Origin of the sequence: Vibrio sp. D3, assembly GCF_043995865.1 — a bacterium.
GTDB classification, from domain to species: domain Bacteria; phylum Pseudomonadota; class Gammaproteobacteria; order Enterobacterales; family Vibrionaceae; genus Vibrio; species Vibrio diabolicus.
Genome location: NZ_CP171887.1, coordinates 1,672,219 through 1,729,889 on the forward strand (window position 1 = coordinate 1,672,219; position 57,671 = coordinate 1,729,889).

A 57,671-nucleotide genomic window follows, 5' to 3' on the forward strand; every position below is an offset into this window, starting at 1 on the left:
TCTGTGTGATCCGCTTCATCGCGTTGTTATAACGCTTCTCTAAAACCTCTTTAATCTCTGGCCACTCTTTGCCAGTCAGTTTCAGATTTAACGCGTCATATTTCACACGCTTGCGCCACAACTCGTTGAGCTCTGCTTCGTCTTTTGGCCATGCAGCTTCAGAACGGTCTAACTCTATCTCGTCATCAGTATCAAACTTGATCTCTTCGTCGAGTAGCGTTAACGCATAAGCAAAGCGCTCGAAACGCTTTTGCATTGAGAGGTTATAAACATCAAAAGCAATTTGGTTGTTACCAGCTTTTAGCTGATCATCAAGCTCAATTGACCAGTCTTTAAAAGAGTCGATGTCCGCTTGAGTAAAAATATTTCTATTATAATCAAGCAATTCTACATAGCGCTCAAAGATCGCTTTGGAGAAATCATCATTGAGGCTGAAATGCTTATAATGAGAGCGGGTAAATCGAGAGGTGACTCGTTTGCTAGCTGTTTCGTGCTGAACTTCAGGAGCGAGAACCGGCAAGTCATCTTTATGTAGTTTGGCTTCGAGAGCCTGAGCTGATGCTGCTAGCCATAAGCTAGCAGCAATCAGTGTCACTTTTGAACGGCAATTCATGCGTAGGAGTATCTCCTTTATGCGCGCAAGTGCTCCGCTTTCACAACCATTTGTAGGCCGTTAGCAAGTTGAACACGTACATCATCCTTATTGATTTCAACAATGGTCGCTGCCATGTTTCCTTTGCCCATGTTCACGTTAACTGCGTTACCTACTGTGATTTCGTCAGCATTTAGAGCGCGCGTTTCTACAGGCTTAGTTGGTTTTTGTACTTTTGGTTTGTTAGTACGACGAGGCTGTTGAGGCTTTTTAGCCGCTGGTTTCGCTTTCGCCTTACCCTCTTCACGAGCTTTTTGTGCTTGTTCTTTACGACGAGCTTGAACTTTTGCCTTGCTTTCTGCAAGTGTCGCTTTCGCGTGTTCAACGTGCTCTTCTTCTAGCTCACCACAAGGGTTGCCGTCTAGGTCTACACGTACTGCACCTGGTTTTACACCATGTAGGTAACGCCATGATGAAGTGTACTGTCTTAACGCTGCACGAAGCTGTGTTTTGCTTACTTTTTCGTCTTCACTTAGACGTTCCGCAAGATCTTGAAAAATACCAATTTTCAGAGGTTTTGCTTCACCTTCTAAAGTAAAGCACTTAGGGAAACATTCAGCAATATATGCAATAACTTCTTTGCTGTTTTTTAACTTTTCAGTCATGAGGGTTCCTGATTTGAGCGGATTTCCGCGAAGCATTAAGAAAAAATATTCTCGTATTATAGTGACATGCCAAGGAAAAACCACACTCGAGGGCTAATTTATGCGTCGTTCGCGTGTGAATTAAGCAGCTTTTCTACTTCAGCCATGAAATGAGTGAGACCTTCTTCGTCTGTTTCATTGAATCGACCAATACTTGGGCTGTCAATATCAAGGACACCAACTACCTCTCCATTGATAGAAAACGGAATCACAATTTCCGAATTACTCGCTGCATCGCACGCTATATGTCCCTCAAATTCATGAACGTCGTATACTCTTTGTATGGTGTTAGTTTTTGCAGCAGTACCACAGACACCGCGCCCCATAGGAATGCGGACACAAGCTGGTTTTCCTTGGAACGGACCAAGAACGAGCTCTTCACCTTTTGCTAGGTAAAAGCCAGCCCAGTTAAGATCGTCCAATTCCATGAAAAGCAGTGAGCTCAAGTTTGCTAGGTTAGCAATAAAGTCAGGCTCAGACTCAATTAGAGCAACGGCTTGTTTGGTTAGTCTATGGTATTGTTCTATGTTCATATTAACTTCCTACTTACTATAAAAGCTTCCATTCTCACTGTATGGCGCTAAAATGCAGCCCTACTTTATAATAGGACTTATTCTCAATTACAATGCTTCTGAAAAATGACACTATTAGCCGTTCTTGGTTGATAACACAAGTAAAAAAGCACAAGTCCAAGCTGATCATAGCGAACTTGATAGCGGTGCTTGCAACCTTGATTAGTGTTCCAATCCCCCTTCTCATGCCGTTGATGGTTGATGAGGTTTTATTGGACCAACCAGCAAAAGGCTTAGCTGCTATGAATGCCATTCTCCCTGAAGCGTGGCACACTCCGACGGGTTATATATTTTTCACCCTTTTCTTGGTCGTCCTGATGCGAGCTGCAAGTCAGGGGTTAAATATCCTTCAAAGCCGACAATTTACACTTGTTTCTAAAACGATCACGTTTGAGATGCGCAGTAAAATGATCGACAAGCTTGGTCGTATCAGCATCCGTCAATACGAAACCAAAGGCAGCGGAGGCATCAACGCCCACCTTATCACTGACATTGAGACCATTGATAAATTTATTGGTTCTACGTTAGCAAAATTCGTTATCAGTTTTTTAACGGTCATTGGTACTGCCATCGTTCTGCTTTGGCTCGACTGGCGACTTGGTCTATTTATTCTGCTAGTTAACCCTATTGTCATTTACTTCTCACGTAAACTAGGAAGTATGGTTAAACATCTGAAACGGAAGGAAAATCATTCTTTTGAAATTTTCCAAAATCGTTTAGTTGAAACATTAGATGGCATTTACCAGCTGCGCGCAGCCAATAAAGAGCGAGAATTTCTCCAGCAACTCAAAGACAGTGCGAACCAAGTTCGTGTGGATGCAGACAAGTATGCGTGGCAATCAGAGGCAGCAGGTCGCGTCTCTTTCCTACTCTTCTTAATCGGTTTTGAGTTATTCAGAGCCGTCGCCATGCTGATGGTCATGTTTAGTGACCTCACTATTGGTCAAATCTTTGCTGTTTTTGGTTACCTATGGTTTATGTTGTCTCCTGTTCAAGAGCTGCTCGGCATTCAGTTTTCTTGGTACAGCGCGAAAGCTGCGTTAAAACGCATCAACGACTTATTAGTATTAGAAGAAGAACAAAGACCAGTACCTAAGGTAAATCCTTTCAAAGAAGACAGAGAAGTCGATGTTAAAGTAGAAAACGTAGACTTCTCTTATAATAATGAAAACAAAGTTCTAGATAACCTTTCTTTACATATACCGGCAGGAAAGAAAGTGGCGCTAGTTGGTGCGAGCGGAGGCGGTAAGTCGACCTTAATACAACTACTTATTGGGGTTTATCGTCAAAACTCCGGTAGCATTCGCTTTAATGATGAATTAACAGAAGATATTGGTTTTGAAGTAATTCGTGACAAAATTGCCGTGGTATTACAGCAACCTATACTATTTAACGACACCTTGAGGCATAATCTAACACTCGGTGGGAATTTTGACGAAATGTCACTTTGGCGAGCTCTTGAAGTAGCTCAGCTGCAAGATGTTATTTCTCAACTGAACCACGGTTTGGATACTCAAGTCGGCCGTAACGGCATTCGTTTGTCAGGTGGTCAACGACAACGCCTTGCCATCGCAAGAATGGTGCTGAGTGATCCTCAATTTGTTATTTTAGATGAAGCCACGTCTGCGCTTGATACCGCTACTGAAGCGGCATTGCACAAAGCATTGACTGAATTCTTACGTGGTAGAACAACATTAATCGTTGCGCACCGTCTATCAGCCGTAAAACAAGCCGATTTGATCTACGTGCTTGAAGATGGAAAAGTGACGCAAACAGGTACTCATGGTGAGTTAGTTGAGCAAGAAGGCTTATATCAAACCTTATATGGGGGCATACAGTCCCACGCTTAAATCGTTCAAGTTAGAGAGGTCGTTATGACCTCTCTGTCTAAGCACGCCATGCAGCCAAATAATGTGCGCTTGTGCCAAGGTTGCGAATTGCCTGTCGATATCGTCGACTTACCCAATGGAAAAAATGCACACTGTCCTCGTTGTGGCACACAGTTGTATCGAGGCGGTAGCCCTAGCCTCTCAGGTAATTTAGCCGTCGCGATAACCTGTATCCTGCTATTTATTCCATCACACTTTTTTAACTTTATTAGTATCCGACTCTTTGGTGTGATGATTCCGGCAACCCTACCTTCAGGGATGATCACATTGATGGAAGAAGGCTTTGTTCTTCTTTCACTGCTTATTCTATTTTGTAGCTCTCTAGCGCCTCTGACGGTTTGTGTTTCAGTGGTTACGGCACATATCTCGCTGCATCAACGATGGTTTCGAGGGCTTCGTGTTTCACTGTGGCTAATTCAACATTTGAAACATTGGGTAATGCTGGATGTGTTCTTAGTTAGCATCGCCATTTCCTGCTTCAAACTCCAAGATTATTCCGACATTTTTGTAGGCCCAGGGTTAATTGGTCTGGTTCTTTTGCAGATATTTACCGTTTTGTTAGTTTCTCGAATTAGTGTGCGTCGTTACTGGGAAGCCTGGAAGCCAGAACGTCTTTATTCCTTTGAACACAAAGACGTGCATTGCCATGAGTGCCACCTGTCTCAACCTGAAGGTGACCATTGTCGGCGTTGTCACCACGAGTTATATCATCGCAAGCCCAACTCCATTCAGAAGACATGGGCTTACCTCATTGCGGCAACGATAGCGATTTTCCCAGCCAACTTGATTCCTATTTCCATCTTGCTGACCAATGGTAAACGTTTGGAAGATACTATTTTCTCAGGCGTAGCTGGGTTGGTAAAAAGCGGTATGTATGGCATCGCAGTGATCATTTTTGTGGCCAGTATTGTTGTGCCAGTTGTAAAAATACTTGGCCTTGCCTACATCATGCTTTGCATTCAATTCAAACGTTCGGTGTTTAAGAGACAACGAATGATGGTTTACTTTGTTGTTAAATGGATCGGTAAATGGTCTGTGATGGACTTGTTTGTTATTTCTATCATGATGACCTTAGTCGATCGTGGTCAGATACTTGATTTCACACCAGGATATGGCGCCGTGGCCTTTGGTGTTGTCGTGGTATTGACCATGCTTGCAGCGGAAAGTATTGATCCAAGGCTAATCTGGGACCAAACAGGCCCAACACAATCAGAAAAAGAGTCAATGAATGAGTGATCAGAACAGTTCTCAAACGTCATACGTACCAGATGTAAAGCGGAGCAAAGGCATATCTCCTCTTTGGCTTTTGCCAATTTTGACCATGGTCTTAGCTGGCTGGCTTGTGGTGAAGTCGATACACGATGCAGGACAACGGGTGCAAATCTATTTTTCTGACGCTGCTGGCTTGGTCGCTGGGCGAACCACTATCCGTTACCAAGGGCTAGAAGTCGGTATGGTGAGAGACATTAACCTCACTGAAGATCTCGGCAGTATTTATGTTGATGCCGATATCTACCCTGAAGCGGCAAAATTGCTGAACGATAAAACTCGCTTTTGGCTGGTAAAACCAACAGCAAGCCTAACGGGAGTTTCTGGGCTCGATGCGCTCGTGTCGGGTAATTACATATCGATTCAACCTGGAGATGGTCAAGAGTTTGAAACAACGTTCCATGCGTTAGACTCTGCACCAACAGATTTGCGCGTTTCACAAGGTTTGAACATTAAACTCAAAAGCCGCGATTTAGGTGGTGTGTCGATTGGATCTCAAATTGTTTATAAGAAAATTCCAATCGGTGAAGTCTACAGCTACCAGCTGGATGAAGACGCAAAATCTATCACGATTCAAGCCAACATCCAGGATCAATACCGACATATCATTAACAACCGCAGTCGGTTCTGGAACGTAAGTGGAATCGGTGCCAGCATAGGTTTTGAAGGCGTCGATGTAAGGCTAGAAAGCATGAGTGCTCTACTCGGAGGCGCGATCGCCGTCGATTCTCCGGATGACGGTGAGCCTGTAGAAGAGAATACTGAATTCCGTCTGTATAAAGATTTGAAAACTGCAGGTCGAGGTATCGCTGTTAAAATCGTCCTCCCTGATGACAGTAAAATCAGTGGCGAAGGCGCACCCATTATGTATCGCGGAATCGAGATTGGCCAAGTTACAGACTTAAACCTATCCGAAGGGCGAGAAGTGATATTAGCGTCAGCGGCAATTCAACCAGCTTTCAGTGACATGCTGACGACAGGTACCCGATTCGTCTTAGAAGAAGCAAAAGTGTCCCTCTCTGGTGTTGAAAACATTGCCAATCTCGTGAGAGGAAACTTCTTAACCATTGTGCCAGGTGCCGGTGATCGCTCTCGCCGCTTTACTGCCATTCGTAAAAACGTTTTTAACCAACAGCAAGAAAAGTCCATCGCTATTCGTTTAGTGTCTGACAACTCGTTTGGCCTAGATAGCGGTGCCAACGTGCTTTACAAAGGCATCGTTGTCGGTTCAATTATCAACGTAGGCTTAGTTGAAGAAGGTAAAAAATCGCAACATGAAGTATTTATGGATGTATTGATTGATCATGAATACAAACACCTGATCAAATCAAACAACCGTTTTTATGTAACCGGAAGTGCCTCTGCAGAATTAACGGAATCGGGCCTCAGCGTTACCGTTCCTCCGGCAAAACAGTTGTTAACTGGGTCCATTAGCTTTGTAAGCGAAGGCAAGCAAGATATTCAAAAAGAGTATCAACTGTTCCAAAACGAATCATTGGCAGAACTAGCACAGTACAACCAAAGTGGCTCAAGAGCACTCACACTGTTTGCTTCTGAATTGCCGCCGATTTCCAAAGGCAGCCCTCTACTCTATCGTAATCTTCCTGTTGGTAACGTCTCCGATTTCCAATTGGTTGATGGCGGTGTGTTAATTAAAGCAACCATCGAAAACCGCTTTGCTTACCTCGTAACACCGCAAACCGTCTTTTGGAACCGTTCAGGGATAGAGATAGATGCATCGCTAGCCGGTGTGAGTGTAAAAGCTCACCCTTTAAAATCGTTAATCGAAGGTGGCATCGCTTTTGACTCTGTTCCTGGCGTTGAAAACAAAATTGGAGACAACTGGAAGTTATATACAGATCAAAAAACCGCTCGCAAGTTTGGACGCGTCATTGCTTTAGAAACCGACGGCTCGCAAGAGATTGCTAAAGGAATGCCGATTGAGTATCAAGGCGTCAAAGTTGGTGAAGTCACACTGGTTGTACCGAATTTTCGTCGCAATATGGTTGAAATTACCGCAAGAATTCTACCTGAATACGTAGAAAACATTGCGGTTGAAGGCTCACATTTTTGGCTAACTGAGCCAGAGATTGGCTTAGGGGGCGTGAAAAACCTTGGCGCATTGGTGTCGAAATCCATCAGTGTTGAGCCAGGTAAAGGTAAAGCTAAATTTGATTTTCAGTTGGAAAACGGTTCAGAACGTGTTCAGGGCATGATGTTTACTTTACAAAGTGAACAACGAGGCTCAGTACAAGTCGGAACGCCTATTCTTTACCGCCAGATGGAAGTCGGCCAAGTAACCGACGTGAGCCTAGGAGAATTTGCCGATCGCGTCGTCACGACCATCAAGATACAGCCTGAATATGCTTACCTCGTTCGTCAAAACAGTGTGTTTTGGAATGTTTCAGGAGTAGATGTCTCCATCGGGCTTACCGGCGCGAACATCAAAGCGGGCACATTTGATAGTTTAGTTCGCGGAGGAATTGCGTTTTCAACGCCAGAGCAATCGACTATTCCACCAGCGGCAAAAAGTGGGCAATCTTTCTTTTTATATCCACAAGCTGAAGAAGGCTGGACTCAATGGCGTACTGCGATTCCTAAGCCGTAGAATAAAGCTCAATTCACATACAATTGAAGTTTGATTACCTTAAAAGAGCAGCAATCGCTGCTCTTTTTTATTGCTCGGCCCTTGTCACTATTCGTTTCTGCTTCGCTTTCGTATATTATTTGCCACAAATTCTGCAAACGAGATCCCACATTGCATCCTAATGTTTACATCCCAGACGCGTTTCTGGAAAAAATCCAAACTATCCTTCCTGCTAACCTCAACATGGAAGACTTTATCGCATCGTGCCAAAAGCCACTGCGCAAAAGTATTCGTATTAATACGTTGAAGATCAGCGTTGAAGCGTTTCTAGAACGTGCAGACGCAAAAGGCTGGAAGCTTTCTCCTGTGCCTTGGTGTGACACAGGGTTTTGGATTGAAGCGGACGAGTCAGTTGTACCATTAGGCAACACTGCAGAGCACATGTCAGGCTTATTCTACATTCAAGAAGCCAGTTCAATGATGCCAGTATCTGCGCTGTTTATGAATGACGAATCTTACGATGCCGTGTTAGATACAGCAGCTGCACCAGGATCAAAGACCACTCAAATCGCGGCTTTAATGAACAATGAAGGCGTTCTCGTGGCCAATGAATACGCCGCAAGTCGTGTAAAAGTGCTGCATGCCAACGTGGAACGTTGTGGTGTACGTAACTCCGCACTAAGTAACTTCGATGGGCGCGTTTTTGGCGGTTGGCTACCAGAACAATTTGATGCGGTTCTGCTCGACGCGCCCTGCTCCGGCGAAGGCACCGTTCGCAAAGACGAAGATGCAATGAAAAACTGGACGCAAGCTTCCGTGCTCGACATCGCTGACACACAGAAAGATCTTATTGAAAGCGCCTTCCATGCACTAAAGCCCGGTGGTGTGATGGTTTACTCAACGTGCACACTCAGTACCGAAGAAAACCAACAAGTTTGTCATCACTTGAAAGAAACCTTTGGTGATGCCGTTGAGTTTGAAAGCCTTGAGACCTTGTTTGAAAACGCAAATGCTGCTCTAACTGAAGAAGGTTTTTTGCATATCTTTCCACAGGTCTACGACTGCGAAGGGTTCTTTGTTGCAAGAATTCGTAAACTGGCTGCTGTTGAACCACCAAAGGTCAAAAAGCGCATGGGCAAGTTCCCGTTTACCAAAGCATCGAAAAAAGAATCGGTTGAAATTGCCCAACAGCTGCAAAGTGCGTTAGGTATTGAACTTCCGAATGACAGTTCTGTATGGCTTCGCGATAAAGATGTCTGGTTGTTCCCTAATGCTTTAGAGCCAATGATCGGCGAATTACGCTTCTCCCGGATGGGTATCAAGATCGCGGAAGCCCATAAAAATGGCTACCGTTGGCAGCATCAGGTGGCAACGGCATTAGCGACGGGCTCTGAGGCAAACGCCATCGAGCTAACCATTGAAGAAGCGCGCGAATGGTACATGGGGCGTGATGTTCGCCCACAAACGATTCCTGAGGGAATGAAAACAGGTAAAGGCGAAGTACTTGTCACCTATCAAGGCGCAGTCATTGGCCTTGGAAAGTGGGTAAGCAACAGAATAAAGAATGGTCTTCCTCGCGAATTAGTACGAGATAAGAACTTATTTTAAAGAAGTAACGAATCATAAATAAATGAAAAGCCATCGTATTTGCGATGGCTTTTTAATTCGTAAGTATGAAAGCAACTGGGCTCGCTAGCGATCCGGATACGCTGTACTAAACTAGTTGTATCAAAGTAATGCTTTGATATGGCACTTCTCTCTATGTTCACCAACAAAATTATTGTTGGAAAAAGTTTAGCGCAGGCTCTGCGGAGCCGTTTCCCCTAGGCCCAAAAAAAGGAAAAGTTTGGGCCGTTTTTTTGGCTGCAGATCCGCTATACGTGAGTTTGGGCTACGCCAGACGAATACCGTCTTTCTCGATAACAATCTTGCCCTGCTTGTACAATCCACCAATGGTCTTTTTGTAAGTACCTTTACTTGTACGGAAAGCGTCAAAAATCGCTTCAGGAGAAGACTTATCGTTCAAAGGTAAAAAGCCGCCTTTCTTCTCTAACAGATCAAGAATCTTGCTAGAAAGATCGTCCATTTTTGCCACGCCGACTTTTTGTAGCGCGAGATCGATTTTGCCATCTTCACGAATTTGCTTAATAAAGCCTTTCAGTTTCTTACCGATGTAAAGCTTACCAAACACATCTGATGGGAAAATCATGCCCCAATGCTTTCCGTTAACAATCGCTTTGTAGCCAAGTTGACTGCGCTCTGCGATGATCAAATCAACTTGTTCGTTAACTTCATAATTCGCCGGAGTTTTGTCTAACCATTTGTTGAACTTAGTCGTACCAACAATGCGGCCTGACGCTTTGTCAGTATAAACATAGACAAGAATAGTTTGTCCCGCAGAAAAGCGAGTGCGTTGCTCACTAAAAGGAATAAGTAAATCCTTCTCTTTGATGCCCCAATTTACAAAAGCACCTGTCGCGTTGACGCCCTCAATCTTCATTAAGCCCCATTCACCCACTTGGGCAATAGGTCTTTCAATGGTCGCAGCAAGCTGGCTTTCTGAATCGAAGTACAAAAATACGTCTACATGATCACCAATTTCAGTACCCTCTGGTACATACTTATTAGGCAGTAGAACAGAACCGTAATCATCACCATCCAGAAATACGCCAAAATCAGCCTTTTTAATGACTTCTAAGCTGTTAATTTGACCAATTTTAATCATTGATTTTGTCTCTTTTTAAATTTACGTGGAATTATACCTAAACTAACAAGAAAATCAGAGAGAAAAGCATAGTGCTCTGTTATGCTGTTGTCGTTCAGCTATATGCCCCAGTCACTCTTTTAGCACTTTTATGCTTACCTGCTCAACAGTACGCATAAGTTAAGAATGCTTTAACAAAGTCAGGAGCTTTCTTTGGTCACCGTCGATAAACAAGACTCAATAACATTAAAAATCAGTCATGCACTCGCAAAGAGCAAAAGTGTCGACCTAGATATTTACTTTTTTATACCTGGTGAGCTTGGTTTAAACGCCGATATCATCAGTGAATCCGAATTTTATTACACTTCAATCACACAGCAACGCTCTTATTACAGTACTGAAATCCTTCTACCGCTAGTACACAGTCGACTTGCCAAACGTGGACGCCTGTCGAATCAACAATACCGAGTAAGTTTGAGTTTGTTCGCGTACCAATACGTTATCGCGCTAGACAAAGCGGTAGCAAGTTTAAACAAGCATCAGAACAACTCCGTAACGGAAGATGAAGTAGACGAAGTTATAGAGCTCACGCTTGAGATCTTAAAGCGCTTGCGACGTTCTATTCCTTATGAAGAGAACTTAAAACGGTACTACGTTAACATCGATAACTACCTGTCTTGGTATACCGAGCAGAAGTTTTTATCTCTAGTGGCTCATCTCCCGCGTGAAGGCGATTATGGCACGATTAAGAAACGCTTGATCACGCTCTGTGAAAAAGAGCAAGCCCATCGAAAACTCAACAAGTACAACTCTCCAAGAGTCGTTGAAGACGTTACTCGCCTATCTAACAAAATGCGCTTGCTAAGACGCTTGATTGAACACCCTATCGTGCTTCGTGAAGAAACCATATCAATGGGTAACAACATCAAGCGTGCTATCAAAGGTATTGCTACTGGCTTGGTGATGGTTGTCGTGACCTCAACCGTGATTCTCGCTCGCGATTATCTTGGGGAAATTTCCGCGTCCTTCATTATCGCGATGTCATTTATTTATGCTCTACGAGAAATCTTTAAAGATGATTTGCGCGACGCGATGTGGCGATGGATCCGTAAAGGCAAGCCAAAGTGGCGTAAGAAGTATGTTGATCCAACAACGAAAAAAGTGGTCGGCAGAAAATTAGAGTGGCTCGATTATCGTACGTTAAGTAGCTTGCCAGATAAGATTCAAAGAATACGTAAGAAGCGCGTCGTGCAGCGCGAAGAGCAGATACTTCATTATCACGAGAAAACCGAAATGGCGACCTCTCTATTCTTGAGTGGTTATGAGCAAACAAGAGAAACACTGAACATCAGTTTGCGCCCTATCATCCGCTTGATGGATAAAAGCTCAAACCGAGTTTACCGTTTAAATGAAGGGCAAGTGACCAAAGAGTCGGTAGAGAAACGTCATTTGCTCAATGTGATTGTCAAAGAGGACAACCACACCGATGAGCCTGTTTATTACCGTTGGAAAGTGGTCTTAAACCGCTCCAAAATCGTCTCGATTGAGCAGATTGAACTCAATTAAAGCGATATTTTTTAAAAACAGCAAATCACTAAGCAGCCTCTTTTCTTTGTTGGGCTGCTTTTTTTATCGAAAGAGTCAACGAGAATTCTGCCATAGGTTCGTCACCATGTAAGCTAGGGCACAACGCGACGATTTTTACATCGCGATTCACTCGTTCACCCGTTGCCAACGTATGATCGAGCATCTCATCAATGACATGACCATCGTTACACACAAAGTGTACATCCGCTTCCGGACGTTTTAAAAACTCTGCTTTGACGCCTTTAAATGCTAAAGAGATCGCTTCTCCTTTTTCTTGCGCCTTGCTCATAGCAAGAAAACCACCAGCTACATCCGCCCCAACAGCTAAAGCCCCGAAATACATGCTATTCAAATGGTTCTTTGTTCTTCTTCGCAAAGGGATTCGAACCTCAACGTGCTCGCTATCTATCGCAATGATCTTAGGATGACAAAGCCAAATCAGAGGCACTTTAGAAAAGCCAAATAGATTTAGGTACAAATTTGCACGACGTACAGCTGATAACATTTTGGTCTCCTTACCAATCTAGTCAGACCAGTTAATCAACGAAAGAAATAGATGTCAAAGAAATGTTAACAAAAGCTCGATCTCACGAGTTATTTAGCCACCATTTTAGTGACATTGTCACACAGATAAACATGAGGTTTGCCGCAGTTATCTTGATTGCCTAACGGTGAGATAGATGAAATGGTTATAAATTCAAATGTATATATATTGATTTAATGATCAAGTTTTGTCATTTATACATAAGTCATTTAAATGAATACCTACACCTTTGTATACAATTCGGTATTTCCTGGCGAAGATTCCCGTGAAACGGTTTATTCCTGCCTGTAATTCCGTTATCTTTACCCCTTCGCAATAGAGAATAAAGCTATAACATGCCTATAAAAACAGATGAATTGAGAACCCAACCTTTGGGTCCAATGCCTACCCCAGCAGAGCTAGGTAGTGTACATCCTATTACGGATGACGTTGCAGACCGTATCGCTCAATCTCGTCGTCAGATTGAAAACATTTTATCGGGTGAAGACGATCGCCTTCTTGCGATTGTAGGTCCGTGTTCTGTTCACGACACTGAAGCTGCCATTGATTACGCCACTCGCCTGAGTGAAATCCAAGACAAGTACAAAGACGAACTGTTTATCGTGATGCGTACTTACTTTGAAAAGCCTCGTACAGTAGTTGGTTGGAAAGGTTTGATTACCGACCCTAACCTAGATGGCTCTTACGCGCTTGAAGCTGGCCTCCATAAAGCACGTAAACTACTACTGGATATCAACAAGCTTGGTCTTGCGACTGCTACTGAGTTTCTTGATATGATTACTGGTCAATACATAGCGGATTTGATCACGTGGGGCGCGATCGGTGCTCGTACAACAGAATCGCAAATTCACCGTGAAATGGCATCGGCGCTGTCTTGCCCAGTTGGTTTCAAAAATGGCACAAATGGCAACGTAAAAATTGCAATTGATGCAATTCGCGCATCGAAAGCCTCGCATTACTTCTACTCTCCAGATAAGAATGGCCGCATGACGGTTTATCGTACAAGTGGTAACCCATATGGTCATATTATTTTACGCGGCGGAGAGAAAGGCCCTAACTTTGATGAAGCGTCAGTAAAACAAGCGTGTGATGCTCTAGCCGAGTTTGGCTTGCCACAACGTTTGGTTGTGGATTTCAGCCACGCAAACTGTCAGAAGCAGCACAGAAAACAAATCGACGTTGCTCAAGACATTTGTAACCAAATTAAGTCAGGCAGTACTCGTATTGCGGGTATCATGGCTGAAAGCTTTATTCTTGAAGGAAATCAGCCAATGACTGACATCAACAACCTAACGTATGGTCAATCTATTACAGACCCATGCCTAGGCTGGGAAGATACTGCTACAATGCTAGATATGCTGGCAAACGCCGTTAAAACCCGAAAGTCCCTATAACAAAATAATCAAGGAATCTTCATGCCATCGTTTGATATTGTTTCTGAAATCGATACGGTTGAACTACGTAACGCCGTTGATAATGCTAACCGTGAATTGTCTACTCGTTTCGATTTCCGCAACGTTAATGCGAGCTTTGAGCTAGTAGAAGAAAACGTAAAAATGTCTGCGGAAGGTGACTTCCAACTTAAGCAAATGCGCGATATTTTACGTAGCCACTTGGCAAAGCGTAATATTGATGCAAACGCAATGGATGCACAGGACCCAGATGTAACTGGTAAGAATTGGCACCAAACTCTGCTTTTCCGTCAAGGTATCGATACACCAACAGCCAAAAAAGTAGTGAAACTTATCAAAGACGCAAAGTTAAAAGTACAAGCCTCTATTCAAGGCGACAAGGTACGTGTTACTGGTAAGAAACGTGATGACCTGCAAGCGACAATGGCAGCGATTCGTGAAGCAGAGATGGGCATACCATTCCAGTTTAACAACTTCCGTGATTAACTCAGTCTGAGAAGTAACTTAGTTTAAAAACGCCAGCGCATAGTTCGCTGGCGTTTTTGTTGGCCTTTTAATCGAGCAAGCCAAGTGCCCACTTTTTAACGTGGTTATATCACCAAGTCCTGCCCTTGCAGCAATAAGAACTCGCTCGTCCCTTTAGGGATAAACACGCAAACTCGAAGCTTTTCAGATTTAGCCTTGGTCAACATATCAGAGAGTTCAGCTGCGCTGGAGAAAGCTTCTCGCTCTGCATCTCTTCGTATTAGCTCTAACACGTTCGCTTCGCATCGAGTTGAGTAAAGTGCTAGCTCGGCTTGTTGCATGTAGCGCACGGCCTTAATTGGCAACATCTCAACGTCTTTCCCTACCTGTATCCAAGTACAACTTCCCTTTTCATCCAAAGGTGTTGCCATGGTCGCTTGGTAAATCGTTTCTAACTCTCTATTATCTCGCGCGTTTTCAACCTCAGGATTCGAGAAGAATTGCTCCCAAAACTTACGACGTAAATCGACGCTAGGTAGTGCTTCTTTAATCGAATTACGCTTTGAGTTAGCAAAGTCCGCCATCAACCCCATGTTTTGTGGCAGTATCGATTCAAGCTTTTCACGGATGTTTCGAATTAAAACTGGTGAGGCGCCGCCACTAGAAATAGCAATTTGTATGCGGCCACGATTGATCATAGAGGGCGTAATGAAGTCACAATAAGGCTTATCATCCACAACGTTCACTAGGATGCCTAATTCTTTCGCATCTTTATACACTTGGTGATTTAGCTCAGGATTATCTGTCGTGGCCCACACTTGAACAAAGCTTTTAGTGACAATGTCACTTGAATAGAAACGTTGCACCCAGCGCACTTGATGCTCTGCAGCAAGCTTAGACAGAAAATCGACCAACGTTGGAGAAACGATAGTGACATCCGCCCCTGCTTTTAGCAACGCTTCCACCTTTCTGCTTGCCACTTCACCGCCGCCCACGACAAGAACGGGTTTATTGATTAAATCTAAGAACAGAGGAAAATATCGCATTTCAATCCATGATTACTCTAATTAGCTGTTGCAGACCATGCTACCAAAAATGGGGCAAGCTCATCACCCTGTTTCGGTATCACAAATAATTTTTGTTCGAATTTTTACTGAACTTCACCAAGCTCAGCTAATGACAGTTTTAATAACAACTTTTTATTCTCTTGTATTGTTCACTCTTCTATTGATTGTTCTGATGCACCAAATTGTCCATGATTTGCACTATTTACAAACAATTAACATTTCGTCATTCTAAATCTCAAGGCGCTTTGTAAGTTCTCTCAAAACTTCATTTAAATTATATATTTGAGAATTAACAGATCCTTTCCTACGCTTATAACTGGTTGATCTATCGAATACCGTTTCTTCGAAAATCAATCACGTAGGACGATAACTCTAACGAATTGGACACGTTATTTCAGGTCACTCCTGATTAAACATGGATCATACAGGAAGGATACAAATGGCAAATAAACTCACAGTTCTTGCTTCCGTCGTAGCGGCTTCTACTGCGATGATGGCAACATCAGCTCAAGCAGCAGACACTACTCTGGACAAAGTCACAAAACAAGGTTTTCTTACTTGTGGCGTAAGTACCGGTCTACCTGGTTTCTCTAACCCTAACTCAAAAGGTGAATGGGAAGGTATCGACGTAGAATATTGCCAAGCACTGGCTGCAGCCGTTCTTGGGGATAAAACGAAAGTTAAATATGTACCCCTAACCGCGAAAGAACGTTTCACTGCGCTTCAATCAGGTGAGATTGATGTGCTTTCTCGTAACACCACCTGGACACTGCATCGTGATACTGCACTTGGCCTAAACTTCGTAGGGGTAAACTACTACGATGGCCAGGGCTTCATGGTGAAGAAAGATCTTGGCATCTCAAGCGCAAAAGAGCTTGATGGTGCATCAGTTTGCGTACAGTCCGGTACAACAACTGAGCTGAACCTTGCTGACTACTTCCGTAACAGCAGTATGTCATACAAGCCGGTCGTATTTGATACGGCAGCCCAAACGTCAAAAGGTTTCGATGCAGGACGTTGTGATGTGTTAACGACTGACCAATCTGGTCTTTATGCATTGCGCCTGAACCTGAAAGATCCCTCTTCTGCTGCCGTTCTTCCGGAAATCATTTCTAAAGAACCACTAGGTCCCGTCGTTCGTCAAGGTGATGACCAATGGTTCAACATTGCGAAGTGGACATTATCAGCAATGATTAACGCCGAAGAGTATGGTATTAGTTCGAAAAATGCGGATGAAATGCTGAAATCGAAAGATCCAAACATCAAACGTATTCTTGGTGTTGACGGTCCGAAAGGCAAAGGTTTGGGTATTCGTGATGATTGGGGCTACCAAGTTATCAAGCAAGTCGGTAACTATGGTGAAAGCTTCGAACGCACAGTCGGTACTGGTTCGCCGTTAGAAATTTCTCGTGGCGTTAATGCGCTATGGAATGCAGGCGGCTTTATGTACGCGCCACCAATCCGATAGAACGAGTTAATCAGGGCGGTTCATGCCGCCCTTTTTCTTGATTTTATCCATCTGTATGAGTAAGGACCGCTCATTGAATGGCAAGAAGTATTCGCTTAGATAGGCTATTTCAACTCGAATATCGCCGTTTAGCTCTGGTGAAAACATGCTTCGACCAGCAAGGACGTGACTATTTATACAGGCAGATATCTATAACTAAGGTTTGAGGTTATCGCTGTATGAAACCGACAAAAGATGCATCGCCAAGTACGATGTCCAAACCGAGCGGAAGCAAGAGCTTGATTTATAATCCCGCCTTTCGTTCTGCTATTTTCCAGATCATTGCCATAGCTGCACTGGTATTTTTCTTTTACACGATTATTAACAACGCACTGAACAACTTAGATGCTCGTGGGATCGCTACGGGTTTCGGTTTTTTAAATCAAGAAGCCGGGTTTGGTATCGGGCTGACGCTAATTGAATACGATGAAACGTACTCTTACGGCAGAACGTTTATTATTGGCCTTCTTAATACAGCGCTGGTCTCCGTATTAGGTATTATTCTGGCTACCGTGATTGGTTTTACCATGGGGGTCGCTCGCCTTTCTTCTAACTGGTTAGTGAGTCGCTTGGCTGCTGTTTATATCGAAACGTTCCGAAATATCCCACTTCTTCTACAAATATTTTTCTGGTATTTCGCTGTTCTTCAAGCATTACCCTCACCTCGTCAAAGCTTGAGCCTTGGCGAAGCCATCTTCTTGAATGTTCGTGGTTTATATTTTCCAGCGCCAGACATGGAGCCAGGCAGTGGCTTTGTTATTGCTGCATTAATCTTCGGGGTGATCGCCAGCTTGTTAATTAATGTATGGGCGAATAACAAGCAACGCCTAACTGGGCAACAAACGCCAATGGGAAGAATAGCTTTAGGCTTAGTCGTTGGCCTTCCGCTGATTGTCTACTTCCTTGCTGGTATGCCAATTTCACTAAATTATCCTGAACTGAAAGGGTTTAACTTCCAAGGTGGTGTTAGCATTATTCCTGAACTTGCCGCACTACTTTTGGCATTGAGCGTTTATACCGCCTCCTTCATTGCCGAAATTGTACGTTCTGGTATTAATGCGGTTAGCCATGGTCAAACGGAAGCGGCGATGTCGCTGGGCTTACCACGCGCGAAAACTTTAAAGCTTGTTGTCATTCCGCAAGCGTTACGAATTATTATTCCACCTTTAACCAGTCAATATCTCAACCTCACCAAAAACTCATCGTTAGCGATGGCGATTGGTTACCCAGATCTTGTCTCTGTCTTTGCTGGTACTACCCTGAACCAAACCGGGCAAGCGATTGAGATCATTGCGATGACGATGGGCGTGTACTTAACCTTAAGTCTGATTACGTCTGCATTAATGAACTTGTATAACCGTAAAGTCGCACTGGTGGAGAGATAATATGAGTACTCATCAATTTCAACCGGATCTCCCACCACCAGCCAATACCGTCGGCTTTGTTGGTTGGATGCGGAAAAACCTATTTAATGGACCTGTCAATTCCATTGTTACCGTAATTCTTGCTTATCTTGTCTTTAGTGCAATTTGGCATATCGTTGATTGGGCGTTTATCAACGCGGACTGGATTGGTTCGACGCGTGACGATTGCAGCCGAGAAGGTGCTTGCTGGGTATTTATCAGCGTGCGCTGGGAGCAGTTCATGTACGGTTTCTATCCTGAGTCTGAACTGTGGCGCCCTCGCCTTTTCTATATCACATTGGCTATATTTACTGTGTTGCTAGCGTATGAAAAGACACCGAAACGGATTTGGATTTGGCTTTTCTTCGTAAACATCTACCCATTCATTATCGCTGGGCTGTTATATGGTGGGATATTTGGGCTAGAAGTGGTCGATACACACAAATGGGGCGGATTACTCGTTACGCTCATCATTGCGCTAGTCGGTATTGTCGTTTCATTACCGATTGGTGTGGTACTCGCGCTCGGTAGACGTTCAGAGATGCCCATCATTCGCAGTATTTGTACCGTCTATATTGAAGTTTGGCGTGGTGTGCCACTGATTACCGTTCTGTTCATGGCTTCCGTTATGCTGCCTTTGTTTATGTCCGAAGGGTCCGAGACAGACAAACTTATTCGCGCTCTTATTGGTGTGGTGATGTTTGCCTCGGCTTATATGGCAGAAGTGGTACGGGGCGGCTTGCAAGCGATTCCAAAAGGCCAATATGAGGCTGCCGACGCACTTGGGTTAAGTTACTGGAAAAAAACAGGGCTTATTATCTTGCCGCAAGCGCTGAAGATTACGATCCCTTCTATCGTGAACACGTTTATCGGATTGTTTAAAGACACCAGTTTGGTTCTTATCATTGGTATGTTTGACGTACTAGGTATAGGACAAGCAGCAAACACCGACCCTGACTGGCTAGGCTTTGCTACTGAAAGTTATGTATTTGTCGCGTTAGTGTTTTGGGTATTTTGTTTTGGCATGTCGCGTTATTCGATATGGCTTGAAAACAAACTTCATACCGGTCACAAACGATAACTCATCAAGCTCAAGGACGTATTATGACGCAACAACAAGACTATATGATCCAATTGAAGGACATGAATAAATGGTATGGTGAGTTTCACGTACTAAAGAATATTAACCTCGATGTTAAGCGCGGAGAAAAGATCGTAATCTGTGGCCCATCAGGGTCAGGAAAATCAACGATGATTCGCTGTATTAACCGCCTCGAAGAGCACCAAGCTGGTAGCATCTATGTTTCCGGTACGGAGTTAACTGAAGATTTAAAAAATATTGAAGCTGTACGCCGTGAAGTGGGCATGTGCTTTCAGCACTTTAACCTCTTCCCTCATCTAACCGTGCTAGAGAACTGCACGCTTGCGCCTATTTGGGTGAAGAAGATGCCTAAAGATGAGGCAGAAGCGGTCGCGATGAAATATCTGGAACGCGTTAAAATTCCGGACCAAGCAGAGAAATATCCTGGCCAGTTGTCTGGTGGTCAGCAACAACGCGTGGCGATTGCTCGCTCTTTGTGTATGAACCCTAAAGTCATGCTTTTTGATGAACCAACATCAGCACTTGATCCGGAGATGGTTCGCGAAGTGTTGGATGTAATGGTCGAACTCGCCGAGGAAGGCATGACCATGCTCTGTGTGACACATGAAATGGGGTTTGCGAAAGAGGTTGCCGATCGCGTGATATTTATGGACGCAGGAGAGATCATCGAAGAGAACAACCCTGTTGATTTCTTTGAAAACCCTCAATCAGATCGAACTCAAAATTTCCTAGCGCAAATCTTACATCACTAAGATCTTTTGCAATTGGCATAATAAAAGCACTGATTTCAATGAAGTCAGTGCTTTTTGTTACTAAATTCAAAATTCTGTGTGACAATTGCTATGATTTGCTCTGCAGTAATATTGTGTTACAAGTTGTCAAATACATAACATCTTATTTCTATTATTATTTTATCTAAGTTACGCATGGTTAGGGCTTGATTTTTTGAACTTTCAATCCCATAAATGTACTTAAAAGAAAGTCTCTTATCGAGGAAGATTATGAACAGTCCAATGTTTACCCGCACTTCAACACAAGAAAGTGCTCTACAAACAAACAAAGTATTGCGTAATACTTACGCACTACTTTCAATGACGCTTTTATGGTCGGCAGTCGTTGCTGGCGTAGCAATGGCATTTAACCTGCCACATCCAGGAATCATCCTAATGTTGGTTGGTTTCTACGGCCTGTTATTCTTAACAGAGAAAAACCGTAACAACAGCCTTGGCCTTGTGTTTACGTTCTTATTCACTGGTTTCTTAGGCTACACGATTGGTCCAATCTTAAACATGTACATCGGTGCTGGGATGGGCGATATCGTATTAACCGCTCTAGGTGGTACGGCGCTATCTTTCATGGCGGCATCAGCTTATGCACTAACAACAAAACGTGACCTATCTATGATGGGCGGCTTGATGCTATCGCTGTTTGTTGTGCTTGTTGTGGGTATGATTGCAAGCTTCTTTATTCAATCAACCATTTTACACTTGGCGTTGAGTAGCTTGTTTATCATTTTCTCTACGATGGCGATCCTGATGACAACACAAAGCATTATTCGTGGCGGTGAAACAAACTACATCTCTGCGACAGTTACTTTGTATGTATCGATCTACAACATCTTCATCAGCCTACTAAGCATTCTAGGTATTATGAACGACGATTAATCGTTCGCTCTAAGGTGAATACTAAAAGCCCGAAGGTAACTCCTTCGGGCTTTTTCTTTGTTAGTGGTTAAGTGCATTACGCCTGTTCGACTGCTAACTCGATAACTTCATCAGCCTCAGGATTTTCTCTAAAACGCCTCACTTTAATCGTATCTTCACCCAACATGATTTGCTTAGCAATTCGGTGCATACCATCAAAAACGCGGTAATCATTGGTTAAAATTACGGGATACGACAAATCGGCATTGTTGATGCGCTGGCAATGCTTCGCGATCTCACGACAGGTTGGCTGTGGTCCATCATCACTAAACCAGGTCACTTCATTAGGGCCTTTGATATCATCAATAGCAATTTCTTCTACAGGTAGGGACTCCGCGAGCTCCCAAATACGCTCAATAGACCAAATGGATTTTACGTTGTCATTTATTTCAATGTAACGTTGTTTCGACATGACTAACTCCTTGTCATCGTTATTGTTTACAACCAGAATGTAGGTTGCTTATCAACCAAGAGAATATCGGTCTATAAGAGCAAACACAACGTCGTAAGCTATTCATTCACAGATAAAATTCCATATTCAAACAAGTAGCCAAGAAAAAACCAAAACAAAAATGAATAAGCCTGGATATCCATGCAATTTCATTGGTACTCACCCCGAAAAATTTCTAACAAACTGAATAGTTTCCTATTTATTTGAATAAAAGAGCATTTATATCAAAGCACCTCGCTTAGTCAAAAAGCACTCACCATTTTGTACGCTTTTGCTTCGCTCGGCACTACTTCGAGATTCTTTTGTTGAGAACATCCTCACCTGTCGCTAATCTATAAACATCCATGTTCACTTAGCGGATAAAACGTTATGTTCGTTTACAACGGCAAAGAAATTGAAACTGATGCTCAAGGCTACTTACTGGATCATACTCAATGGGAAGAAGGTATGATTGAGCTTTTAGCAAAAGAAGAAGACATCGAGCTTACGGATGCTCATTTGGAAGTTGTGCACTTTGTGCGAGATTTTTATGAAGAGTTTAATACTTCCCCTGCTGTGCGTATGCTTGTCAAAGCAATGGAAAAAGCGCACGGCCCAGAAAAAGGTAACAGTAAGTATCTATTCAAGCTGTTTAAAAAGGGGCCAGCCAAACAAGCGACTAAATTAGCCGGCCTACCAAAGCCAGCTAAATGCTTGTAGAGTTTACAAAATCTTAAAACCGCGCAACGGCTTATATGACGCAGACTCCTGTATCACACTCTCCACTGTTGCCGTTCGCGGGCCTTCTTTCAACCACTCGGAAAACGCAGCTATTTGTGCGTCTGTTCCACACGCCATCACTTCAACATCACCATTGTTTAGGTTCTTCGCGTAACCCGTCAAACCCAGTTTCAATCCTTGATGGGAAGTATGGTAACGAAAGCCGACGCCTTGAACGTGACCTTTTACTATAAATCTCTCACACTTTACGTTCATCTTTGTACCGCTTCTTTTTACTGAGTGATATATTCTTTTCGTCTATTCACCCCACTAAGGATAGTGGGTTTTTGCACGGTTATTATAATTATGAAAGAAATTCCATTCCGCTGGATTGATAAGTATCTCATTCACTTAAAGATTCAAGAAAAGTTCTATTTGCTCTTCGTTCTCCCTCTTCTTGCTTTAGTCATTCTCACTCTCGTCCTTAATAGCGCGGCTAATACGTTGATCTCAAGTATGTACCAAGAAGAGCTCATGCTTATGAAAGGTCTGATAGAGGCAGGCAACCTTTCTCAATCGCAAGTAGCAAACCTCATAGCTGGTTCAGAAACCGTTTCTCTTGGCTCTGGTCCACAATCCGTGTCTGTTCTAAATGGTGCGTACAGCTTGGTTGCAAACCATGAACTTTCTCTATGGACTGCCCTATCAACGACTCAAGTGAGCATCATCTGTGTGAGCTTGTTTATTCTCGCGCTTGGCGTTTACTACATCATGACGTTTATCGGCGGCGCAATGTTCACGATGAATAAAGCATTAAACACCCTAGCGGATGGTGACCTAACCGCGAGAATGAACTTCTTCCCAGTTCGCGACGAGTTTAGTGAAATTGCTATTACGATAGACAAAGTTGCAGAACGAGAGCAACAAATGGTGCTGTCGATTCAAGAGTCTGTGGCGTTAATGCAACAAATTAGCTCAGACCTGAATCAATCAATTCATCACAGTTCAGATATTTCTGCGACGCAACAAGAGCACCTCAACTCTCTTGCGAGTGCAACGGAACAGATGGCATCAACGATTCGAGAAGTCGCGACATTAGCTCACGATTCAAGCGCGCAAACCGATGATGCGCGCAGCGTGGCTCAGTCTGGACAAGTAAAAGTAGAGAATACGCTTCACTCGATTTCGAACCTCTCTAATGAGATTCAATCTGCGTCTCAAGCAGTAGCGGAGTTAGATGCCAATGCCGCACAAATTGATGAAGTCGTGACAACCATTAATGGGATTTCCGAGCAAACTAACCTACTTGCATTGAACGCAGCCATTGAAGCAGCACGTGCTGGTGAGCAAGGTCGTGGATTTGCGGTCGTTGCGGATGAGGTTCGCGCTCTTGCGGGACGCACTCAGCAAGCGACGGTTGAAATCCAAACGATGATCGAATCATTACAGCGTAACAGTCAATCACTTACTAAACTGATGGAAGTGACTGTCAACAATGCAAATGAGGGACAAAACCTCATGACGGAAGTGAATCACGAAATCGGCTCTTTGGCAGATAAAAATCAAACTATCTCCGACAGTAGCATTCAAATTGCAACAGCGGCTGAAGAACAAGGTGTAGTCGCGGACAATATCGCCTCAAGCGTTGAAGAGATTCGAGTTCAAGCAGATAACGTGTGCAATATGATCAGCACGACTTCACAAAACGTGGATCAACTGCGTAAGCAAAGCGACACCATGGAGTCGCTCCTTACTGGACTTAAAGCGTAGCAACGTAATCTGTTACGACCAGTTCAAATAAAAGGGTTACTTTAGTGACCCTTTTTTGTATTTAAAAGTCACTACAATGTACTGGATTGCCGAGGGATATTGCTTTTACCATTCACATCCCGGACAATACGCCCCTTTCAAAATTCAACAAGAGCTAATGAAATGACAGCTGCTATCTATTTGGTTAAAGGTCGTGAGAAATCGGTCAAGCGCAAGCACCCTTGGATCTTCTCTCGAGGCATCAACAAAGTTGAGGGCGAACCGGCTCTTGGCGAAACGGTTGATGTATTCACTCACGACGGTAAATGGCTAGCTAAAGCGGCATATTCGCCAGCTTCACAAATTCGTGCTCGTATTTGGAGTTTTGATAAAGAAGAAATCGACACCGCGTTTTTCGTAAAACGATTAAAAGACGCACAACTTCTTCGTGAAGACATTATCGAACGTGATGGCCTTACGGGTTACCGCCTTATCGCGGCAGAGTCTGATGGTATGCCAGGCGTTACGATCGACCGTTACCAAAATTTCTTTGTGTGCCAACTTCTCAGTGCTGGCGCAGAACACAATAAGCAGGCCATTGTTGATGCTCTAGTTGAGTGCTTCCCTGATTGTAATGTGTACGAGCGTTCTGACGTCGCGGTACGTAAGAAAGAGGGTTTGAAAGAAGCCACTGGTGTACTGCACGGCGAAGAGCCACCTAAATCGGTCGTCATCGAAGAAAATGGCGTAAAGATTAGTGTAGATATCGTTGGCGGTCATAAAACAGGTTTCTACCTAGATCAACGTGATAGTCGCCAGCAAGCGATGAAATATGTGAAAGGCAAGGAAGTTCTTAACTGCTTCTCTTACACAGGTGGCTTCGGACTTTACGCTCTGAAAGGTGATGCAAAGCGTGTGATAAACGCTGACGTATCACAACCTGCTCTAGACACTGCGAAGTTCAACGCAGAACTGAATGAATTTGATATCTCGAAGAAGCGCGCCGTGTTCCTAAACGCAGACGTGTTTAAACTGCTTCGTGAGTATCGTGACCAAGGAACTCAGTTCGATGTGGTTATCATGGATCCACCTAAGTTTGCAGACAGTAAAGCCCAACTAAACGGCGCATGTCGTGGTTACAAAGACATCAACATGCTAGCAATGCAAATCCTAAAACCTGGCGGTACGCTACTGACCTATTCGTGCTCTGGCTTAATGGATCAAGTTTTGTTCCAGAAAATCATTGCTGACGCAGCCTTAGATGCTAACCGCCAAGTAAAGTTTGTGGAGCGCTTTGAACAAGCTGCTGACCACCCAACCGATACAGCATACCCGGAAGGTTTCTACCTGAAAGGTTTTGCATGTAAAGTTCTGTAATCACAGTGTTAGTTTACCGTATTATTAAATAAAAAACGGAGCGAAAAAACGCTCCGTTTTTTTATTTTTGGCCATCTATTCTCGTAATTGCTCGAGATTAGAAATCAGACTATTGGCAATATCGGCTGCAGAGGCACCATCAAAGTTAACCTCTAGCTGTTGTCCATCTTTGTTGATGGTCAACGTCGAGTTACCTCCACTTTCAGTCACTTCAACGGAAATGTCATCCACACTGCCGCGATAGTCACCCGAACCAAGATCATCAAGCAAGGCGGAGATATCCGTACCACTCATATCATCAAATACATCGGTAAAATCAAGCTGATCCCCGTCACTGAAATCTGTCACGGTATCCGTTGCGGATTGCATTTCTGTCCATTTGAATACGTCATCACCTTCACCGCCAGTCAAGATATCATTACCTAAACCACCGATGATCAGGTCATTGCCTCCAGTACCAACCAGAATATCATCGCCATCTGTCCCCATAACCAGATTCAGATCCGAATTTAAGGCCATGGTTTGATAACCAAGCGCCGTAACAGCCTCTACCGTGACGTTCTCGAAATCAACCGCTACCGTAGCTTCGTTACTTACCGCACCATCAGTGTCAATAGCTTGGTAGGTAAAGTCATCGTTCACGTCAGTAAAACTGGTGATTTCAGTCCCCACCAAGGTAAAGCCCGCTTTATCACTCGCGCTATCGGTTTCTGGAGTAAGTCGAATTTCATCAAAGCTGCCATTTGCTAACGCAACGGTAATAGAACCTTCGTGGTTGCTGGTATAAGTAATATCCGTTGAGTAAAACTGCTGAACATCAACAAGTGCACCATTTAGGAAGATGTATGCCGTTAACCATGCACTACCACTGTTGAAGCGGTCGTTCAGGCTGGCTAAGTTCAGCTTCGCTTCGTTTGCTGATAAATCCTCATCCAGTTCTAACGTAATATATTCACCAGTACTAATTTCATCACCCTGACCCGTTTCATTTGGCGAAACGACAACCAACCCGACCTGTTGATTCGCAAAATCGACTGAAATCTGAGCGTCGGAATCAAAGATGATGCTGTTGCCAATGGTGGTGATCTGACCTCCAGTGAACGTTAAGTTCGAGTTAGGAGGAGTGTAAGATCCCACCAAGATATCTTTCCCTTGTTCTTCAAGAAGATCGGCTGAGTCAAAGCTCTGCTCCTCAAAGAAATCTTCAGTCAGACGATACTTAACCTCTGTGTTTTCAGGGAACTGTGTGGTTTCGTCTATAATGACTTCCTGTCCATTTCCATCCCCATAATACAGTTCACCGTGTTCAGGAAGGCTAACGACCTGAATTAAAATATCATCATCATTTGCAGTAACTGCGTCATCTTCGAGATCTTCAACACGCTGTTCCCCAGACGTCGTTAATCCATCAAACTCAACATCCTGAACCGGGAAAATACCATTTTGAACATCGAGCGAAATGATGAAATCACGGGCTGTAGGTGGTGAGTTATCCACGATGGTCGCCAGACCAGTATCGCTGCCCTGAACTGCTCCCAAGCCAGTTGCTGTAACGCTGAAATCTTCAGGGCCTTCGTACACACCGTCATCAATTGATTCGATGCGTAGATCAAATTCCGTCATACCTGCCGGCACCGTCACAATGCCACTTACAGGTACACTTACCCAACCTGAACCAGTGTTGTACTCTAGAGTGCCAAGGTCACCTACTTCTGTTTCATCCAGATTCAGCGTTAATTGAACCTCGACCGCTGCTTCTGAGGCATTACTCAATGACACGGTAAATGTAGCGAAACTACCTTCATCAATGGTACCCGCATCCGAGATAGACACAGTTGGTCGATCGTCGTCCGTTTTAGTGCCATCATCCACAATGGTCGCCAAACCAGTATCGGTGCCCTGAACTGCGCCCAAACCAGTCACGGTCACGCTGAAGTCTTCCGGACCTTCATAAACTTCATCATCAATGGTCGCAATGCGCACATCAAATTCGGTAAGCATTGCTGGCACTGTTACGATGCCATCGACAGGCACAGCAACCCAACCTGCTCCGGTGTTATATTCTAGCGAGCCAAGATCATCCACTTCTGTTTCGTCTGGGTTTAAGGTCAACTGCACCTGAACTGTACCTTCCGAAGCATTACTCAATGACACGGTAAACGTCGCGATATCACCCTCATCTACGATACCCGCATCTGAGATAGATACGGTCGGGCGATCATCATCCGGGTCAGGACCAGGGCCGTTACCGCCGTCGTAAATAATGCCCAACGCAGTGTCAGTACCAAGTACTCCAGTTGCACCTTGCACTGCAACCGTGAAGGTTTCACCTCCTTCATACACATCGTCGTCCGTGGTTGGGACAAACAGTTTGAGATCGGTTTCACCTGCTGGGATAGTATACGTGCCATCACTGTTGGCGGTCACCACAGTTACTCCATCAGATAATGTCAGCTTAATAGCACCAATGTCGCCAGGCTCTGCCGTATTAGTTCCTCCTGTTGATGTGCTCAACCTTACCGTCACGTCAATATCGGCAGTCTCCGACAACCGGACGGTATACACAGCCTCAGTACCTTCATTCACGCCCACGCTATCTTCGACAATATAGACACTTGGACGGTCATCGTCTGGATCGGGACCAGGGCCGTTACCACCGTCGTAAATAATGCCCAGCGCACTGTCACTGCCTAGGACGCCAGTGTCACCTTGTACCGCCACAGTGAAGGTTTCATCCCCTTCGTAGACGCCATCATCTGTGGTTGGCACAGTGACTTTCAGCTCTTTCTCACCGGCGGGAATGGTATACGTACCGTCACTGTTGGCATTAACCACTGTCACACCATCAGCAAGGGTCACCACAAAGCTACCTATATCGTCCGCTTCCGCCGTGTTGCTGCCGTCGGTTGAGGTGTTCACCCTGACGGTCACATCGATATCGGCCGTCGCCGATAATCTAACGGTATACACAGCATCGGTACCTTCGTTAACACCCACGCTATCTTCAACGATGTAGACATTTGGACGGTCATCATCTGGATCGGGACCTGGACCACTGCCGTCATCCACAATCGTCGCCGTGCCCGTATCACTACCTTGTACTGCGCCAATGCCCGTCACCGTAACGCTGAAATCCTCTGGGCCTTCATAAACAGCGTCATTAATAGAAGCAATGCGCACATCAAACTCGGTCTGTCCGGCTGGCACCGTTAGCACGCCATCGTTTGGTACTGTGACCCAACCACTTCCCGTGTTGTATTCCAAGGTGCCTAAGTCACCCGCTTCGGTATCGCCTAAGTTGAGGCCGAGTTCAACTTGAACACTAGACTCTGAAGCATTCGATAACGTGACTTTAAAGTTCGCCGTATCACCTTCATTAATGGTGCCAGCGTCGGTAATAGTAACACTCGGACGGTCATCGTCTGGATCGGGGCCCGGGCCACTGCTGTCATCCACAATCGTCGCCGTGCCCGTATCGCTGCCTTGCACCGCCCCAATGCCGGTTACCGTGACACTGAAATCTTCAGGGCCTTCATAAACGTCGTCATCAACAGAAGCAATACGCACATCAAATTCGGTTTGCCCGGCTGGCACCGTCACCACGCCATCATTTGGCACTGCAACCCAACCACTTCCCGTGTTGTATTCTAGGGTGCCCAAATCTCCAACTTCGGTATCGCCGAGATTAAGACCCAACTCCACCTGCGTTTCGGCTTCAGACGCATTCGATAACGTAACTTTGAAGTTAGCTGTTTCACCTTCATTAATGGTGCCAGCATCCGTAATAGTCACACTTGGGCGGTCATCATCGGGATCAGGTCCAGGGCCACTGCCGTCATCCACAATCGTTGCTGTACCCGTATCGCTGCCTTGCACCGCACCAATGCCCGTTACCGTAACACTGAAATCTTCAGGACCTTCATAAACGGCGTCATCAATGGAAGCAATGCGCACATCAAACTGAGTCTGCCCGGCAGGCACCGTCACCACACCGTCGTTTGGCACCGTAACCCAACCGGAGCCAGTGTTGTATTCTAAGGTGCCTAAGTCACCCGCTTCGGTATCGCCTAAGTTGAGGCCAAGTTCAACTTGAACACTCGACTCGGAGGCATTCGATAAGGTGACTTTGAAGTTCGCAGTCTCACCTTCATTAATGGTGCCAGCGTCGGTAATAGTCACACTTGGACGGTCATCATCCGGATCAGGCCCCGGGCCACTGCCGTCATCCACAATCGTTGCTGTACCCGTATCGCTGCCTTGCACCGCACCAATGCCCGTTACCGTAACACTGAAATCTTCTGGACCTTCGAACACCGCGTCATCAATAGAAGCAATGCGTACATCAAACTCAGTCTGCCCGCCAGGCACCGTCACCACACCATCGTTTGGCACCGTAACCCAACCGGAGCCCGTGTTGTATTCTAAGGTGCCTAAGTCACCCGCTTCGGTATCACCTAGGTTGAGACTTAGTTCGACCTCAACATCTGTAGCTGATGGATTCGATAAAGACACTTTAAAGCTGGCTAAATCACCTTCATTAATCGTCCCTGCATCGCTCATCGTTACCGTTGGACGATCATCATCAGGACTTAAACCAGGCCCACTACCATCATCAACAATGGTTGCAATCCCAGTTGCAGGTGTACTTTGTTCTTCTGTGTTGCCAGAAAGCGTAAATGTTTCTGGGCCTTCGAATATAGAGTCATTTATAGAGTCGAGAGAAACCGTAAAACCATTTTCACCTAACGGGACCGACACAGTAAAAATACCGTTGTCATCGACTGAGATTTCTTCTGTTGTGCCATCGGAAAATGTTATGAGAACACTCTCGTTGACGTAGTCACTTCCGCTCTCGTCAGTAGATCCACCAGTCGCAGTCTGATCGAACAGAGAAAAAGTGATATTGATATTGTCTTCTGTTGGTTGGTTAAGTGTGACGTCGAAAGAAACCAGATCGCCCTCATTGACAGTTGGGCTAGAAATCTCTTGAACAATTACTGTTGCAGGAACTGATATTGCTGTTGGTTCTGGTGGTTGTATTTGGAAAATATCGAGTAGCGTCTCTACCTGAGTACTTGAAAATCCTGTTCCGTCAGTTCCCACTGTCTCAAAATTGGTACTGGCGAGTAATTCAGCACCTGTACGATCTATAGCCCCCGTATTTTGTGGGCTAGACCCGTTCCCTTCACCTGCAGCAGGCTCAAACTCTTCACCCAGCTCAGTCGGATCTTCCCCACTAGCAATTGCTTCAATTAACGCTGTGATATCATCAGTTACGTTTATCGAACTTCCTTGTGGTGTCACCTGCTCGATCACAAGCTCAGAAGTATCTGATACCTCATCAATTATTAACTCTCCTGGTTGAGGTAGTTGTCCCTCTTCTAGGGTCCTGATTTCCCCATCCAGCCCGATAACCACGATGTTGCCCATCAATGAGCTCAAAGTTACTCGATCCATATCTACCTCGCCCCACTTCAAACCAAGTCAAAAGTTTGTCACCCCTACATTTACGTCTATAGTTTAGTCAAAATCATCATATTTTCGTTGTATGTGTAGCTTGTAGGACGTTTGATAACTCAAGGGGCAGAGTTACAAAAAAGCGCAGAGTGACACAGGTTGTGAAACGCTATGATATTAAGAATTCAAGCTTTTCTCCGAGCTAAACTTGCCATGTTGCTGAGCAACATTTGCCATATGTGCTAAGGTTTAAAAAGGCGAAATTCTGGAATTTTTAAACAAAAGCCTAGTTTTAACAGTAGGTTGATAAATCCCTTACTCAAGCACTGTTATTTATGATGTTTCGTCTCAGTTATGAGATGAAATAGCAAAAAGCAACACGAATTTTTAGGAGAAATACCGTGAAATGGAACCGACTAAATATTGCTTGCTGCTGTAGTTTAATAGTGTCTTTACCCGTTTTCGGTCAAACTTTAGAGCAAGCCGTGGCATTGACGTTAAAAAACAATCCTGACATTAAGAGCGCATTTAACGAGTTCACCAGTCGAAAATACGTAAATGAAGCCTCTTCGGGCGCCTACTTACCTTCTATTGATTTAGATGCGGGCATTGGTTACGAGGGATTAGACCCTTCTGACGAGGTGGGACGTGGGGATACAGATTACACTCGAAAGGAAGCTTCGGTAACACTTACTCAGCTCATATGGGATGGCAGTGCAACCTTAAATGATATCGATCGTACCGCAGCCGATGCTGAATCAGTAAGATTTCAACTTTTGGCCGATGCATCAGATAAAGCACTTGAAGTCACCAAAGTGTATTTAGACGCAGTAAAAGCTTACGAAATACTCAAGCTTTCTGAAAATAACTTGGCGGTTCACAAAGATATTTACGAAGACATTAAAAAACGAGTCAACTCAGGTATCGGCTCTACCGCTGACTTAACACAGGTAGAAGCACGTTTGGCAAAAGCACACGGTAATTTGGCAGCTGCTCAAAATAATTTGTACGACTCTCACACTATGTTCACTCGTTTAGTGGGTCAAACCCCGCAAGGGTTGATCTTTCCAAGAGCGGATCAGAATTTCATTCCATACACCATTGATGAAGCGGTAGGTTTGGCATTTGAACTACACCCTGTCATTCAAGTCGCGCTCGCAGACGTAGACTCTGCTAAGTTTCAATACAAACAATCTAAAGGTGTTAATTACCCAACCATTTCCATTGAAGCTTCACAAACATGGCGTGACGACGCTGATGGCTTAAAAGGCCGCAGTGATGAAACACTTGCCATGCTACGTCTACGCTACAACCTATTTAATGGCGGCAGTGACGCTGCAAACTCAGAAAACTTTGCCTATCAGTTAAATAAAGCGAAAGACTTACGTGAAGGTGCTTATCGCAATGTTGAAGAAGGGTTAAGGCTTTCATGGAGCGCACTGGATTTGACCCTACAGCAAAAAGAGTTCTTGTCAGATCATGTAGACTCGGCATCTGAAACCGTTATTGCGTATGAAAAACAATATCGCATTGGTAAGCGAACGCTGCTTGATCTATTGAATACTGAAAACGAACTCTTTGAGGCACGTAAAGACTACTTAGATTCTAAATACGCAGAGCAGTACGCCAAATATCGAGTGATGAACGCAACAGGTCAACTGTTGAGTGCATTAAGGGTTGAAATGCCTAAAGAATGGCTAGAAGAAGTGGAGTATTAATTATGAAATACATAACTCTTATTGCACTCTCATTGATGATTTCGGCATGCAGTTCATCCGATAAAGGCGATGAATATGATTATATTGATACGCCAATTGCCGATCAGTGGGCAGATCATCTTGATGATGATTCTGATGGAGTCATTAATGAGCGCGATTTATGTCCGGGTACTCCTTTAGGTGCCGAGATAGATAACGATGGCTGCGGTTCGTATGTCGACTCCTCGCAAGAAATGCAAATTCGAGTTCTGTTCGCGAATGATTCCGATGTGATCAATCCTATCTTTACGGAGCAAATTCGAGAACTATCCGACTTCTTGAAGGAGTATCCAAATACATCGATAGAGATTCAGGGCTATGCCAGTCGTACTGGTACTGCAGAACACAATCTTGACTTATCTAAACGCCGCGCTGAGAACGTTAGAAAAGAACTCATGATGAATGGTATTAGTGGAGATAGAGTCACCATTGTCGGCTATGGAGACACGGTACTTGCAACACAAGGCACCGACCAAGTGAGTCATGCGTTGAACCGTCGAGTCACCGCAACGGTGATTGGCCACAAAGGTGAAGTGAAGAAAGAGTGGACCGTTTTCACGACACTTCCTAAGAGCTAACATCGCAATGAACGGAGTTTAAAAGTAAAAGGTCTAGCAAAATGCTAGACCTTTTTTGATTTTCAATTTCACCTGTGGCTAGACATGCTACATGTCTTTGTATTGCGCTTCTAAACTTGCAATCAGACTTTGAGTCACATCATCGACACTTGCACCATCAAAATGGATGTCCAATGTCGAGCCACCTTTCGTAATACTCAAGTTCGCTTCGGAGCCGCCATCTGGTGCCACTTCTACGTGATACTCTCCGACATCACCAGTATGATCACCGGACTGAAGATCAGTAAGAAGCTCACCAACTTCATCTTTTGATAAGTCATCAAACAGATCGGAGAAGTCTAAAGTATCCTCATCTTTGTTGAAATCAGTAACCGTATCAACCTCGTTGGTCACTTCACTCCACTTAAAGATGTCAGAGCCCTCATCTCCCGTTAAGATATCATTACCCAAACCACCAATCAGAATATCATCACCTTCACCACCAACGAGTATGTCGTTACCACCCTGACCAAACAGTAAGTCGTTGCCAGCACCACCAGATAAGTTATCCGACTTATCACCTTGGTGAGATTGGTTGAATTCTTCTAGGTTATTTTTAACGTATTCATGGATGTCTTCACCATCAATGGTAGAAACATCTTGACCCGTTTGCTGTGCCACATGTGATTGAATCGCACTCAAACCTTGCTCATTACCGCCAAATTCAATTAAATCACCCAGCAAGATATCGTCACCTTCTCCACCCTGAATAGTGTCTGAGCCTTGTTTTAGGGGCACATCTTGACCCAATATCGTTTCAGCAAGCTTAGTAACATCGATATCTGACTCTACCACACCATCAGTGTCATACTGCTTAAGTGTCTGTTCATCAACACCACTACCAAGACCTATCGACTCTACTGAAGACAATGCTGCTAACACTTGATACATATGTTGAGCTTGTGTTGAGCTGCCACTTTCATCGTAGTAACGGATAGAACCATTATATCTGTCGATATCACCAATGGTTCTGCCTGTTAGCGGTGAATATACCTGACCGTAACTATCTATAACGACATCACCTTTGTAGATAACCGTCTGTCCGTATGAATAACTACTGTTACTAACTATATCTTGCAGGGTAACAAGCTTGCCAGAATCATCGACATCCAAAATCACTTTCGAGAATTCATTCTGCGCTAAATGGTAGAGATGCGTTGCTCTATTTGGTTGACCATCAGTAACAAAGTACGTGATATTTTGGCCATTAGGGTTAGGTTGACTGCTAAACCATTCAACAGCTGACTGTAAACCCGCCTCATAGTTTGTGCCGCCGTCACCCTCATCACCTATAGCACTATTCAGTTCTTTTACAAACTCATCTCTTGCTGTTGGAGAACTCAAGTCAACGGAAATAACTGCTGACGCACTTGAAGCAAACTCACTGAGGTGAATATTCACTGTTCCAGGCTTCTCACCCTGATTTGCAGCGCTTAACAGTTCATCAAACACATCTAGCACTTCTTGCTTCGCAGTTCCTACCCAGTTACCCATGCTCCCCGAAGTATCCAAAACAAAGGCGATATTGTAGTCCTGACCGGCAATGATCTCCAACCCTTGGACATCGCCAACAATAATATCGTGATCGTCACTGCCCGTTATCTGATCGTTCCCATGTGAACCCGACTCTAGAACATAGTCACGAGCTGTAAGCTCAACAGACTCTGTTGTTGAAGCGGCATCATTATTTGCTTCTTCAACCGACGTCGCGGTAACGCTTAGTGGGAACTCTAGACTACCTTCATAATCAAACGGCACTCTGATATCTAAAGAGACCTTACCGTTAGCATCCAGGGTGACAAGATAACTACCGTTTGCGTCCTGATTAACGGCATGTCCATCGATATACAGCTCTACACCATCCGGCAAACCTTCCACAAAAACAGTTTGCGCCAAGCTTTCACTTCCATCGACATCAACCAAATCAACGTTAATATCAACGGGAATCCAACGCTCTTGAAGCACTTCATAGGTGCCGTCGGGCTTCAATTCAACGACTTTGTCTGCAAAAACAATTCGTTCAATTTCATATAAGTGATCACCACGATCATCACTACCTGTGTGGTCGTTTACCGAATCGATAGAACGATTATCTAGCAAAATCCAATATGGAACTTGACCTCCATGATCGTCTTTGAAGGTCATTTTGTAGTCACTGAAGTTTCCAGTTAAGTAAACCGTATCTTGGCCATCATAATCTGTAATAGTGGACGCATCATCACCATAGAAAGAGTCGTTATTACCACCGCCAATAAATACGTCATCACCGCCGCCACCATAGAAGGTGTCATTGTAATCAGTCCCAACGAATAAGCTATCGGTATCACTTCTGTCGTTGTTGTCTCCTAGCATCACTCCGGCGTATGAGTGATTTTTTTGCACGACATCATCCAAACCAAGATCAGCAGCGACGAGTTCATTCTCTGTAGGCGTTTTATCTATCGCAGAAGTGGCTAAGTTGTGATTAGGATCAACAGCATCTCTTTTTACTAACTCTCCAACATTAATCGTGATCGCAGGGGCATCTGCAACTGCGACAACGTTGATATCAAGCGTATTTGTTGCGCCAGTATTTGTGGTGTAATTAATTAATGGAACATCACCTGACCAGTGCTCGGTAGGTTCAAATACGTAACTACCATCTTGGTTTACTAATAAAGTGCCACTGGTCAAAGATACGTTTTCACCTACCGCATAGTCAGTGCCATTAATAGTAATGTGATCAACCATCAGAAGGTTGTCGTCATCAGAGTCATTACGCAATACGTTACCCTGTAGCGAATTATCTTCATTGGTCTTCCCAATATCACTTTCCGTTTCCGTCGGTAAGTTCTCATGTACTACAACATTGATCGCCAAGTTAGATTCTGCTGAATCACCATTCGCGCGTTCTGTACTCGTTGCCTTCAAATTGATTGTGAAGTCATCATGGGAGCCCGCTGGTGGAGTCACTGTAAGTGCATTTAATGCCCAACTTGTCACGTCCAGTTCTTCATCAATGGTTGCTACAGTAATAGAACTGCTTCCATCTGAAAGGATCGCACCTACAGGTAAGCCAGTTAGCGTGACTTTAAGTGATTCAGAGCCATCTGTATCATTTAAGCTTGCTTTAATTTCAGAGAGCGGTATCGCTGTATCTTGTAACCCTTCGTTCAGCTGATATGTTTCGTAAAACGCAACACCATTAACTTCTTGTAGTTCAGATGTTCTGATATCAGTTGCTTCTAGTGCACTTTCATCACTAACTACGTAAAGACTACTATTGCTCAGATTGACAGGTGCTTGTCCATTAATGGATACATCCACATTAAAGTTACCCGGACCACTTTGGTTATGGTGATAAATTTCAATTGGATAAAAGCCAGATACCGAAGGTGTAAAGCTAGCACCCTTAATATCACCACTGTCGCTACCCCAACGAGCTTGATCAAGTAACGTACCACCCAACTTGATTGCAAGGCTATCATCGGCTTGACCGACAAAGTCGTAACTCGATCCAGCTTCGAGATAAACAAGAGATGTGACTAGAACGGCCTCATTTGCTAAGGTCGCATTAGTCCCTAAATCTTCCACATTTGACCAACTCAATTGAGTACCATCTGCTGCATCAAGAGCGTTGATCGCTGCAATTAGAGTCTCGCCGTTGACCCCCATGCCATTACTAGAACCAACTTGAACATTGCTCCATGTTGTAACGTTAAACTCTTGTTGGGGTAATGAGTTCTCGTGCGTCACTGCGATTAAGTTCGGTTTATCAGCGATAGGATTTACGTCTATTGTCAGTGTTGACTCTTGACCGGTACTCTGTCCATCTGTTGGTTTAAAGCCAATTTGAGCGTAACTAGACTCCTGATCTCCGACTTGATTTCCGCCGAAACTGTCACTGCCAGACTCATTTAATTCAGGTACAAAGCGAACACTGTTTTCATCAAAGAGCGATTTATCAAGCACTTGATCGATTTGGACAGACTGCCAATCGCCTTGCGAATCTTTATACTCTAATGACCCATCGCTAGGAAGCGTTGTGATTTGGACGGAGAGCTCTGATACGTTAGAGTCCACATCGCTAATACCGAATGATGACCAATCAAGCTTCACTTGGGTATCTTCACTCATCTCAACCGTGGAAGGCGAAGATTCAGGTGCATCATTCACATTTACCAGAGAAACATTGACCTCGGCAGTATCAATCCCGCCAGTTCCATCGATAACCTCAACCTGAAGCGTATAATCGCCCAAGTCAACATCATCGATTGTCTTGTTCAATGAAATCTCTCCGCTTGTCGGGTCGATATCAAAAATACCATTAGTGGTCGAGCCATCTGCAAAGCGGTATACAAGCACGTCATTATCGTGATCTTCAGCAACGACCGTACCAATAATGGACCCGCTCACCGTGTTTTCGTTAACTGACCCGAAGTCGTAAACATCATCATTTGGTTTGTCACCAGCACTATCGCCGCCAGAAATAAACTCTGGAGCGTGCTGAGCATCTATAATAGAGACTGTTGCTTCATTCGAGTCACTTGCAAGCGTCGAATCTGCACCAACCGTACCAATTAGAGTCACAGTTAGGTTTTCAAGCTCTTCGTAAATACCATCATCGAGAGTTTTTATATCAATCGGCGCCGACGTTTTACCCGCTGGAATCGTGACTGTGTACGTACTTGGAGCAATATAATCTTTGTCATCAACATTCCCGCCGATTGTGAATGTTACCAGTACATCTTCATCTGCTTTTTGGTCAATGTTGACGATAAATTTTGCATCACTACCTTCATCAACTGAGGATTGATCTGAGCTAATAGTCACTTTCGGTGCACTTTGGGCATCAACGATCACAACACTTGCGCTGTTATTTGAAGCAATGCTCGCATCAGCGCCATCCACCTCTTTAATGGTTACTGTGAAAGATTCTGCGCCCTCATAAATACCATCGGTGAGCGTCAGTAAGTCAAGAGCAGCTGAAGATTGACCCGCAGGAACTTCAACACTAAGAACGCCAACAAAATCTTTTCCATCTTGGGCCACGCCACTATATTCGACATGAACCGTAACGCTATCATCTGCAACTTTATCAAGTGTCAGCGTAAAGCCTGCCGTTTCACCTTCATTTACGCTGTTTTGATCGGCACTAATACTAACTAAAGGTGCAGGATCAGAATCCACAATATTTGCGTTACCAGTTGCAATACCATTACTGGTGACACTACCGATTTCCGTAACCGTCAGACCAAAGCTCTCATCACCTTCATGGACATTATCTAGTTTGGTCGAGACTGCGACTTTAATTTCAGCGACACCTGGAGGTATAGTAACGTCTCCATTAGGCGCTATATCTAATGTTTGAGTTTGACCATGAGTATCCACATAGGTCACTACCATAGTGCCTAGATCAACATCTTCCGCAGTATAGCTATCATTTGTTGTTGACTTCAGATTGACGACAACGGCCTCTTGAACAGGGTTAGAGAGTAAAACGGTAAATATTGCGTCAGTTCCTTCAATGACATCGCCGGCATCTACTACGCTAAGTTCTGAACTATCATTATCAAGAACGGTTGCCGTCCCCGTTTCACCGCCGAGCTCAAGAACGATCGTTTCGCTGCTTTCCACAACCAAGTCATCAATAGTCGGAATCGATATTTCGAAGCTACTTATACCTGCAGGAACAATCAAGTAACCACCTAAGAAAACAACACCATTTGTGTAGGTTGCATTTGATAGATTTACGTCATTCTTATCAACTGAAGAACCTTGAGCAAGCATATCAACTTGGTACTTAACAGCAGTACTGGTGACTTCATCTAGAACAACCGAAAACGTGACACTGTCACCCTCAGTCACGCTATCACCGACCACAGACAGGCTTGGCCCATTTTCAGCAATATTACCATCTAGCATTTCATTAACGATATTGACTGTAGATGGATCGCTAACGCCACTTTCAGAGTCGACTGCCACATATCCAAAGCTGTCTTCGGCAGGAACACCTTCTACATAACGTAACTCCCAGTTACCTTCATTTTTCGTAGAAAAATCTAACTGAGTAATGACCGAACCTTCAGGAAGAGCTAGATCTTTCCCACAACCAACGCTTGTTTCTTGGAATAGCATGAAGTTGCCTTCAGGCTTTAAAAACTCGAACGTTTGAGTCTGTTGGACATTATTTGAATCTAAGTATGTAACCGTAATAAGTGCTGCGTTGTCATCACCGTAATCAAACAATCCACCTAGTCCATCTAGACCAAGGTTTACGCTGCCCACAGGATTATTAGACAAATCGATCGTAATCGTTTCACCCTTCTCAATACCCTGCCCATCATTGTCAGCGATACCATTGCCGATATGTGACACCTGACGGTTGTACTGCGCAAGCTCATCGCTATCAGAAGAAATAGTGATAGAGGCTCCATTTGCTAAATGCTCAGTGCGGGAATGTGATGGACCACCATCCTCACTTAATCCCCAGTTATTGAAATCTGTTGTAGATTCCGAGCTATGAGGCGTATTTGGACGATCTTTGATGCCTAATAAGAAGCCAACATTATCAGCTTCATAGTAAAGACTGTCTTTGTCATAAAGCGTATCGCTAACTTCTTTAATTTCGTGCAACTCACCATCACTATCTTTAAAGAACAACGTACCTGATGTTGGCAGTTCAGTAATCCGGACATGTAGATCGTTGCCTTTTAAATCGTCTTCAACATCCGCGATATGATCTTGAGAGTCACCGCTATCCAGAGGTTTCGTATCGGTATCAAACACAACGTGCGTAAGCTGATCATCGGCCACATGCGTAAAGTCTTCACTGTCAGGTTTGTCGTTTACTGGCGTGACATCAACTTTAACAATGGTGGATTCACTGACACCACCAGAGGTAACGATATAGGTGAAGCTGTCTGTACCGTGGTAGTTGTCGTTTGGCGTGTAGGTTACGCTGCCATCAGGGTTGACCGATACAGTACCGTTAGCTGGGCCTTTATTGGTATCAAGCGACACTACTTTATCGTCGCCGTCAAACGTGTCGTTACCTAAGACCTTAATGATGGTTGGCGTGTCTTCCACGACTGTCGCGCGGTCAGATTCAATATCCGCCACAGGTGCAACCGTGAAGCTCACCGTTTGGCTAACGCTTTCACCACTTGAGTCTTTAGCTGTGAACGTAATTGTCTCTTTGCCATTCCAATCCGCAGTCGGAGTAATGGTAGCAACGCCATTCACAATAGAAATTTGGATGTTGTTATTGCCAGAGACTGAGAATTCTAGCGAGGAATCGGAATCTTTGAATACTTCATTCAAGTCGATCGTGTATGCATCGAAATCTTCCGATAACACTTGATCTGTAATGGCATTATCAACTGTTGGCGCATCGTTAACACGATTCACAACCAAGCTATCACTGTCGCTAGCCGTTGGATTAACACCATCCGACACTGACGCGCTGATAGTCAGGTCTCTAAGGTCGAGTTCATCGTTGTTAACCGCGTCAACACCCTCTTGAGTTAGCTTGACTTCATTGCCAACCAACACGAAGTAACCGTTTGAGTTGTTTTCTAGCAACACCGTAAGCTCATCTTCCGGCGTGTCAGTATCGCGAACCGTTAAGGTTGCCACTACCGTATCAGTGCTCACTGCGTCTTCAGTGATGCTTTCCACGGCATCAACCTTGATGGTTGGTGCATCGTTTACTGGGTTAACGGTAACGGTCACCTTCGCTTGGTCAGTCAGCACACCGTCGGTGATGGTGTAAGTGATCTCAGCATCACCATTGAAGTTTTCTGCCGGAATGAACACCAGTTTGCCTTCAACAATCTCGACTTTACCTTGTGTTTCAGGTACGGACGCCGATTCAATCGACAGCGTATCGCCATCAATATCGGTGTCGTTTGGCAGGACATCAATTGTCACTGGTGTGTCTTCGTCAGTAATCGCCGTGTCATTGGTCGCTACTGGCGCGTCATTCACTGGCGTGACATCGACGTTCACCGTGGTTGACTCCGATACCCCACCAGACGTAACAATGTAGGTGAAACTGTCTGCCCCGTGGTAGTTGTCGTTTGGCGTGTAAGTCACGCTGCCATCCGGATTGACCGAGACCGTGCCGTTGGCTGGGCCGTTATTGGTATCTAGCGACACCACTTTATCGTCGCCTTCGAACGTGTCGTTACCTAAGACGTTAATGATGGTTGGTGTGTCTTCGACTACATCCGCACTGTCTGCCTCGATGTCGACTACTTGTGCAACCATAAAGTTCACCGTTTGACTGACGCTTTCACCGCTTGGGTCTTTAGCTGTGAACGTAATTGTCTCTTTGCCATTCCAATCCGCAGTCGGAGTGATGGTAGCAACACCATTCACAATAGAAATTTGGATGTTGTTATTGCCAGAGACTGAGAATTCTAGCGAGGAATCAGAATCTTTGAATGCTTCATTCAAGTCAATCGTGTATGCATCGAAGTCTTCCGCTAGCACTTGATCTGCAATGACGTTATCGATAGTCGGTGCATCGTTAACACGATTCACAATCAAACTGTCACTGTCGTTAGCCGTTGGACTAACACCATCCGATACTGACGCGCTAATAGTTAGGTCTTTAAGGTTAAGTTCGTCGTTGTTAACCGCGTCAACACCCGCTTGAGTCAGCTTGACAGCATCGCCAACTAACACGAAGTAGCCGTTTGAGTTGTTATCTAAAGAAACGGTTAATTGGTCTTCTGGCGTATCAGAATCAGCGACTTCCAACGTCGCCACTACCGTATCGGTGCTCACTGCGTTTTCAGTGATGCTTTCTACGGCATCAACCTTGATAGTTGGCGCGTCGTTTACTGGATTTACTGTAACGGTTACCTTCGCTTCGTCGGTCAATTGACCGTCCGTTACAGTGTAGGTAATTTCAGCGTCGCCATTGAAGTTTTCTGCCGGTGTGAACACCAGTTTGCCATTCACCACTTCAACCGTACCCTGCTCTTTAGGTACAGAGGCTGATTCAATACTCAGCTTGTCGCCATCCACATCAGTGTCGTTTGGCAGAACATCAATCGTCACTGGCGTGTCTTCGTCAGTAATCGCCGTGTCATCTTTTGCCACTGGCGCGTCGTTGACCGGCGTCACATTGACTTCAACGGTAGTGAATTCGGATACACCGCCTGATGTCACGACATAAGTGAACGTATCTTTGCCGACGTAGTTGTCATCTGGTGTGTAGGTCACGCTGCCGTTGTTATTCACAATGACGATGCCATTTTTAGGACCATTATCGGCGTCCAAAGACACCACTTTATCAGTGCCTTCGAACGTGTCGTTACCTAAGACGTTAATGATGGTTGGTGTGTCTTCGACTACATCCGCACTATCAGCCTCAATGTCAGCTACTGGCGCTACCGTGAAGTTCACCGTTTGGCTAACGCTCTCGCGCCGCTTGGATCTTTAGCTGTGAACGTAATTGTCTCTTTGCCATTCCAATCCGCAGTCGGAGTGATGGTGGCAACGCCATTCACAATAGAAATTTGGATGTTGTTATTGCCAGAGACGGAGAATTCTAGCGAGGAATCAGTATCTTTGAATACTTCATTAAAGTCGATCGTGTATGCATCGAAATCTTCCGATAACACTTGGTCTGTAATGGCGTTTTCAGCAGTCGGTGCATCGTTAACACGATTCACAATCAAACTATCACTGTCGCTAGCCGTTGGATTAACACCATCCGATACTGACGCGCTGATAGTCAGATCTTTAAGGTTGAGTTCGTCGTTGTTAACCGCGTCAACACCCGCTTGAGTCAGCTTGACTTCATCGCCAACTAACACAAAGTAACCGTTTGAATTGTTTTCTAAAGAAACGGTTAATTGGTCTTCTGGCGTATCAGAATCAGCGACTTCCAACGTCGCCACTACCGTATCAGTGCTCACTGCGTCTTCAGTGATGCTTTCCACGGCATCAACCTTGATAGTTGGCGCGTCGTTTACTGGATTTACTGTAACGGTTACCTTCGCTTCGTCGGTCAATTGACCGTCCGTTACAGTGTAGGTAATTTCAGCGTCGCCATTGAAGTTTTCTGCCGGTGTGAACACCAGTTTGCCATTCACCACTTCAACCGTACCCTGCTCTTTAGGTACAGAGGCTGATTCAATACTCAGCTTGTCGCCATCCACATCAGTGTCGTTTGGCAGAACATCAATCGTCACTGGCGTGTCTTCGTCAGTAATCGCCGTGTCATCTTTTGCCACTGGCGCGTCGTTGACCGGCGTCACATTGACTTCAACGGTAGTGAATTCGGATACACCGCCTGATGTCACGACATAAGTGAACGTATCTTTGCCGACGTAGTTGTCATCTGGTGTGTAGGTCACGCTGCCGTTGTTATTCACAATGACGATGCCATTTTTAGGACCATTATCGGCGTCCAAAGACACCACTTTATCAGTGCCTTCGAACGTGTCGTTACCTAAGACGTTAATGATGGTTGGTGTGTCTTCGACTACATCCGCACTATCAGCCTCAATGTCAGCTACTGGCGCTACCGTGAAGTTCACCGTTTGGCTAACGCTCTCGCCGCTTGGATCTTTAGCTGTGAACGTAATTGTCTCTTTGCCATTCCAATCCGCAGTCGGAGTGATGGTGGCAACGCCATTCACAATAGAAATTTGGATGTTGTTATTGCCAGAGACGGAGAATTCTAGCGAGGAATCAGTATCTTTGAATACTTCATTAAAGTCGATCGTGTATGCATCGAAATCTTCCGATAACACTTGGTCTGTAATGGCGTTTTCAGCAGTCGGTGCATCGTTAACACGATTCACAATCAAACTATCACTGTCGCTAGCCGTTGGATTAACACCATCCGATACTGACGCGCTGATAGTCAGATCTTTAAGGTTGAGTTCGTCGTTGTTAACCGCGTCAACACCCGCTTGAGTCAGCTTGACTTCATCGCCAACTAACACAAAGTAACCGTTTGAATTGTTTTCTAAAGAAACGGTTAATTGGTCTTCTGGCGTATCAGAATCAGCGACTTCCAACGTCGCCACTACCGTATCAGTGCTCACTGCGTCTTCAGTGATGCTTTCCACGGCATCAACCTTGATAGTCGGTGCATCGTTTACTGGGTTAACGGTAACGATCACCTTCGCTTGGTCAGTCAGCACACCGTCGGTGATGGTGTAAGTGATCTCAGCATCACCATTGAAGTTTTCTGCCGGAGTGAACACCAGTTTGCCATTCACCACTTCAACCGTACCCTGCTCTTTAGGTACAGAGGCTGATTCAATACTCAGCTTGTCGCCATCCACATCGGTGTCGTTTGGCAGGACATCAATCGTCACTGGTGTATCTTCGTCAGTAACGGCATTGTCATTGGTCGCCACTGGCGCATCGTTGACTGGCGTCACATCGACGTTCACCGTGGTGGATTCACTGACGCCACCGGACGTAACGATGTACGTGAAGCTGTCTGCCCCGTGGTAGTTGTCGTTCGGCGTGTAGGTCACGGTGCCATCAGGGTTGACCGAGACAGTACCGTTAGCTGGGCCTTTATTGGTATCAAGCGACACTACTTTATCGTCGCCGTCAAACGTGTCGTTACCTAAGACGTTAATGATGGTTGGCGTGTCTTCCACGACCGTCGCGCGGTCAGATTCAATATCCGCCACAGGTGCAACCGTGAAGTCCACCGTTTGGCTAACGCTTTCACCGCTTGGGTCTTTAGCTGTGAACGTAATTGTCTCTTTGCCATTCCAATCCGCAGTCGGAGTGATGGTAGCAACACCATTCACAATAGAAATTTGGATGTTGTTATTGCCAGAGACTGAGAATTCTAGCGAGGAATCGGAATCTTTGAATACTTCATTCAAGTCGATCGTGTATGCATCGAAATCTTCCGATAACACTTGATCTGTAATGGCATTATCAACTGTTGGCGCATCGTTAACACGATTCACAACCAAGCTATCACTGTCGCTAGCCGTTGGATTAACACCATCCGACACTGACGCGCTGATAGTAAGGTCTTTAAGGTTGAGTTCATCGTTGTTAACCGCGTCAACACCCGCTTGAGTTAGCTTGACTTCATTGCCAACCAACACGAAGTAGCCGTTTGAGTTGTTTTCTAGAGAAATGGTTAATTGGTCTTCTGGCGTATCAGTATCACGAACCGTTAAGGTTGCGACTACCGTATCAGTGCTCACTGCATCTTCAGTGATGCTTTCTACGGCATCAACTTTGATAGTTGGCGCATCGTTTACTGGGTTAACGGTAACTACCACTTTCGCTTCGTCGGTCAATTGACCATCCGTTACGATGTAGGTAATTTCAGCGTCGCCATTGAAGTTTTCTGCTGGAGTGAAAACGAGTTTTCTATCCACCACTTCAACCGTACCCTGCTCTTTAGGTACAGAGGCTGATTCAATACTCAGCTTATCGTCATCCACATCAGTGTCGTTTGGCAGAACATCAATAGTAACTGCGGTGTCTTCTTGTGTCGTAGCGATGTCATCTTTCGCCACTGGCGCGTCGTTGACCGGCGTCACATTGACTTCAACGGTAGTGAATTCGGATACACCGCCTGATGTCACGACATAAGTGAACGTATCTTTGCCGACGTAGTTGTCATCTGGTGTGTAGGTCACCGTGCCGTTGTTATTCACAATGACGGTGCCATTTTTAGGACCATTATCGGCGTCCAAAGACACCACTTTATCAGTGCCTTCGAACGTGTCGTTACCTAAGACGTTAATGATGGTTGGTGTGTCTTCGACTACATCCGCACTATCAGCCTCAATGTCAGCTACTGGTGCTACCGTAAAGTTCACCGTTTGACTTACGCTTTCACCGCTTGGGTCTTTAGCTGTGAACGTAATTGTCTCTTTGCCATTCCAATCCGCAGTCGGAGTGATGGTAGCAACACCATTCACAATAGAAATTTGGATGTTGTTATTGCCAGAGACTGAGAATTCTAGCGAGGAATCGGAATCTTTGAATACTTCATTCAAGTCGATCGTGTATGCATCGAAATCTTCCGATAACACTTGATCTGCAATGGCATTTTCAACAATCGGAGCATCATTAACACGATTCACAATCAAACTGTCACTGTCGCTAACCGTTGGATTAACACCATCCGATACTGACGCGCTGATAGTCAGATCTTTAAGGTTGAGTTCGTCGTTGTTAACCGCGTCAACACCCGCTTGAGTCAGCTTGACTTTATCGCCAACTAAGACGAAGTAACCGTTTGAGTTGTTTTCTAAAGAAACAGTTAATTGGTCTTCTGGCGTGTCAGTATCACGAACCGTTAAGGTTGCGACTACCGTATCAGTGCTCACTGCATCTTCAGTGATGCTTTCTACGGCATCAACCTTGATGGTTGGCGCATCGTTTACTGGGTTAACGGTAACGGCCACCTTCGCTTCGTCAGTCAGCGAACCATCGGTGACGGTGTAAGTGATTTCAGCGTCGCCATTGAAGTTTTCTGCGGGAGTGAAGACGAGTTTTCCATCCACCACTTCAACCGTACCCTGCTCTTTAGGTACAGAGGCTGATTCAATACTCAGCTTATCGCCATCCACATCATTGTCGTTTGTCAGAACATCAATAGTAACTGCGGTGTCTTCTTGTGTCGTAGCGATGTCATCTTTCGCCACAGGCGCATCGTTGACCGGTGTCACATCGACGTTCACCGTAGTGGACTCACTGACACCCCCAGACGTAACGATGTAGGTGAAGCTGTCTAAACCGTAGTAGTTGTCGTTCGGCGTGTAGGTCACGCTGCCGTCAGGATTGACCGAGACCGTGCCGTTGGCTGGACCGTTATTGGTATCAAGCGACACCACTTTATCAGTGCCTTCAAACGTGTCGTTACCTAAGACTTTGATGATAGTTGGTGTGTCTTCGACTACATCCGCACTATCAGCCTCAATGTCAGCTACTGGTGCTACCGTAAAGTTCACCGTTTGACTTACGCTTTCACCGCTTGGGTCTTTAGCTGTGAACGTAATTGTCTCTTTGCCATTCCAATCCGCAGTCGGAGTGATGGTAGCAACACCATTCACAATAGAAATTTGGATGTTGTTATTGCCAGAGACTGAGAATTCTAGCGAGGAATCGGAATCTTTGAATACTTCATTCAAGTCGATCGTGTATGCATCGAAATCTTCCGCTAGCACTTGATCTGCAATGACGTTATCGATAGTCGGTGCATCGTTAACACGATTCACAACCAAGCTATCACTGTCGTTAGCCGTTGGATTAGCACCATCCGACACTGACGCGCTGATAGTCAGATCTTTAAGGTTAAGTTCATCGTTGTTAACCGCGTCAACACCCGCTTGAGTCAGCTTGACTTTATCGCCAACTAAGACGAAGTAACCGTTTGAGTTGTTTTCTAAAGAAACGGTTAATTGGTCTTCTGGCGTGTCAGTATCACGAACCGTTAAGGTTGCGACTACCGTATCAGTGCCCACTGCGTCTTCAGTGATGCTTTCTACGGCATCAACCTTGATGGTTGGCGCATCGTTCACTGGATTAACGGTAACGGTCACCTTTGCTTCATCGGTCAATTGACCGTCCGTTATGATATAGGTGATTTCAGCGTCACCATTGAAGTTTTCTGCCGGTGTGAACACCAGTTTGCCTTCAACAATCTCGACTTTACCTTGTGCTTCAGGTACGGACGCAGATTGAATCGACAACTTATCGCCATCCACATCAGTATCGTTTGGCAGGACATCGATCATCACTGGTGTGTCTTCGTCAGTAACAGCGGTATCATCTTTTGCCACTGGCGCATCATTCACTGGTGTGACATCGACGTTCACCGTGGTGGACTCTGATACCCCACCTGACGTGACGATGTAGGTAAAGCTGTCTGCCCCGTGGAAGTTGTCGTTTGGCGTGTAGGTTACGCTGCCGTCAGGGTTGACCGAGACCGTGCCATTAGCTGGACCGTTATTGGTATCCAGCGACACCACTTTATCGTCGCCTTCGAACGTGTCATTACCTAAGACATTAATGATGGTTGGCGTATCTTCCACGACTGTCGCGCGGTCAGATTCAATATCCGCCACAGGTGCAACCGTGAAGTTCACCGTTTGGCTAACACTCTCGCCGCTTGGGTCGGTGGCTGTGAACATCAACTCTTCTGAGCCGTTCCAGTCCGCGGTTGGGCTGATGGTCGCAATACCGTTCTCTATTGAGACATTTACATTACTATTACCAGAGACGCTGAAGGTCAGATCGCCATCCACATCGCTGAAAGCGGTATTTAGATCGATGGTGTATGGTGTGAAATCTTCCGCCAAGGTTTGGTCTGCGATGCTACTTTCAACTACAGGCGTGTCGTTCACGGCATTCACGGTGACGTTGACCGTCGCTTGGTCGGTCAGCGAACCATCGGTGATGGTGTAAGTGATTTCAGCGTCGCCATTGAAGTTTTCTGCCGGTGTGAACACCAGTTTGCCATCAACGATCTCTACTTTACCTTGCGCTTCAGGAACAGACGCCGATTGGATCGACAACTTATCGCCATCCACATCAGTATCGTTTGGCAGAACATCAATCGTGACAGCGATATCTTCTTGTGTTGTTGCCGTGTCATCTTTCGCCACTGGCGCATCGTTCACTGGCGTGACATCGACGTTCACCGTGGTGGATTCACTGACGCCACCGGAGGTGACGATGTAGGTAAAGCTGTCTGTTCCGTGGTAGTTGTCGTTTGGCGTGTAGGTTACGCTGCCATCAGGGTTGACGGAGACTGTACCGTTAGCTGGGCCGTTATTGGTATCAAGCGACACCACTTTGTCGTCGCCTTCGAACGTGTCGTTACCTAAGACCTTGATGATGGTTGGCGTGTCTTCCACAACCGTCGCGTTGTCTTCCACGATGTCCGCCACAGGGGCTACTGTGAAGTTCACCGTTTGACTGACGCTTTCACCACTTGGATCGGTAGCAGTAAACGTTAGGGTTTCTGAACCGTTCCAGTCTGCAGTTGGTGAAATGGTCGCGATGCCGTTTTCAATCGAAACCAACACGTTGCTGTTACCGGACACTGAGAAGTTAAGTGTGGAGTCACTGTCTTTAAATGCGTTGTTTAAATCAATCGTGTAGGTCGCGAAGTCTTCCGATAGCACTTGATCTGAGATGACATTATCAACAGTCGGCGCATCGTTTACACGATTCACAATCAAACTATCACTGTCGTTAGCCGTTGGATTAACACCATCCGATACTGACGCGCTGATAGTCAGGTCTTTAAGGTTAAGTTCATCGTTGTTAACCGCATCGACGCCTGCTTGAGTCAGCTTGACTTCATCGTCAACTAACACAAAGTAACCGTTTGAGTTGTTTTCTAAAGAAACGGTTAATTGGTCTTCTGGCGTATCAGTATCACGAACCGTTAAGGTTGCGACTACCGTATCCGTGTTCACTGCATCTTCAGTGATGCTTTCTACGGCATCAACTTTGATAGTTGGTGCATCGTTTAATGGATTTACTGTAACGGTCACCTTCGCTTCGTCGGTCAATTCACCGTCCGTAACGATGTAGGTGATTTCAGCGTCACCATTGAAGTTTTCTGCCGGAGTGAAGACGAGTTTTCCATCCACCACTTCAACCGTGCCCTGCTCTTTAGGTACAGAGGCTGATTCAATACTCAGCTTCTCGCCATCAATATCGGTGTCGTTTGGCAGAACATCAATCGTCACTGCGGTGTCTTCTTGTGTCGTAGCGGTGTCATCTTTTGCCACTGGCGCATCGTTGACTGGCGTCACATCGACGTTCACTGTGGTGGACTCCGATACCCCGCCCGATGTAACGATGTAGGTGAAGCTGTCTGTACCGTGGTAGTTGTCGTTTGGCGTGTAGGTTACGCTGCCGTCAGGGTTGACCGAGACCGTGCCGTTGGCAGGGCCGTTATTGGTATCGAGCGACACCACTTTATCAGTGCCTTCAAACGTGTCGTTACCTAAAACCTTGATGATGGTCGGCGTATCTTCCACAACCGCCGCGCTGTCTGCCACGATGTCCGCCACAGGGGCAACTGTGAAGTTCACGGTTTGACTAACACTCTCGCCGCTTAGATCGGTGGCGGTAAAGGTCAGTGTTTCTGAGCCGTTCCAGTCTGCCGTTGGGCTGATGGTAGCAATACCATTCTCTATTGAGACATTTACATTGCTATTACCAGAAACGCTGAAGCTCAGCTCGCCATCAACGTTATCCACATCGCTGAAGGCCGTATTCAGATCGATCGTGTATGGCGTGAAATCTTCCGCCAAGGTTTGGTCTGCAATGCTACTCTCAACCACAGGCGTATCGTTCACGGCATTCACCGTAACTTTGACCGTCGCTTCGTCAGTCAGCGCACCATCGGTGACGGTGTAAGTGATCTCAGCGTCGCCATTGAAGTTCTCAGTTGGCGTAAATACAAGCTTGCCGTCAATAATCTCGACTTGACCTTGGTCACTCAGCACAGACGCCGATTCGATGCTTAACGCATCGCCATCGATGTCAGTGTCGTTTGGCAGTACATCAATCGTTACTGAGGTATCTTCCTCTGTAATTGTTGCGTCATTAAGGGCAATAGGCGCATCGTTAACTGAGTTTACTGTTACCGAGACTTGAGCTTCATCCTCTAGCTCACCATCTGAGATAGTGTAGCTAATAGTTGCATTACCGTTGAAGTTTTCAGCCGGAGTGAAAACAAGCTTACCATCGACAATCTCAACGATACCTTGTTCTTCTGATACAGAAGCAGAAGTAATGGATAAATCGTCACCTTCAATGTCACTGTCGTTAGCGAGCACATCAATTACAACCTGGGAATCTTCGTCAGTTTGAATCGCATCGTTAGTCGCTATTGGCGCGTCATTAACAGGCTTAATATCTAAATTAGCAGTGCCATTAATAACACCCCCATCGTCATCAATGATGTCATAGGAGAATGACACTTCAGTATCATCATCAGCTTCTGGTATATAAGTCCAAGATCCATCGTTGTTATCAATTAAAGTGCCATTCCCACTCTCAATAGTCACGTTTGTAACGATAAGAGTATCAGCATTGTCAATATCGACATTCGATAGTAATTCTTCGGTAGTTATCGTGATGGGATCGCTATCTTCTTCGATAGCGCTTAATGTCACTGGAGAATTAGTAAGCGGTTTATTTGAGCCATCTCCACTGGTTTCTATATTTGTTGCGAAAAAGTCATTTAAGGTCAACGCTTGTGTTTCAGATAAACCGAGGGATTCCAAGCCAATAGTTTCAAAATTTGTTGAGGCCAGTACTTCAGTGCCATCCCGTGCAATCGTGGCACTATTTTGTAAACTTGAACCACTGTTTTCACCCGCAGCTGGCGCGAGTTCTTCATCAACTATAGAAGGGTCTTGACCTTTCTCAATAGCACCAATAATTCGTGCCACATCATCAGAAATATCTTTTGAGCCTTGCTCTTCAGTTAGTTGAATGTTCAAATTTAGAGGTGCAGCATCTGTCGTTGCCACTACCACTTCACCTGGTAGGGGCTGTTGTCCTTCTGTTAGGACTCTCAGCTCCCCATCTAAACCTATTACGACGACTTGATTACCGAGTGACACTAACGCTGTACGATCCATATAAATCTTAACCCTAAATAACTGTCAAGTTTTTGACTAACAATACTAATTTGCTATATATTGCCTGATTATATAGTGCAATAACAGCACTTTGATGCTCAATTAAGTAATTATGCGTCATACATCAATAGGAATCTAGGTGCATATTTATCTTGTTTTAATAAAAGCCACTCAACTCTTGTTAAACATCAATTTCACTTTAAAATCGGGATCCTTATTCAAAATTTAGACCCGCCAAATGAACTGATTTATCAAGAATGAAACAAATGAACAATGAATCAACAGGTTACTTCATCGTGTATTAATGTTATTGTGCGCTAAATTATTGACGCCCTTATAGGTATCCCACTTATAAGCCCTCTCACCTCGAGAAATTTTATTATTATCTAGGAGAATCACAGTGAAGTGGACTCGTGCCAACGCCTTTTGCATTGGTGTGTTCGCAGCTAGTCATGCTTTTGGGCAAACACTAGAGCAAGCGGTTGAAAACACATTAAAAACCAATCCTGACATCAAAAGTGCGTTCAATGAATTCGTTAGCAAGCAGTATGTGAATGAAGCATCTGGCGGTGCTTACCTCCCATCCGTAGATTTAGACGCCGGTATCGGTTATGAAGGCATTAACCCAGCAGAAGCAGGGCGAGATTCAACGGATCTGACAAGAAAAGAAGCCACCGTGACACTAACCCAGCTGATATGGGACGGTTCTGCGACACTTAACGATATGGATCGAACAGCAGCTGACGCAGAATCAGTTCGTTATCAACTGCTCGCTGATGCTCAAGACACGGCACTCGAAGTGGCAAAGGTTTACTTAGATTCAGTAAAAGCTTATGAAATTCTTACACTTTCAGAAAACAACTTGAAGGTTCATAAGAAGATCTACGAAGACATTAAAAAGCGAGTTAACTCAGGACTTGGGTCTACCGCTGACCTAACTCAAGTAGAAGCTCGTTTAGCAAAAGCTCACGGTAACTTGGTGGCGGCTCAGAACAACTTATATGACAGCCACACCACGTTTACACGCCTTGTCGGACAGTCCCCACAAGGATTGATTTTTCCGCGAGCGGACCAGAACTTTATTCCCTACACCATAGATGAAGCAATTGACTTGGCATTTGAATCGCATCCAGTAATCAAAATTTCGATGGCAGATGTAGACTCAGCTAAGTTCCAATATAAGCAATCTAAGGGAACTTACTATCCAACGATATCTGTAGAAGCGGCTCAAACGTGGCGTGATGATGCAAGCGGTATCGAAGGAAGCAGTGATGAAACGACAGCGATGCTGCGTATGCGTTACAACCTCTTTAATGGTGGTAGTGATGTCGCCAATGCTGAAAACTTTGCCTATCAACTAAACAAAGCCAAAGATTTACGAGAACGCGCATACCGCAGCGTTGAAGAAGGGCTTCGTCTATCATGGAGCGCGTTAGATTTAACGCTTCAGCAAAAAGAGTTTCTGGCGGATCACGTAGATTCGGCATCTGAAACTGTTATCGCCTACGAGAAACAGTATCGCATCGGTAAACGAACCCTTTTGGATTTGTTAAATACTGAAAACGAGTTATTTGAAGCGAGAAAAAACTACTTGGATGCTCGATATTCAGAGCAATACGCGAAATACCGTGTAATGAATGCGACCGGCCAATTGTTAAATGCCTTGCGAGTCGATGTGCCTACGGAATGGAATGAAAAGGTGGAGTACTAATCATGAAACCAATGAAAATTCTATTTGCATTAAGCCTTCTCGCCGTTACTCAACAGGTTGTTGCTGAAGACGAGTATGACTATCGACCTGTACCAAGTGCAGAGCAAATCGCTGACCTTCAAGATGAAGATAACGATGGCGTCATCAACGCTCGAGATATGTGCCCTGGAACACCGGAAGGCTCAGAAGTCGACAATGACGGTTGCGGCGAATACATTAAAGCATCAGATAACATGCAAGTGAGAATACTTTTTGCCAATGATTCTGATGAAATCAATCCCGTGTTCAGAAGACAAGTACGTGAACTGTCCGATTTTTTAAAAGAATACCCTACTACGTCGATCGAACTGCACGGCTACGCGAGTAAAGTTGGTGGCTCTCAGCACAACCAAGATCTATCAGAGAGACGAGCACGCAATGTCCGTGAGGCGCTATTGAGCTACAACATCGAACCGAGCAGAGTTCGTATTGTTGGCTTTGGAGATACTCACCTAGCGCAACAAGGTACCGATGAAGTCAGCCACGCTTTAAACCGCCGAGTAACTGCTTCTGTCGTTGGTTATAAAGGCGAGATTAAAAAAGAGTGGACAATATTCACTACCCTCCCTGAAAGGTAAAAATATCTGTATTAATGTTTGTTCAAACAAGCATTAATAAACCTAGAATGACATAAGAAAAGGAGCTTCGGCTCCTTTATTTTTACTCATTGCAATAACCGTATTATGCTTTAGGAATCGGCACTTTAGTGTTACCCTAGCGGCGTCATAACAACGAGAGTTTTGAAATGAGCAAACTTACATCAGATATCCAAGCAAACCTTGACCTTTTTGTTGCAGAAACAAAAGAAAACCAACTGGTTTGGGGTTTACGCAATGAAGAAGGTTGGCTATCTTGCGATTCAACTGAATTCGAAAACAGTGAAGTCATGCCTTTCTGGTCTTCTAAAGAAGATGCAGAAGCGCACAATGTTGAAGAATGGGCTGACTTCACTGTACTAGAAATCCCACTAGATATCTTTGTTGAAGATTGGCTTTTAACTCTTGCAGAAGATGGTGTTCTTGTTGGTACTAACTGGAACGATCAGCTAGAAGGCAAAGAAATGGAGCCTCAAGATCTAGCAAAGCTTTACATTGCATAACGACTTCTAGACCTCAACTTTATGTTGGGGTCTTTCTTTTTATGCTCTTTTTTGATATGTCGACCAAGTGCATAGTTTTCCTATTCTTTTTCTTCGTACACCCAAATCAATCACAACGCTGATCAATTAATAGCGTTATGATTCTCCAATTCCAAAGCAACAAAAGAACATAAGGCACGTTTAAATATGCGCACGCTCTATCCTTTGCTTGCGTCACTCTTACTCGCCCCGGTATATGCTAGTGACACTCAAGATATTGAGCCAGAACAAAATATCACGCAGTGGCACGCCGTTTATCAAACCACATTGAGAAGTAATCCTGACTCAGCATTAAGCATGCTTCAAGATCGATACCACACCGCGAAATCGCACAGCGAAAAACTCTACGTCAGCGGGCTGATTTATGAATACATGTCGAACATAAAGCAGCCGTACTATGGAAGCAGCCAAGTTCTCAACAATAACTTTGCTCAGTTAGAGTCAGAGTACATTCTTGCCTTAAATGAACGTAAGCATGGTAGTTATGACGCCTCAGTAAATAGCTTTTCTTCATTGCGACAAAAAATGAAGCAGACTTCAGATTCTGAAGGCAAAGCTTTGATGAACTATCAGCTCTGTTATACCTTGAATCAACAAGGTCGTTATCACAAAGCAAACTTTTATTGCTCGTCGTTAGAAAGCCATCTAAGTCAACAACACCAAGAAAACTTCCCTATTGATCTCGCGTTACGTGTGGTAGCGAACAATTATAACTATCGTGGTGACTATGAAAAAGCGCTGAGCCTTTATCGAAAGCTGCTGGCCAACATGTCTGCTCAAACCGATCCTTCTGGCATTTATAATGACGTCGGAAATTTACTTGCAGAGCTTGGGCAGTTTGAACAATCAGAACAATATCTCATCCAAGCCCTACTCGCTCGTCAAGATGAAGGGACACCACTCAAAGTCGCCCAAGTCGAACATAGCCTTGGGGCAATGTATAAGAAATCCAAAGAATTCGATAAAGCCATCAATCATTATCAAAATGCATTAACAATACTCAACCAGCTCCACTACCCATATGGTCAAGGGTTAAGCTACTTAGGGCTGTCTGCGGTTTTAGCAGAAAGTGGGCAACTGGATACCGCAGTAGATTACATTAGAAAAGCTTTAGACATTGCTGAAACGTATGAAAATACGCACCTCGAAACGGAAGGACATTTAGCTGCTGGGTTCGCGTATTTGAAAAACCATGCTACTGAAAAATCGATTGCACATGGCAAAGTCGCGTTAACACTAGCGATCAATAACTCTAGGCCATTATTACAGGCACAAGCTCAATTACTCCTTTCCAAAGCGTACCAAGCCCAAGGTGATTATAAACTGGCATTAGAGCACCACGAAGCCTATTCAACCATTGAATTGGCCAACCGAGACGCTAGCAATATTAAAGCATTAGAGGCATTAGACCTCACAAAGAAAGAGTACGAATATGATCTTCAAGTCGCTCGGTTGAATAATGAAAAAAGCTTAAATCAGAATCAATTTGAGAAGCTTACCGATCAAAAGCGCACTTATAATTTTGTGGTTTCCTGTTTGTTGGTCTTGCTCATTCTGGCATTGATACTTCAGCGACAAACACGACAAAAAGCCAAAATAGATAGTCTAACATGTGCGTTGAATAGAGCGGCAATTATAGAGACCATCAAAGGTCAAACCTCCAAAGCGGACGAAGACTTCCGCTATGTTTTAGCATTAATCGACCTTGATGACTTTAAGACGATAAATGATCAATACGGTCATCCGACTGGCGACTTGGTGTTACAGCAAGTTTGCCAAGTGCTTAAAGCTAAGCTCAATAAGGGAGAGTATATCGGCCGTTTGGGTGGAGAAGAGTTTATCTTATTATTGAAAAACGTCGATGAAATTGACGTTCCTTTCCGGGTGCAAAGCCTACACAAAACGATTTCAGAGAAGCGCGTACGCACGGTAAATAATAGTGATCTGAGTGTAACTGCTAGCTTGGCCTATCTATCAACATCAATGCCGCTTACCAACTTTGATGAACTTTATTCGATACTAGACCAAGCTTTATACCAGGCTAAAAAGCAGGGAAAAAACATCATTATAGACGCATACGATGAGCCAATTAGCCTAAGTTCTGACTATGTTAGCCAGTAAAGCAAGGCACGACTAAACGTCAGCAGCCTGCTTGTTCACAAGAGACTGCATTACGGTCTCTTTATTGTTTAGGTAATCATCTAAGCCAGCTTTGCGCAAATCGCACGATGGGCAATCACCGCAACCATCGCCAATGACCCCGTTGTAGCAGGTCAACGTATTTTCACGAACCAGTTGCAACGCGTCATATTGATCAGCTAACGCCCACGTTTCTGCTTTATTTAGCCACATTAGCGGTGTTTTGATCGTCAGGTTACGGTCCATCCCTTGCACCAAAGCCGTGTTCATTGCTTGCACAAAATCGTCACGACAATCTGGATAACCACTAAAGTCGGTTTCACACACGCCAGTAATTACGGTTTCAGCCCCAATTTGGTAGGCGTAGATTCCTGCGAGCGTTAAAAATAGGATGTTCCGGCCAGGAACAAAAGAGTTTGGTAGGCCGTTTTCTTGCAATTCGTGTGAGACAGGAATGTCATCACGCGTGAGAGAGCTAATCGCAAGTTCGTTTAAAAGGCCAACATCCATCACTTTATGCGCTTTGACGCCAAGATCCTTTGCGATCTTTTGTGCCACTTCTATCTCTAACTTGTGGCGCTGACCATAATCAAAAGTAATGGCATGAACTTCATCAAACTCTTTAAGTGCTTGAACCAGACAAGTCGTGGAATCCTGACCACCACTAAAAACAACAACGGCTTTTTTCATTTCTCTCTCCGCTCTTAAGCAATACTTAAGTATTTATGAGTTTGAACAGACAAACGCCAATTGCGAGCAATGCACGTTTCAATACACAATTGCGTTGCACGAGGCTTTTGGCTAATAGGCTGCAATGCAATGACA

General features: G+C 44.7%; 35 protein-coding genes (2 of these 35 only partly in view). 21 read left to right on the forward strand and 14 right to left on the reverse strand.

Annotated elements, in window-relative coordinates; all coding sequences use genetic code 11:
* The 3 genes from prc to ACHFJ9_RS15705 form a co-directional block, all read right to left on the reverse strand.
* A protein-coding gene (gene prc / locus ACHFJ9_RS15695; RefSeq protein WP_005396554.1) for a carboxy terminal-processing peptidase crosses the window boundary here: on the reverse strand, nucleotides 1-613 show its 5' portion. It extends 1,394 nt beyond the left edge of the window; the window shows 613 of its 2,007 coding nt (coding positions 1-613); its start codon is at nucleotides 611-613; its stop codon lies off the left edge, out of view.
* 17 nt (nucleotides 614-630) lie between these two features.
* Complete coding sequence (gene proQ, locus ACHFJ9_RS15700; RefSeq protein WP_005396555.1) at nucleotides 631-1,257, reverse strand: RNA chaperone ProQ; 627 nt, start codon at nucleotides 1,255-1,257, stop codon at nucleotides 631-633.
* Nucleotides 1,258-1,355: 98 nt separating this feature from the next.
* Complete coding sequence (locus tag ACHFJ9_RS15705) at nucleotides 1,356-1,829, reverse strand: GAF domain-containing protein (protein ID WP_065646467.1); 474 nt, start codon at nucleotides 1,827-1,829, stop codon at nucleotides 1,356-1,358.
* A gap of 92 nt (nucleotides 1,830-1,921) precedes the next feature.
* On the opposite strand from ACHFJ9_RS15705, the gene ACHFJ9_RS15710 reads away from it, so the two are divergent.
* From ACHFJ9_RS15710 to rsmF, 4 genes are all read left to right on the forward strand, one after another.
* A complete protein-coding gene (locus ACHFJ9_RS15710; protein ID WP_053807440.1) occupies nucleotides 1,922-3,718 on the forward strand; it encodes an ABC transporter ATP-binding protein in 1,797 nt (598 codons plus the stop codon).
* 24 nt (nucleotides 3,719-3,742) lie between these two features.
* Nucleotides 3,743-4,993: a paraquat-inducible protein A gene (locus tag ACHFJ9_RS15715; RefSeq protein ID WP_006743266.1), complete on the forward strand. Its 1,251-nt coding sequence runs from the start codon at nucleotides 3,743-3,745 to the stop codon at nucleotides 4,991-4,993.
* Nucleotides 4,986-7,634 (forward strand): PqiB family protein, encoded by a 2,649-nt coding sequence (locus ACHFJ9_RS15720; RefSeq protein WP_124007911.1) that lies wholly within the window; start codon nucleotides 4,986-4,988, stop codon nucleotides 7,632-7,634. The genes ACHFJ9_RS15715 and ACHFJ9_RS15720 overlap by 8 nt, the downstream gene beginning before the upstream one ends.
* A gap of 150 nt (nucleotides 7,635-7,784) precedes the next feature.
* A complete protein-coding gene (gene rsmF, locus ACHFJ9_RS15725) occupies nucleotides 7,785-9,221 on the forward strand; it encodes a 16S rRNA (cytosine(1407)-C(5))-methyltransferase RsmF (protein WP_395355415.1) in 1,437 nt (478 codons plus the stop codon).
* 283 nt (nucleotides 9,222-9,504) lie between these two features.
* Here the strand turns inward: rsmF and ACHFJ9_RS15730 are convergent, their stop codons facing one another.
* Nucleotides 9,505-10,338: a S1 RNA-binding domain-containing protein gene (locus tag ACHFJ9_RS15730; RefSeq protein WP_005396561.1), complete on the reverse strand. Its 834-nt coding sequence runs from the start codon at nucleotides 10,336-10,338 to the stop codon at nucleotides 9,505-9,507.
* 192 nt (nucleotides 10,339-10,530) lie between these two features.
* Here ACHFJ9_RS15730 and ACHFJ9_RS15735 point away from each other — a divergent pair, with 192 nt between their 5' ends.
* Nucleotides 10,531-11,883, forward strand: coding sequence for a hypothetical protein (locus ACHFJ9_RS15735; RefSeq protein WP_006743263.1), 1,353 nt, complete (start codon nucleotides 10,531-10,533; stop codon nucleotides 11,881-11,883).
* Nucleotides 11,884-11,911: 28 nt separating this feature from the next.
* Here the strand turns inward: ACHFJ9_RS15735 and ACHFJ9_RS15740 are convergent, their stop codons facing one another.
* Nucleotides 11,912-12,409, reverse strand: coding sequence for a DUF4442 domain-containing protein (locus ACHFJ9_RS15740; RefSeq protein ID WP_005396564.1), 498 nt, complete (start codon nucleotides 12,407-12,409; stop codon nucleotides 11,912-11,914).
* A 374-nt stretch (nucleotides 12,410-12,783) separates the two neighbouring features.
* On the opposite strand from ACHFJ9_RS15740, the gene ACHFJ9_RS15745 reads away from it, so the two are divergent.
* Together ACHFJ9_RS15745 and ACHFJ9_RS15750 are read left to right on the forward strand one after the other, a co-directional pair.
* Complete coding sequence (locus ACHFJ9_RS15745; protein WP_005396565.1) at nucleotides 12,784-13,842, forward strand: 3-deoxy-7-phosphoheptulonate synthase; 1,059 nt, start codon at nucleotides 12,784-12,786, stop codon at nucleotides 13,840-13,842.
* A gap of 21 nt (nucleotides 13,843-13,863) precedes the next feature.
* Nucleotides 13,864-14,346 carry a YajQ family cyclic di-GMP-binding protein gene (locus ACHFJ9_RS15750; protein WP_048626417.1) on the forward strand — a complete coding sequence of 161 codons (483 nt, stop codon included), beginning with the start codon at nucleotides 13,864-13,866 and terminating at the stop codon, nucleotides 14,344-14,346.
* 104 nt (nucleotides 14,347-14,450) lie between these two features.
* Here ACHFJ9_RS15750 and ACHFJ9_RS15755 read toward each other — a convergent pair whose 3' ends face one another.
* Nucleotides 14,451-15,371 carry a bifunctional precorrin-2 dehydrogenase/sirohydrochlorin ferrochelatase gene (locus ACHFJ9_RS15755; RefSeq protein WP_006743261.1) on the reverse strand — a complete coding sequence of 307 codons (921 nt, stop codon included), beginning with the start codon at nucleotides 15,369-15,371 and terminating at the stop codon, nucleotides 14,451-14,453.
* A gap of 460 nt (nucleotides 15,372-15,831) precedes the next feature.
* On the opposite strand from ACHFJ9_RS15755, the gene ACHFJ9_RS15760 reads away from it, so the two are divergent.
* Nucleotides 15,832-16,860 (forward strand): amino acid ABC transporter substrate-binding protein, encoded by a 1,029-nt coding sequence (locus ACHFJ9_RS15760; RefSeq protein ID WP_395355420.1) that lies wholly within the window; start codon nucleotides 15,832-15,834, stop codon nucleotides 16,858-16,860.
* Between the two features lie 6 nt (nucleotides 16,861-16,866).
* Here ACHFJ9_RS15760 and ACHFJ9_RS15765 read toward each other — a convergent pair whose 3' ends face one another.
* A complete protein-coding gene (locus ACHFJ9_RS15765; protein WP_005396568.1) occupies nucleotides 16,867-17,007 on the reverse strand; it encodes a hypothetical protein in 141 nt (46 codons plus the stop codon).
* A gap of 71 nt (nucleotides 17,008-17,078) precedes the next feature.
* Here ACHFJ9_RS15765 and ACHFJ9_RS15770 point away from each other — a divergent pair, with 71 nt between their 5' ends.
* The 4 genes from ACHFJ9_RS15770 (at nucleotide 17,079) to ACHFJ9_RS15785 (ending at nucleotide 21,068) form a co-directional block, all read left to right on the forward strand.
* Entirely contained in the window at nucleotides 17,079-18,284 is a 1,206-nt protein-coding gene (locus ACHFJ9_RS15770; protein ID WP_395355423.1) for an amino acid ABC transporter permease, read from the forward strand.
* 1 nt (nucleotide 18,285) lies between these two features.
* Nucleotides 18,286-19,383, forward strand: a complete 1,098-nt coding sequence (locus tag ACHFJ9_RS15775; RefSeq protein ID WP_012841798.1) for an amino acid ABC transporter permease — start codon at nucleotides 18,286-18,288, stop codon at nucleotides 19,381-19,383.
* A gap of 23 nt (nucleotides 19,384-19,406) precedes the next feature.
* Complete coding sequence (locus tag ACHFJ9_RS15780; RefSeq protein WP_005377400.1) at nucleotides 19,407-20,156, forward strand: amino acid ABC transporter ATP-binding protein; 750 nt, start codon at nucleotides 19,407-19,409, stop codon at nucleotides 20,154-20,156.
* 249 nt (nucleotides 20,157-20,405) lie between these two features.
* The gene (locus tag ACHFJ9_RS15785) at nucleotides 20,406-21,068 is read left to right on the forward strand and encodes a Bax inhibitor-1/YccA family protein (RefSeq protein WP_005396571.1); all 663 of its coding nucleotides are present in this window, start codon (nucleotides 20,406-20,408) and stop codon (nucleotides 21,066-21,068) included.
* Between the two features lie 76 nt (nucleotides 21,069-21,144).
* Here the strand turns inward: ACHFJ9_RS15785 and ACHFJ9_RS15790 are convergent, their stop codons facing one another.
* Nucleotides 21,145-21,519: a hypothetical protein gene (locus tag ACHFJ9_RS15790; RefSeq protein ID WP_005396572.1), complete on the reverse strand. Its 375-nt coding sequence runs from the start codon at nucleotides 21,517-21,519 to the stop codon at nucleotides 21,145-21,147.
* 408 nt (nucleotides 21,520-21,927) lie between these two features.
* Between ACHFJ9_RS15790 and ACHFJ9_RS15795 the strand changes: the two genes are divergently transcribed.
* A complete protein-coding gene (locus tag ACHFJ9_RS15795; RefSeq protein WP_005377396.1) occupies nucleotides 21,928-22,257 on the forward strand; it encodes a TusE/DsrC/DsvC family sulfur relay protein in 330 nt (109 codons plus the stop codon).
* A 3-nt stretch (nucleotides 22,258-22,260) separates the two neighbouring features.
* Here ACHFJ9_RS15795 and yccX read toward each other — a convergent pair whose 3' ends face one another.
* On the reverse strand, nucleotides 22,261-22,533 hold the full coding sequence (gene yccX / locus ACHFJ9_RS15800; RefSeq protein ID WP_161442415.1) for an acylphosphatase: 273 nt from the start codon (nucleotides 22,531-22,533) through the stop codon (nucleotides 22,261-22,263).
* Nucleotides 22,534-22,623: 90 nt separating this feature from the next.
* On the opposite strand from yccX, the gene ACHFJ9_RS15805 reads away from it, so the two are divergent.
* Both ACHFJ9_RS15805 and ACHFJ9_RS15810 read left to right on the forward strand, forming a co-directional pair.
* Complete coding sequence (locus ACHFJ9_RS15805; protein ID WP_046876204.1) at nucleotides 22,624-24,027, forward strand: methyl-accepting chemotaxis protein; 1,404 nt, start codon at nucleotides 22,624-22,626, stop codon at nucleotides 24,025-24,027.
* A gap of 162 nt (nucleotides 24,028-24,189) precedes the next feature.
* On the forward strand, nucleotides 24,190-25,383 hold the full coding sequence (locus ACHFJ9_RS15810; protein WP_167713295.1) for a class I SAM-dependent methyltransferase: 1,194 nt from the start codon (nucleotides 24,190-24,192) through the stop codon (nucleotides 25,381-25,383).
* A gap of 75 nt (nucleotides 25,384-25,458) precedes the next feature.
* On the opposite strand, the gene ACHFJ9_RS15815 is transcribed toward ACHFJ9_RS15810, so the two are convergent.
* Nucleotides 25,459-30,840 (reverse strand): Calx-beta domain-containing protein, encoded by a 5,382-nt coding sequence (locus ACHFJ9_RS15815; RefSeq protein WP_395355430.1) that lies wholly within the window; start codon nucleotides 30,838-30,840, stop codon nucleotides 25,459-25,461.
* A gap of 401 nt (nucleotides 30,841-31,241) precedes the next feature.
* On the opposite strand from ACHFJ9_RS15815, the gene ACHFJ9_RS15820 reads away from it, so the two are divergent.
* Entirely contained in the window at nucleotides 31,242-32,558 is a 1,317-nt protein-coding gene (locus tag ACHFJ9_RS15820) for a TolC family outer membrane protein (protein ID WP_048626423.1), read from the forward strand.
* A gap of 2 nt (nucleotides 32,559-32,560) precedes the next feature.
* Complete coding sequence (locus ACHFJ9_RS15825) at nucleotides 32,561-33,175, forward strand: OmpA family protein (protein ID WP_006741557.1); 615 nt, start codon at nucleotides 32,561-32,563, stop codon at nucleotides 33,173-33,175.
* A gap of 87 nt (nucleotides 33,176-33,262) precedes the next feature.
* Here the strand turns inward: ACHFJ9_RS15825 and ACHFJ9_RS15830 are convergent, their stop codons facing one another.
* Nucleotides 33,263-42,610 (reverse strand): tandem-95 repeat protein, encoded by a 9,348-nt coding sequence (locus ACHFJ9_RS15830; RefSeq protein WP_395355432.1) that lies wholly within the window; start codon nucleotides 42,608-42,610, stop codon nucleotides 33,263-33,265.
* Nucleotides 42,607-51,819: a tandem-95 repeat protein gene (locus ACHFJ9_RS15835; RefSeq protein WP_395355434.1), complete on the reverse strand. Its 9,213-nt coding sequence runs from the start codon at nucleotides 51,817-51,819 to the stop codon at nucleotides 42,607-42,609. The genes ACHFJ9_RS15830 and ACHFJ9_RS15835 overlap by 4 nt, the downstream gene beginning before the upstream one ends.
* 400 nt (nucleotides 51,820-52,219) lie before the next feature.
* Between ACHFJ9_RS15835 and ACHFJ9_RS15840 the strand changes: the two genes are divergently transcribed.
* From ACHFJ9_RS15840 to ACHFJ9_RS15855, 4 genes are all read left to right on the forward strand, one after another.
* On the forward strand, nucleotides 52,220-53,530 hold the full coding sequence (locus ACHFJ9_RS15840) for a TolC family outer membrane protein (protein WP_005395046.1): 1,311 nt from the start codon (nucleotides 52,220-52,222) through the stop codon (nucleotides 53,528-53,530).
* 2 nt (nucleotides 53,531-53,532) lie between these two features.
* Nucleotides 53,533-54,147, forward strand: coding sequence for an OmpA family protein (locus ACHFJ9_RS15845; RefSeq protein WP_046874949.1), 615 nt, complete (start codon nucleotides 53,533-53,535; stop codon nucleotides 54,145-54,147).
* Between the two features lie 167 nt (nucleotides 54,148-54,314).
* Nucleotides 54,315-54,668, forward strand: coding sequence for a DUF2750 domain-containing protein (locus tag ACHFJ9_RS15850; protein WP_005395049.1), 354 nt, complete (start codon nucleotides 54,315-54,317; stop codon nucleotides 54,666-54,668).
* A 186-nt stretch (nucleotides 54,669-54,854) separates the two neighbouring features.
* Complete coding sequence (locus ACHFJ9_RS15855) at nucleotides 54,855-56,828, forward strand: diguanylate cyclase (RefSeq protein ID WP_395355438.1); 1,974 nt, start codon at nucleotides 54,855-54,857, stop codon at nucleotides 56,826-56,828.
* Between the two features lie 12 nt (nucleotides 56,829-56,840).
* Here ACHFJ9_RS15855 and queC read toward each other — a convergent pair whose 3' ends face one another.
* Both queC and queE read right to left on the reverse strand, forming a co-directional pair.
* On the reverse strand, nucleotides 56,841-57,536 hold the full coding sequence (queC, locus tag ACHFJ9_RS15860; RefSeq protein WP_337168194.1) for a 7-cyano-7-deazaguanine synthase QueC: 696 nt from the start codon (nucleotides 57,534-57,536) through the stop codon (nucleotides 56,841-56,843).
* Between the two features lie 14 nt (nucleotides 57,537-57,550).
* Nucleotides 57,551-57,671, reverse strand: partial view of a 7-carboxy-7-deazaguanine synthase QueE gene (queE, locus tag ACHFJ9_RS15865; protein WP_041852955.1) — the final stretch only. It continues 530 nt past the right edge of the window; 121 of the gene's 651 nt are visible here — the last part of the coding sequence; the start codon falls outside the window, past its right edge; it ends in the stop codon at nucleotides 57,551-57,553.

What these genes read in the sequence shown, in the direction of transcription:
- ACHFJ9_RS15795 (WP_005377396.1), top strand. Translation starts at nt 21,928, where the DNA reads ATGTTCGTTTACAACGGCAAAGAAATTGAAACTGATGCTCAAGGCTAC.
- ACHFJ9_RS15745 (WP_005396565.1), top strand. Translation starts at nt 12,784, where the DNA reads ATGCCTATAAAAACAGATGAATTGAGAACCCAACCTTTGGGTCCAATG.
- ACHFJ9_RS15750 (WP_048626417.1), top strand. Translation starts at nt 13,864, where the DNA reads ATGCCATCGTTTGATATTGTTTCTGAAATCGATACGGTTGAACTACGT.
- proQ (WP_005396555.1), bottom strand. Translation starts at nt 1,257, where the DNA reads ATGACTGAAAAGTTAAAAAACAGCAAAGAAGTTATTGCATATATTGCT.
- ACHFJ9_RS15850 (WP_005395049.1), top strand. Translation starts at nt 54,315, where the DNA reads ATGAGCAAACTTACATCAGATATCCAAGCAAACCTTGACCTTTTTGTT.
- ACHFJ9_RS15775 (WP_012841798.1), top strand. Translation starts at nt 18,286, where the DNA reads ATGAGTACTCATCAATTTCAACCGGATCTCCCACCACCAGCCAATACC.
- ACHFJ9_RS15815 (WP_395355430.1), bottom strand. Translation starts at nt 30,840, where the DNA reads ATGGATCGAGTAACTTTGAGCTCATTGATGGGCAACATCGTGGTTATC.
- ACHFJ9_RS15705 (WP_065646467.1), bottom strand. Translation starts at nt 1,829, where the DNA reads ATGAACATAGAACAATACCATAGACTAACCAAACAAGCCGTTGCTCTA.
- ACHFJ9_RS15835 (WP_395355434.1), bottom strand. Translation starts at nt 51,819, where the DNA reads ATGGATCGTACAGCGTTAGTGTCACTCGGTAATCAAGTCGTCGTAATA.
- ACHFJ9_RS15855 (WP_395355438.1), top strand. Translation starts at nt 54,855, where the DNA reads ATGCGCACGCTCTATCCTTTGCTTGCGTCACTCTTACTCGCCCCGGTA.
- ACHFJ9_RS15785 (WP_005396571.1), top strand. Translation starts at nt 20,406, where the DNA reads ATGAACAGTCCAATGTTTACCCGCACTTCAACACAAGAAAGTGCTCTA.
- ACHFJ9_RS15810 (WP_167713295.1), top strand. Translation starts at nt 24,190, where the DNA reads ATGACAGCTGCTATCTATTTGGTTAAAGGTCGTGAGAAATCGGTCAAG.
- yccX (WP_161442415.1), bottom strand. Translation starts at nt 22,533, where the DNA reads ATGAACGTAAAGTGTGAGAGATTTATAGTAAAAGGTCACGTTCAAGGC.
- ACHFJ9_RS15845 (WP_046874949.1), top strand. Translation starts at nt 53,533, where the DNA reads ATGAAACCAATGAAAATTCTATTTGCATTAAGCCTTCTCGCCGTTACT.
- queC (WP_337168194.1), bottom strand. Translation starts at nt 57,536, where the DNA reads ATGAAAAAAGCCGTTGTTGTTTTTAGTGGTGGTCAGGATTCCACGACT.
- ACHFJ9_RS15765 (WP_005396568.1), bottom strand. Translation starts at nt 17,007, where the DNA reads ATGTTTTCACCAGAGCTAAACGGCGATATTCGAGTTGAAATAGCCTAT.
- ACHFJ9_RS15730 (WP_005396561.1), bottom strand. Translation starts at nt 10,338, where the DNA reads ATGATTAAAATTGGTCAAATTAACAGCTTAGAAGTCATTAAAAAGGCT.
- ACHFJ9_RS15770 (WP_395355423.1), top strand. Translation starts at nt 17,079, where the DNA reads ATGAAACCGACAAAAGATGCATCGCCAAGTACGATGTCCAAACCGAGC.
- ACHFJ9_RS15825 (WP_006741557.1), top strand. Translation starts at nt 32,561, where the DNA reads ATGAAATACATAACTCTTATTGCACTCTCATTGATGATTTCGGCATGC.
- ACHFJ9_RS15755 (WP_006743261.1), bottom strand. Translation starts at nt 15,371, where the DNA reads ATGCGATATTTTCCTCTGTTCTTAGATTTAATCAATAAACCCGTTCTT.
- ACHFJ9_RS15805 (WP_046876204.1), top strand. Translation starts at nt 22,624, where the DNA reads ATGAAAGAAATTCCATTCCGCTGGATTGATAAGTATCTCATTCACTTA.
- ACHFJ9_RS15710 (WP_053807440.1), top strand. Translation starts at nt 1,922, where the DNA reads ATGCTTCTGAAAAATGACACTATTAGCCGTTCTTGGTTGATAACACAA.
- ACHFJ9_RS15720 (WP_124007911.1), top strand. Translation starts at nt 4,986, where the DNA reads ATGAGTGATCAGAACAGTTCTCAAACGTCATACGTACCAGATGTAAAG.
- ACHFJ9_RS15715 (WP_006743266.1), top strand. Translation starts at nt 3,743, where the DNA reads ATGACCTCTCTGTCTAAGCACGCCATGCAGCCAAATAATGTGCGCTTG.
- ACHFJ9_RS15760 (WP_395355420.1), top strand. Translation starts at nt 15,832, where the DNA reads ATGGCAAATAAACTCACAGTTCTTGCTTCCGTCGTAGCGGCTTCTACT.
- ACHFJ9_RS15780 (WP_005377400.1), top strand. Translation starts at nt 19,407, where the DNA reads ATGACGCAACAACAAGACTATATGATCCAATTGAAGGACATGAATAAA.
- ACHFJ9_RS15790 (WP_005396572.1), bottom strand. Translation starts at nt 21,519, where the DNA reads ATGTCGAAACAACGTTACATTGAAATAAATGACAACGTAAAATCCATT.
- ACHFJ9_RS15740 (WP_005396564.1), bottom strand. Translation starts at nt 12,409, where the DNA reads ATGTTATCAGCTGTACGTCGTGCAAATTTGTACCTAAATCTATTTGGC.